This is a genomic window from Croceibacter atlanticus HTCC2559, assembly GCF_000196315.1.
In the GTDB taxonomy this organism is placed as follows: Bacteria; Bacteroidota; Bacteroidia; order Flavobacteriales; family Flavobacteriaceae; genus Croceibacter; species Croceibacter atlanticus.
This window is the reverse complement of sequence record NC_014230.1, coordinates 2,132,501-2,190,171: the sequence shown is the minus strand read 5'-3', so window position 1 is coordinate 2,190,171 and position 57,671 is coordinate 2,132,501. Positions and strand designations below refer to the sequence as shown.

General features: G+C 33.0%; 48 protein-coding genes and 1 tRNA gene (2 of these 49 running past the window's edge). 28 read left to right on the top strand and 21 right to left on the bottom strand.

The genetic code is table 11. The annotated features are described in order from the left end of the window. Positions 1-679, bottom strand: the 5' portion of a protein-coding gene (locus tag CA2559_RS09920; protein ID WP_013187746.1) for a GlmU family protein. The gene continues 494 nt to the left of window position 1, outside the view; only the first 679 of its 1,173 coding nucleotides appear in the window; its start codon is at positions 677-679; its stop codon lies off the left edge, out of view. Between the two features lie 18 nt (positions 680-697). Beyond that, a complete protein-coding gene (locus CA2559_RS09915; RefSeq protein ID WP_013187745.1) occupies positions 698-3,019 on the bottom strand; it encodes an ATP-dependent helicase in 2,322 nt (773 codons plus the stop codon). 160 nt (positions 3,020-3,179) lie between these two features. On the opposite strand from CA2559_RS09915, the gene CA2559_RS09910 reads away from it, so the two are divergent. Both CA2559_RS09910 and CA2559_RS09905 read left to right on the top strand, forming a co-directional pair. Continuing rightward, a complete protein-coding gene (locus CA2559_RS09910) occupies positions 3,180-4,796 on the top strand; it encodes an FMN-binding glutamate synthase family protein (protein ID WP_013187744.1) in 1,617 nt (538 codons plus the stop codon). A gap of 10 nt (positions 4,797-4,806) precedes the next feature. Further along, positions 4,807-5,328, top strand: coding sequence for a DUF7935 family protein (locus tag CA2559_RS09905; RefSeq protein ID WP_013187743.1), 522 nt, complete (start codon positions 4,807-4,809; stop codon positions 5,326-5,328). Here CA2559_RS09905 and CA2559_RS09900 read toward each other — a convergent pair. The 4 genes from CA2559_RS09900 to rpsF form a co-directional block, all read right to left on the bottom strand. Further along, the gene (locus tag CA2559_RS09900; protein ID WP_013187742.1) at positions 5,325-5,801 is read right to left on the bottom strand and encodes a DUF6495 family protein; all 477 of its coding nucleotides are present in this window, start codon (positions 5,799-5,801) and stop codon (positions 5,325-5,327) included. The two genes, CA2559_RS09905 and CA2559_RS09900, sit on opposite strands and share 4 nt — an antisense overlap. A gap of 93 nt (positions 5,802-5,894) precedes the next feature. Then, a complete protein-coding gene (rplI, locus tag CA2559_RS09895; protein ID WP_013187741.1) occupies positions 5,895-6,344 on the bottom strand; it encodes a 50S ribosomal protein L9 in 450 nt (149 codons plus the stop codon). 11 nt (positions 6,345-6,355) lie between these two features. Then, the gene (gene rpsR, locus CA2559_RS09890) at positions 6,356-6,658 is read right to left on the bottom strand and encodes a 30S ribosomal protein S18 (protein WP_013187740.1); all 303 of its coding nucleotides are present in this window, start codon (positions 6,656-6,658) and stop codon (positions 6,356-6,358) included. A gap of 3 nt (positions 6,659-6,661) precedes the next feature. Further along, complete coding sequence (rpsF, locus tag CA2559_RS09885; RefSeq protein WP_013187739.1) at positions 6,662-7,000, bottom strand: 30S ribosomal protein S6; 339 nt, start codon at positions 6,998-7,000, stop codon at positions 6,662-6,664. Between the two features lie 203 nt (positions 7,001-7,203). On the opposite strand from rpsF, the gene CA2559_RS09880 reads away from it, so the two are divergent. Next, entirely contained in the window at positions 7,204-7,911 is a 708-nt protein-coding gene (locus tag CA2559_RS09880; RefSeq protein WP_013187737.1) for a LytR/AlgR family response regulator transcription factor, read from the top strand. On the opposite strand, the gene priA is transcribed toward CA2559_RS09880, so the two are convergent. Both priA and CA2559_RS09870 read right to left on the bottom strand, forming a co-directional pair. Beyond that, the gene (gene priA, locus CA2559_RS09875; RefSeq protein WP_013187736.1) at positions 7,908-10,355 is read right to left on the bottom strand and encodes a replication restart helicase PriA; all 2,448 of its coding nucleotides are present in this window, start codon (positions 10,353-10,355) and stop codon (positions 7,908-7,910) included. The genes CA2559_RS09880 and priA overlap by 4 nt on opposite strands. 114 nt (positions 10,356-10,469) lie before the next feature. After that, positions 10,470-10,895, bottom strand: a complete 426-nt coding sequence (locus CA2559_RS09870; RefSeq protein WP_013187735.1) for a DUF2147 domain-containing protein — start codon at positions 10,893-10,895, stop codon at positions 10,470-10,472. 141 nt (positions 10,896-11,036) lie between these two features. Between CA2559_RS09870 and CA2559_RS09865 the strand changes: the two genes are divergently transcribed. The 8 genes from CA2559_RS09865 (at position 11,037) to CA2559_RS09820 (ending at position 22,139) form a co-directional block, all read left to right on the top strand. Next, a tRNA-Arg gene (locus CA2559_RS09865) sits at positions 11,037-11,110 on the top strand. 1,227 nt (positions 11,111-12,337) lie between these two features. After that, positions 12,338-13,846, top strand: coding sequence for a hypothetical protein (locus CA2559_RS09850; RefSeq protein ID WP_013187732.1), 1,509 nt, complete (start codon positions 12,338-12,340; stop codon positions 13,844-13,846). 213 nt (positions 13,847-14,059) lie between these two features. Continuing rightward, positions 14,060-14,872 (top strand): DUF6694 family lipoprotein, encoded by an 813-nt coding sequence (locus CA2559_RS09845; RefSeq protein ID WP_041240985.1) that lies wholly within the window; start codon positions 14,060-14,062, stop codon positions 14,870-14,872. 128 nt (positions 14,873-15,000) lie between these two features. Further along, the gene (locus CA2559_RS13600; RefSeq protein WP_013187730.1) at positions 15,001-16,050 is read left to right on the top strand and encodes a T9SS type A sorting domain-containing protein; all 1,050 of its coding nucleotides are present in this window, start codon (positions 15,001-15,003) and stop codon (positions 16,048-16,050) included. 248 nt (positions 16,051-16,298) lie between these two features. Beyond that, positions 16,299-17,750, top strand: coding sequence for a serine hydrolase domain-containing protein (locus CA2559_RS09835; protein WP_013187729.1), 1,452 nt, complete (start codon positions 16,299-16,301; stop codon positions 17,748-17,750). Positions 17,751-17,978: 228 nt separating this feature from the next. After that, entirely contained in the window at positions 17,979-19,754 is a 1,776-nt protein-coding gene (locus tag CA2559_RS09830) for a serine hydrolase (protein WP_013187728.1), read from the top strand. Between the two features lie 10 nt (positions 19,755-19,764). Then, positions 19,765-21,207: an amidohydrolase family protein gene (locus tag CA2559_RS09825; RefSeq protein WP_148232800.1), complete on the top strand. Its 1,443-nt coding sequence runs from the start codon at positions 19,765-19,767 to the stop codon at positions 21,205-21,207. After that, positions 21,204-22,139, top strand: coding sequence for an FAD-dependent oxidoreductase (locus CA2559_RS09820; RefSeq protein ID WP_013187726.1), 936 nt, complete (start codon positions 21,204-21,206; stop codon positions 22,137-22,139). The genes CA2559_RS09825 and CA2559_RS09820 overlap by 4 nt, the downstream gene beginning before the upstream one ends. Here CA2559_RS09820 and CA2559_RS09815 read toward each other — a convergent pair. Further along, positions 22,125-23,225, bottom strand: coding sequence for a chorismate-binding protein (locus tag CA2559_RS09815; protein ID WP_013187725.1), 1,101 nt, complete (start codon positions 23,223-23,225; stop codon positions 22,125-22,127). The two genes, CA2559_RS09820 and CA2559_RS09815, sit on opposite strands and share 15 nt — an antisense overlap. Next, positions 23,225-23,647, bottom strand: a complete 423-nt coding sequence (locus CA2559_RS09810; RefSeq protein ID WP_013187724.1) for a PaaI family thioesterase — start codon at positions 23,645-23,647, stop codon at positions 23,225-23,227. Before CA2559_RS09810 ends, CA2559_RS09815 begins: the two co-directional genes overlap by 1 nt. Positions 23,648-23,685: 38 nt before the next feature. On the opposite strand from CA2559_RS09810, the gene CA2559_RS09805 reads away from it, so the two are divergent. Continuing rightward, positions 23,686-24,351, top strand: a complete 666-nt coding sequence (locus CA2559_RS09805) for an alpha/beta hydrolase (protein WP_013187723.1) — start codon at positions 23,686-23,688, stop codon at positions 24,349-24,351. Positions 24,352-24,414: 63 nt separating this feature from the next. Here CA2559_RS09805 and lon read toward each other — a convergent pair whose 3' ends face one another. Then, a complete protein-coding gene (lon, locus tag CA2559_RS09800) occupies positions 24,415-26,865 on the bottom strand; it encodes an endopeptidase La (RefSeq protein ID WP_013187722.1) in 2,451 nt (816 codons plus the stop codon). Positions 26,866-27,236: 371 nt separating this feature from the next. Here lon and clpB point away from each other — a divergent pair, with 371 nt between their 5' ends. Next, positions 27,237-29,843: an ATP-dependent chaperone ClpB gene (clpB, locus tag CA2559_RS09795; RefSeq protein ID WP_041241185.1), complete on the top strand. Its 2,607-nt coding sequence runs from the start codon at positions 27,237-27,239 to the stop codon at positions 29,841-29,843. 70 nt (positions 29,844-29,913) lie between these two features. On the opposite strand, the gene CA2559_RS13975 is transcribed toward clpB, so the two are convergent. From CA2559_RS13975 to CA2559_RS09775, 5 genes are read right to left on the bottom strand one after another with little or no spacing between them, the layout of a single operon-like run. Further along, positions 29,914-30,036, bottom strand: coding sequence for a hypothetical protein (locus CA2559_RS13975; RefSeq protein ID WP_013187720.1), 123 nt, complete (start codon positions 30,034-30,036; stop codon positions 29,914-29,916). Positions 30,037-30,072: 36 nt separating this feature from the next. Continuing rightward, complete coding sequence (locus tag CA2559_RS09790) at positions 30,073-32,064, bottom strand: protein-disulfide reductase DsbD family protein (protein WP_013187719.1); 1,992 nt, start codon at positions 32,062-32,064, stop codon at positions 30,073-30,075. Further along, the gene (tilS, locus tag CA2559_RS09785; protein ID WP_013187718.1) at positions 32,052-33,362 is read right to left on the bottom strand and encodes a tRNA lysidine(34) synthetase TilS; all 1,311 of its coding nucleotides are present in this window, start codon (positions 33,360-33,362) and stop codon (positions 32,052-32,054) included. Before tilS ends, CA2559_RS09790 begins: the two co-directional genes overlap by 13 nt. 29 nt (positions 33,363-33,391) lie before the next feature. Next, positions 33,392-34,684 (bottom strand): anthranilate synthase component I family protein, encoded by a 1,293-nt coding sequence (locus CA2559_RS09780; RefSeq protein WP_013187717.1) that lies wholly within the window; start codon positions 34,682-34,684, stop codon positions 33,392-33,394. Positions 34,685-34,687: 3 nt separating this feature from the next. After that, entirely contained in the window at positions 34,688-35,230 is a 543-nt protein-coding gene (locus CA2559_RS09775) for an NADPH-dependent FMN reductase (protein ID WP_041241184.1), read from the bottom strand. A 190-nt stretch (positions 35,231-35,420) separates the two neighbouring features. On the opposite strand from CA2559_RS09775, the gene CA2559_RS09770 reads away from it, so the two are divergent. Together CA2559_RS09770 and CA2559_RS09765 are read left to right on the top strand one after the other, a co-directional pair. Next, complete coding sequence (locus tag CA2559_RS09770; RefSeq protein ID WP_013187715.1) at positions 35,421-36,812, top strand: hypothetical protein; 1,392 nt, start codon at positions 35,421-35,423, stop codon at positions 36,810-36,812. Positions 36,813-36,851: 39 nt separating this feature from the next. After that, positions 36,852-38,189: a DEAD/DEAH box helicase gene (locus CA2559_RS09765; RefSeq protein WP_013187714.1), complete on the top strand. Its 1,338-nt coding sequence runs from the start codon at positions 36,852-36,854 to the stop codon at positions 38,187-38,189. Between the two features lie 67 nt (positions 38,190-38,256). Here the strand turns inward: CA2559_RS09765 and ychF are convergent, their stop codons facing one another. After that, positions 38,257-39,351 carry a redox-regulated ATPase YchF gene (gene ychF / locus CA2559_RS09760; RefSeq protein WP_013187713.1) on the bottom strand — a complete coding sequence of 365 codons (1,095 nt, stop codon included), beginning with the start codon at positions 39,349-39,351 and terminating at the stop codon, positions 38,257-38,259. A 267-nt stretch (positions 39,352-39,618) separates the two neighbouring features. Between ychF and CA2559_RS09755 the strand changes: the two genes are divergently transcribed. The 5 genes from CA2559_RS09755 (at position 39,619) to CA2559_RS09735 (ending at position 43,911) form a co-directional block, all read left to right on the top strand. Continuing rightward, on the top strand, positions 39,619-40,137 hold the full coding sequence (locus CA2559_RS09755) for a hypothetical protein (protein WP_013187712.1): 519 nt from the start codon (positions 39,619-39,621) through the stop codon (positions 40,135-40,137). A gap of 113 nt (positions 40,138-40,250) precedes the next feature. Beyond that, positions 40,251-41,648: a class II fumarate hydratase gene (gene fumC, locus CA2559_RS09750; RefSeq protein ID WP_013187711.1), complete on the top strand. Its 1,398-nt coding sequence runs from the start codon at positions 40,251-40,253 to the stop codon at positions 41,646-41,648. Between the two features lie 271 nt (positions 41,649-41,919). Then, positions 41,920-42,612, top strand: coding sequence for a hypothetical protein (locus CA2559_RS09745; RefSeq protein ID WP_013187710.1), 693 nt, complete (start codon positions 41,920-41,922; stop codon positions 42,610-42,612). Position 42,613: 1 nt separating this feature from the next. Beyond that, positions 42,614-43,330 carry a DUF3307 domain-containing protein gene (locus tag CA2559_RS09740; RefSeq protein ID WP_013187709.1) on the top strand — a complete coding sequence of 239 codons (717 nt, stop codon included), beginning with the start codon at positions 42,614-42,616 and terminating at the stop codon, positions 43,328-43,330. 44 nt (positions 43,331-43,374) lie between these two features. Next, positions 43,375-43,911, top strand: a complete 537-nt coding sequence (locus tag CA2559_RS09735) for a hypothetical protein (RefSeq protein WP_013187708.1) — start codon at positions 43,375-43,377, stop codon at positions 43,909-43,911. Positions 43,912-44,095: 184 nt separating this feature from the next. Here the strand turns inward: CA2559_RS09735 and miaE are convergent, their stop codons facing one another. After that, complete coding sequence (miaE, locus tag CA2559_RS09730) at positions 44,096-44,677, bottom strand: tRNA-(ms[2]io[6]A)-hydroxylase (protein WP_013187707.1); 582 nt, start codon at positions 44,675-44,677, stop codon at positions 44,096-44,098. 123 nt (positions 44,678-44,800) lie between these two features. After that, positions 44,801-47,965: a cytochrome c biogenesis protein gene (ccsA, locus tag CA2559_RS09725; protein WP_013187706.1), complete on the bottom strand. Its 3,165-nt coding sequence runs from the start codon at positions 47,963-47,965 to the stop codon at positions 44,801-44,803. 155 nt (positions 47,966-48,120) lie between these two features. Here ccsA and CA2559_RS09720 point away from each other — a divergent pair, with 155 nt between their 5' ends. The 5 genes from CA2559_RS09720 to CA2559_RS09700 all read left to right on the top strand — a co-directional run bounded on the left by CA2559_RS09720 (position 48,121) and on the right by CA2559_RS09700 (position 52,424). Beyond that, positions 48,121-48,894, top strand: a complete 774-nt coding sequence (locus CA2559_RS09720; RefSeq protein ID WP_013187705.1) for a Rossmann-like and DUF2520 domain-containing protein — start codon at positions 48,121-48,123, stop codon at positions 48,892-48,894. Then, positions 48,878-49,393, top strand: a complete 516-nt coding sequence (locus CA2559_RS09715; protein ID WP_013187704.1) for a KdsC family phosphatase — start codon at positions 48,878-48,880, stop codon at positions 49,391-49,393. Before CA2559_RS09720 ends, CA2559_RS09715 begins: the two co-directional genes overlap by 17 nt. Before the next feature lie 38 nt (positions 49,394-49,431). Continuing rightward, on the top strand, positions 49,432-50,454 hold the full coding sequence (locus CA2559_RS09710; RefSeq protein ID WP_013187703.1) for an AAA family ATPase: 1,023 nt from the start codon (positions 49,432-49,434) through the stop codon (positions 50,452-50,454). Next, positions 50,455-51,786, top strand: a complete 1,332-nt coding sequence (locus CA2559_RS09705; protein ID WP_013187702.1) for a DUF58 domain-containing protein — start codon at positions 50,455-50,457, stop codon at positions 51,784-51,786. 182 nt (positions 51,787-51,968) lie between these two features. Continuing rightward, on the top strand, positions 51,969-52,424 hold the full coding sequence (locus tag CA2559_RS09700) for a DUF1801 domain-containing protein (RefSeq protein WP_013187701.1): 456 nt from the start codon (positions 51,969-51,971) through the stop codon (positions 52,422-52,424). 65 nt (positions 52,425-52,489) lie between these two features. Here CA2559_RS09700 and ribH read toward each other — a convergent pair whose 3' ends face one another. After that, positions 52,490-52,996: a 6,7-dimethyl-8-ribityllumazine synthase gene (gene ribH, locus CA2559_RS09695; RefSeq protein WP_013187700.1), complete on the bottom strand. Its 507-nt coding sequence runs from the start codon at positions 52,994-52,996 to the stop codon at positions 52,490-52,492. Between the two features lie 15 nt (positions 52,997-53,011). Next, entirely contained in the window at positions 53,012-53,785 is a 774-nt protein-coding gene (locus CA2559_RS09690; RefSeq protein WP_013187699.1) for a tetratricopeptide repeat protein, read from the bottom strand. Between the two features lie 145 nt (positions 53,786-53,930). Here CA2559_RS09690 and recF point away from each other — a divergent pair, with 145 nt between their 5' ends. The 3 genes in view from recF to CA2559_RS09675 are tightly spaced (at most 35 nt apart) and all read left to right on the top strand, a layout consistent with a single transcriptional unit that may run on beyond the window. Continuing rightward, positions 53,931-55,010: a DNA replication/repair protein RecF gene (gene recF, locus CA2559_RS09685; protein ID WP_013187698.1), complete on the top strand. Its 1,080-nt coding sequence runs from the start codon at positions 53,931-53,933 to the stop codon at positions 55,008-55,010. A gap of 35 nt (positions 55,011-55,045) precedes the next feature. Then, entirely contained in the window at positions 55,046-57,412 is a 2,367-nt protein-coding gene (locus CA2559_RS09680; RefSeq protein WP_041240984.1) for a TonB-dependent receptor, read from the top strand. Continuing rightward, positions 57,412-57,671, top strand: partial view of a DUF4249 domain-containing protein gene (locus CA2559_RS09675; RefSeq protein WP_013187696.1) — the 5' portion only. The gene runs 553 nt beyond the window's last position; the window shows 260 of its 813 coding nt (coding positions 1-260); it begins with the start codon at positions 57,412-57,414; its stop codon lies beyond the right edge, outside the window. The genes CA2559_RS09680 and CA2559_RS09675 overlap by 1 nt, the downstream gene beginning before the upstream one ends.

The window sequence follows — 57,671 nt, the reverse complement described above, 5'->3', positions numbered from 1 at the left end:
GTCCTACAGTTGTCGGTCCATATATTTTAGTACCAAGTTTAGTGCTTGCGTGTTCACATAATGCAAAAGGACCTCGTATAATTGAGCCTTCCATCACTTCTGCATCTTTACCTATATAAATAGGTCCGTTTTCAGCATTTAATGACACATTAAAAACTTTAGCACCTTCTTCAATAAATATATTGTTAGGGTTTACTGCAAATACAGAAGACGACAGTGGTTGAGAAGATCTGTCTTCTGTAATTAAGTTATAATCTTCTTTAATTGCATCACCATTTTTGGAGAATATATCCCAAGTGTGTTTAACGGTAATTGGTGCAGAATCTATTTCAATAGTTTGATAGTCTTCCAGGTCTTTTTCCTCATCCTCTAATGTATAGAAAGCAACAATCTCTGTATCATGAACAAGAGCTTGTCCTACTTTTAACTTTTTAATCTGCTCTACAAGATTAGGATTTGGTAAATAGGAAGCACTAATCATAATATTGTGTTCCATCTCTACCATAGGCCATTTTTTAGACAAATAATCTTCGGTAACTGTTGTAGTAGTAATGCCTAAATACTGTTCCCATTTTTCTCTAATAGTTAATATTCCTATACGTATTTCGGCAACTGGCCTTGTATATGTAAAAGGTAATAAACTATCTCTGTGAGCACCATCAAATAAAATATAATTCATGTTGAGTTGTATTAGTAGTTAGTCTAACATTTTAAGTTTTGCAAAACGTAACAACAGTTTTTTAAGACCGCCGTTTTCAAAATCTATTTCTGCTTTTTTATCTTGGCCAACGCCTTCAATTTTAATAACTTTTCCTTTACCAAAGCGCATATGCTCTACCATTTGTCCTTCAGATAAAGAAATTGGTGCCGCTTTTTGAACTTCTTTAGAAGCATCTGTAGGTCTTAACCTTCTAAGTTTTCTTAATTGCTCATCTGTAGGTTTGTGACTTGGTGGTGGCGTTCCCTTTTTAGGTTTTGTTTGTCTAAATTTACTCTTATCTACGTCTCCCCAAAGATCTGGGCTAACAAGTGGTTTATACTTATAATCGTCTTGAGGTATCATCCAGTCAATATACTGTTCATCTATTTCCTCAATAAATCTACTAGGTTCAGCATCTATTAACTTTCCCCAACGGTATCTACTTTGTGTGTAGGTTAAATAGGCTTGTTTTTCTGCTCTAGTGAGTGCTACATAAAATAAACGACGTTCTTCCTCAAGTTCAGACCTTGTATTCATACTCATAGCACTAGGAAATAAGTCTTCTTCCATACCAACTATGTATACATAAGGAAACTCTAATCCTTTGGCTAAGTGAATGGTCATAAGTGCAACACGATCATCATCTCCTACCTCTTTATCCATATCTGTAGCAAGTGCAATATCTTCTAAAAACTCGGCAAGACTTCCTGTTGCATCGGCTAGTTCTACTTGGCCTTCAACAAAATCTTTAATACCATTTAAGAGTTCTTCAACATTCTCAATACGTGCAACACCTTCTGGAGTGCCATCTTTTTTAAGATCCTGAATTAAACCTGTTTTTTTTGCAACAGCTTCTGCTACACTAAACGCATCGCTTTCTTTATTAAGAATTTGGAAATGGTGAATCATATTCACAAAATTCTTAAGCTTGTTTTTAGTTCCTGTATTTACGCCAATATCTACTTTGTCTATATTAGCCATAACCTCAAACATAGAGCGTTTGTAGTGGTTGGCAGCAATAGCAACTTTATCTATAGTAGTTTGTCCTATACCACGAGTTGGATAATTTATTACACGTTTTAAGGCTTCTTCATCATTAGGGTTTGCAATAAGACGTAAGTATGAAATTACATCTTTAATTTCCTTACGCTGGTAAAATGACAAACCACCGTAAATCCTATAAGGAATATCTTTTTTACGCAACGCATCTTCCATTGCTCTAGATTGCGCATTTGTACGGTAAAGAATTGCAAATTGACCATTTCTTAATTGGTGTTCCATTTTATTCTCAAAAATAGAACTTGCAACAAAACGGCCTTCTTCACCGTCATTTATAAGTCTATTTACACGAATTTTAGGACCTTCATCATTAGCAGTCCAAACAACTTTATCTAGTTTGGTTTTGTTTTTATCTATGATAGAATTTGCAGCGTTTACAATGTTCTTTGTTGATCTGTAATTTTGCTCTAGTCGGTACATTTCAACATTATCATAATCCCGTTGAAAGTTTAGAATGTTATTAATATTGGCACCTCTAAAGGCGTAAATACTTTGCGCATCATCTCCTACCACACAAATATTCTGAAATTTATCTGAAAGTGCTCTAACAATAAGATACTGAGAGTGGTTTGTATCCTGGTACTCATCTACCAATATATATTTAAAACGGTTTTGATATTTATTAAGCACTTCAGGAAACCTATTTAAAAGCTCATTGGTTCTTAATAACAAATCATCAAAATCCATAGCGCCTGCTTTAAAGCAACGCTCTACATACTCCTTGTATATATCGCCTAATCTTGGGCGTTTTGCCATCGCATCTGCTTCAATTAATTCTGGGTTTTGAAAATACGCCTTAACTGTAATTAAACTGTTTTTATAAGATGAAATGCGAGAGTAAACCTGTTTGTATTTATACACATCTTTATCAAGATGCATTTCTTTTATTATGGCACGAATAAGACTTTGAGAGTCTTGAGTGTCATAAATAGTGAAGTTAGAAGGATATCCTAACTTATCTGCTTCAAATCTTAAAATCTTTGCAAATATGGAGTGAAAGGTTCCCATCCATAAATTCTTAGCTTCACTGGCGCCAACAATTTCAGAAATACGTTTCTTCATTTCTTTTGCCGCTTTGTTAGTAAACGTAAGCGACAAAATATTAAATGGGTCTACCCCATTTTTCATTAAGTGTGCTATACGCATGGTAAGCACTCTTGTTTTACCAGATCCGGCACCTGCTATCACAATCATTGCACCGTCCTTTTGCAGTACTGGTGCACGTTGTGCGTCATTTAATCCTTTTAAATAATCTATCAAAATTCTTGCATTAATTCAACATGTGAAATTATAAAAAATGCGCCTGAAATGTTTCTCATAATGCTAATAGTTTTAAACAAGCTTGTAAGCGATGTTACTCTTAATTTTTTAAATATCTTAGCCTTTTAAGACCGTTATTTTCGATTGATATTTTAATTACATGGATGCATTTTTTCATTTCTTAGGCCTAATCCCTTGGTGGCTATACATTATAATAGTATTGGCCCTTATTGCAATAAGAGATATATTCTTCAATAAAAAACACATTATAACACATAACTTTCCGATAGTTGGTCATTTTAGATATGCATTAGAAAGTATTGGTCCAGAATTAAGACAATATATAGTTGCCAATAATAGAGAAGAGCTTCCTTTTAATAGAATTGAACGTGGATGGATATATGCTTCAGCTAAAAACGAAAATAATTATGAAGGCTTTGGAACAGATAGAGATATTTTTGAAAACAATTACATCTTTGTAAACAACGCCTTGCTTCCTTATAAAGTAACAGAAAATCACCCTAATTATAAAGACCCATACTTTTTGCCGTGTGCAAAAGTTATTGGAGCTTCTAAAAAAAGAGCGAGACCTTTTAGACCAAGTTCTGTCATAAATGTTTCTGCAATGAGTTTTGGTTCTCTTTCTGCACGTGCTATAGAGTCTATGAACAAAGGTTGTAATCTTGCTCATGCTTATCATAATACAGGTGAAGGTGGATTATCTCCTTATCACAAAACTGGTGCTGATGTTGTTTTTCATTTTGGTACAGGTTATTTTGGCGTAAGAGATGGAAAAGGTGGCTTTTCTATGGAAAAAATGATTGCGTTAGTAAAAGACAATCCGCAGATTAGAGCTATTGAGGTTAAGTTGTCTCAAGGTGCAAAACCCGGAAAAGGCGGAGTTTTACCTGCTGCAAAAATTACTGAGGAAATATCTGAAATACGACACGTACCTCTTGGAAAAGATGTGCTTTCACCACCAACGCATTCTGCTTTTGAAGGTGTTGAAGGTTTAATAAATTTTGTTGAAGATATTGCTACTGCTACAGGATTACCAGTAGGTATAAAAGCTGCTATAGGAAAATTAGACCAATGGAAAGAGTTAGCAACATTAATGAAAACAACCGGTAAAGGTCCAGATTTTATAACTGTTGATGGTGGCGAAGGTGGTACTGGTGCTGCTCCACCAAGTTTTGCAGATCACGTTGCCTTACCTTGGATGTTTGGGTTTTCCGAACTTTATAGAATATTTGATGAACAAGAACTTTGTGATCAAATTGTGTTTATAGGTAGTGGAAAATTAGGATTTCCTGCACAAGCTGCCAAAGCCTTTTCTTTAGGTGTAGATTGTATAAATGTTGCAAGAGAAGCTATGTTGGCAATTGGTTGCATACAGGCTAAAGCGTGTCATAATAACACATGTCCTACTGGTGTTGCTACACAAAACAAATGGTTACAACGTGGTATAAACATTGAAGATAAAGCGGTACGTACTAACTTTTACTTTAAAAACTTTAGAAAAGAGTTTTTAGAGATGACACATGCTTGTGGGTACGAACATCCTTGCCAATTAACTATGGATGATGTAGAAGTTAGCTTAGGAGATAAAAATCTTATACAGCCATTGGCAGCATCTTTTGGTTACCATAAAGTAAAAGTACCTTTTACCTCTATGAAGGATTTACAGGAATGTCCGCATCTTGGTGGTCATTATAAAACAAAGAAAGAAGCCAAGAATGTAAAAAAAGCAAAGCAAAAAGAAGAAGTTAGATATTAAACCCCAAATTATGAATACTGATAAAATTTTAGAGCTTATATTTTATACCGCGCCAGCAATAGTTGTAGGCTTGGTCGTATTTTATTTCTTGAAAACTTGGCAAGCAGAGCAAGATAAAAGACGCTATTTTGAGCTTCAGAAAGAAAACCAAAAAGAAGCCTTACCTCTTAGATTACAAGCTTATGAGCGTATGACGTTGTTTTTAGAACGTATCTCCTTAGGAAACCTATTATTACGAGTTAAACCTTATAATGACGAGGTAGATGCTTATGAAAACTTACTTATTAGTACTATAGAGCAAGAATTTGAGCATAATTTAGCACAACAAATATATTTAAGTGATAGAGCTTGGGGTGTTATTAGAGCATCAAAAAATGCTACAATGTCAATAATTAGGAAGACAGCAATGAACGAGTCTGTAACAAACTCTGATAAGCTGAGAGAAACAATACTCTCAGATTTAATTGATCGTCCTACACCTACAGATGCAGGACTAGCTCAATTAAAAGAAGATGTAAAAGCGTTTCTTTAGTCTAACGCTAATAATTCATTAAAGTAATTGTAAAGTTCCCCTTTAGTTATATTAGAGCCTTGTTGTATTAAGGCGAAAATATCTTTATTACGGTCTTCTTTAAGTACTTTATTAGATGTGTATATATCCACAGCATCTGTTTTCAAATTCTCTTGAAGCCATTGGTAGCCTTCTGGAGTTGTAATATCTATAACGTTATTATTAACTTTTACGCCAATAAGCGAAATTTGGACTTGGTCTATTTTAAACAGGAAGATTTGCTGTTTAGAATAGTGCTCTAAGTATTCTACTTTATTTAAAACACCTTCCCAAACCAGGTCGCTAAAAACATCTAGCTCTGCTTCTGCAACCTCTGGTTTATCTTTTTTTATGGTTTCCCATTCTTCTCCAGTTATAGATTGGGTTGCAAGAAAGTTTATAAACTCTTCATGCATTTCTTCAAATTGTTCTTTTGTAAGTCTTGAATATTTCATGATGTCTAATTATTCTAAGTCGTACTAATTTAATTAAAAAGGAAAAGCCTACTCAATAAAGAGCAGGCTTTTAAAATTGTAATCTAGATAAGACTAGTTTTCTCCTACAACGTCAAACGTTACAGTTTCAACTACTTCTCTATGAAAACGAACTGTCGCTTCATATTGTCCTAGTCTCTTAATGTTTCCACCAGCAATGCTAATGTACTTCTTGTCTATCTCGATACCTTCTTTTTCTAAACGCTCAGACAAATCTGCGTTAGAGATGCTTCCAAACATTTTGTCTGCTTCTCCAGCTTTTGCTGTCATTGTTAGATCTAAAGAATTTAATTTTTCAGCTAAAGACTTAGCAGCTTCAATAGCTTTACGTTCTTTATAGCTACGTTGCTTTAACGTTTCTTCTAAAGATTTAATGCTAGATGGTGTTGCTAATACTGCTTTACCTTGTGGGATTAAAAAGTTACGTCCGTAACCTGGCTTTACTTCTACCACATCGTCTGTGAATCCTAGATTCTCAACGTCTTGTTTTAAAATAAGTTGCATGTTATCGGGGTTTACTTGTTATATAAATCTGTTACGTATGGCATAAGTGCAATATGTCTTGCACGCTTTACAGCTTGCGCCACTTTACGCTGATACTTTAAAGATGTTCCTGTTAAACGACGTGGTAACAATTTACCTTGTTCGTTTACTAACATTCCTAAGAAATCTGGGTTTTTGTAATCAATATACTTAATTCCATTTTTCTTAAAACGACAGTACTTCTCTTTCTTAGAAGTCTCAATATTAAGCGGAGTTAGGTATCTAATCTCGCCGTCTTTCTTTCCTTTTGCTTGTTGCTCAATAGATGTTGCCATGGCTTATGCTTTTTCTTTGTTACGTTTAACTCTTGTTTTAGCCCACTCTACAGCATGTTTGTCTAACTTTACAGTAAGGAAACGCATAATACGCTCGTCACGTCTAAACAAAACCTCTAGTGGCTCAATGTGCTCTCCAGCTACTTGGTACTCAAACAAGTGATAAAAACCACTTTTCTTGTTTTGGATTGCGTAAGCTAATTTTTTTAGCCCCCAATCTTCTTTGTTAACCATCTTGGCATCTTTAGAAATAAGAAAATCTTCAAATTTCTTAACTGTCTCCTTTATCTGTTCATCAGATAAAACGGGATTCAAGATGAAAACAGTTTCATAATGATTCATACGATTGAATTATTTAAATTAAAATTGCGTGCAAAAATACGTATTAAATACATATTTACAACCATAAAAACAGGACTTTTTTTGGTCTTTTACAGCGATAAAATCAACATTACCAACGACCAAAGATTTAAATTACTTGCGGATTGTCTTAAAATGCGTTAATATTGTTTAGAAGTAACACTAACATCTCAATAAAATAAACTTTGGAAGACGTAAAATTAAAATGTGTAGTTGTAGATGATTCTGGCTTACAACGCCTATCTATGGTTAAACTTATTAAAGATCACCCTAACCTTCAATTAGTTGGAGAGTTTAGCAATGCCATAGAAACTAAAAATGGATTGTTAGATTTAGGTGTCGATTTATTATTCCTTGATGTTGAAATGCCAATTCTTTCTGGTTTTGATCTTTTAGATGACTTAAGAAACAAGCCTCTTATAATTTTTGTTACAGGAAAAACTCAATATGCACACAAGGCTTTTGATTATGAAGCTATAGATTATATTCATAAACCAGTCACAAGAGATCGTTTTAATAAAGCGGCTGCAAAAGCTATTGGTCTTTATAAATTACAAAATGACAAATCTTCTGTTGAAGATGACCGTTTTATCTTTGTAAAGAGCAACCTTAAGAAACGTAAAGTTATGTTGGGTAGCTTAAAATATATTGAAGCTCTTGGTGATTATGTGAAGTTTGTAACTAACACAGATTCTTTTGTGGTGTTAGCAACAATGAAGTCTTTTGAAAAGGAGCTTGAGGATGAAAACTTTCTTCGTATTCACAAATCCTATATTGTAAACTTAGATCGCATACAGCGCTACAACAGTCGTGAAGTGGAAATTGATGGTGAGAAAATTCCATTAAGCAGACACAAAAAAACGCTTTTAGCAGATGCGCTAAGCTCTAATTAATAAGGATCTACATTAATTACACAACGTACACCTCTATACTGCCCTATTGCTGTATAGCTTTTTAAAATCTTATCAATCACTTCTTTTGTTTTAGAAAGTGATTGTTGTTTCGGGATTTTTAAAATTACATTCTTGTAATATTCATTTCGTATTCTAGACACTGGTGGAAACTCTGGTCCCAATACATGTTCTTTAAATGTATTAGCCATAGATTTTGCAAACCATAACGAGGCTTCATTAACTTTATTAAAGTCTTTATTTCTAAACGTAAATCGAATTAAACGACATAACGGCGGATATTTATATTGGTGTCGCTCTTCTATTTGATCCTTATACATACCCACATAATCATTAGTGGAAACTTGCTGTAATATTTGATGAAAAGGATTATAAGTTTGTATAAGAACACGACCGCGCTTTTTTGTACGTCCTGCCCTACCGGCAACTTGTTGTAGCATTTGAAAACTACGCTCGTGTGCTCTAAAGTCTGGAAAATTTAACAAGCTATCTGCATTCATAACACCTACTAAGCCAACATTTCTAAAGTCTAATCCTTTGCTTAGCATCTGTGTCCCCACTAAAATATCTATCTCTTCATTTTCAAATGCTGTGATAATTTTTTCATAGCCATGTTTACCTCTAGTGGTATCTAGATCCATTCTGCCTATGTTGTGATCAGGATATAATGTCTTTAATTCTGTTTCTACCTGTTCTGTTCCTAAGCCTTTTGTTGTTAAGTCTGCACTTCCACATTTCATACATTCTAACTGCATGGCAATATGGTAGCCACAATAGTGACAACGCAGTTGGTTTTTATAGCTATGATATGTTAAACTTACATCACAATTAGGACACTGTGGAGATTCTCCACAAGTAAGGCATTCTAAATATGGTGAATAACCTCTTCTATTTTGAAACAAGATAACCTGTTCACCTTGTTTTAGTGTATTTAATATCTCTTCTGCCAAACGGTCTGAAAAATGACCGCTCATCTCCTTACGCTTATACTTCTCCTTAATATTAACTAACTCTATTTCTGGAGGCAGTACATCTCCAAAGCGTTTATTTAGGGAGACGAAACCATATTTTTGATGCTTAGCATTGTAATAACTTTCTATGCTTGGTGTTGCAGATCCTAATAATACTTTTGTTTTAAATAAATTAGCCAACACTACTGCAGCATCTCTCGCATTATACCTAGGCGCAGGATCGTATTGCTTAAATGTAGACTCGTGCTCTTCATCTACAATAATAAGTCCCAACTCCTGAAATGGTAAAAAGATGCTAGATCGTGCTCCAATTACAATTTTACCTTTAGTTTTATTCTTTACGTGATTATAAACCTCTACACGTTCATTTACTGAATATTTACTGTGATATATAAGCACTTCTTCTCCAAAATAAGACTGTAAACGTGTGATAAGCTGTGTGGTTAGAGCAATTTCTGGAACCAGGTAAAGTACTTGTTCTCCTTTGGCCAGTACATCTTTAATAAGGTTTATATAAATCTCTGTCTTTCCGCTTGAAGTAACGCCGTGTAAAAGGCAAACGCTATTAGTTTCAAAAGACTGCTGAATACTATTATATGCTTTTAATTGATGCGCATTAAATGTGATATCTTTTAAAGTTGATTCTCCTTCAAATTGTACTCTATCTTCCTGTATTTGATAACTTTCTAAAATACCTTTATCAACAAGCGATTTTATTACGCTAGACGAAGTATTACATAATTTAGCAAGGTCTGAAGCTTGTAATTTCTTTTCAGAAGCAGATGTTTCAAACAGTTTAAAAATCACTTCACGTTGTTTTGGTGCTCTTGATAGCTCATCTAACAGGTCATGCAGCTTGTCGTCTTGCTTATAAATTGCATTTAATCTTACATAGCTTACTACTTTAGGTTTGTACTGCTCATATATTTCTTGATTTATGATAACAGCTTGCTTATCTACCAACCTATTTAAAATTGGTAAGACACGCTGCTTATCTAAGATTTGCATAATTTCCTGAATGCGCAATAGTGATTGGTTTTGAAGCGCTTCAACAATTAAAAATTCATTATCATCTAACTCAGAGAAATCAATATTAGCGGCTTTATTTAGCTCGACAACAGTTTCGCTCTCTAACAAAAAGGCACTAGGTAAAGACGCTTTTAAAACTTCGCCTAAACTACACATATAGTAAGACGCCATCCACACCCAAAATTTAAGTTGTCTTGAAGTAACGGTTGGGTTAGAGTCTAAGATTTCTTCTATAGGTTTTGCTTCATACTTTATAGGTGGCGTGGTATGTTTTGCAAGTACAACACCTGTATACACCTTAGTTTTACCAAATGGCACAGCTACACGCATACCTTCTGCAATATTTGCAAACTCCTCTGTAGTTAGCGCATATGTAAAGGTGTTCTTTAACGGTAATGGTACAATGACATCTATAAAGTAGGCCATAAAAACTTAGATCTTAAACTTCAAAAATACATATTTATAAATGTTGTGCGGCTATAAACCAAAAAAGTCCTGAACGATTGCTCAGGACTTCTTACATTGCTATTAATTATGCGACTACTCTAGCCTTATCCATTCTTGCGTTCTGTATAAGAAAGCGACATAACCTCTTACTTTTAAACGATTAGGATTATCTTCTGTAAGCCAGATTTTAGATTTGTAAATTTTACCATTTTCAGGGTCTGTAATTGTACCGCCAGAATACTCATTACCATCTCTTTCAAGACCTTTTATAATATTCATTCCTAAAATCTTGATGTTTTTATCTTCACCTTCACATTCTGAGCATACTCTATCTCTGGCTTCGGGATTTAAAATTTTTATGATTTTACCATATACTTTACCATCTTTTTTAAAAATCTCTATGTGTGATTTTGCCTCACCAGTATTATCGTCTATAGTTTTCCAGATGCCAACAACATCTTGCGCATTAGAAAAGGTAAAACATAGCATTAATATAATGCTGCTTAGTATTAATTTCATATTAAATTTTTTGTTGAAGGTATTACAAATTATATACCGAAGCTATTCTATTTTAAGATTTGTAATATATTTATAAAAAATTTTCAAAAACAAGTTGCTTAAAAGTTAATGATTGTTATCTTTGCACCCGCTAATTGCTACGGGCTCGTAGCTCAGCTGGATAGAGCACCTCCCTTCTAAGGAGGCGGTCATAGGTTCGAATCCTATCGGGCTCACATCATATACCCCTAACTGCTTATTTATAAGCTATTAGGGGTTTTTTGTGTTTAAATAGTTTGGATTTGTAACGCACAAATTATTTAATATTTAATAAAATTTTTAAAGTGAAAGACAGCATTGTTAAAAACTAAACTATAAGTTACACTATTTTTATAAGTAGGTCTGCTTTAAACTTTTAATTTTATTAAGATAAATAAGCGCCATTAGTAATTCTGCATATAAAGACTATTAGTATAGCTAAGCGGAAGTTTATGGTGGATATAAACTAGTTGTAAAACATTTTGACCAAAAAATGAATATTAGAGTATTGAACGAAAATAAAGGCGTCAAAATTGCCAGTAATATTGCACTATTGATGTCATTACTAATTTTACTTTTCGACCATTTGAGATATTTACATACTGCGCTGAATTTGGATAATCCATTAATTTCAAAAGATTTGATTTTCTACGCAAACAAAAGTTATATACTTGGCGGAATATTTCTGATTTTAGGAATAATCGGACTAAGTATCTTCAGAATTTTAAAACTAAATCTGATTGGGTTAATATCTATAATACTATTTATAATCATCTATTTATTGACCACTAATGGGCTTTTTAATTAAAATATGTGTGTTTTATTGCTTGTGCAACTTGGCAATAATTGTACTGATAAAGACTGTAAATTGACAAACGGAAAGTATAAAGTAGTTTACGAAGAACAGTTTTCAAATTATCCAAAATTTGAGTTTGAAATTAATGGACAAAACTTAACAGAAATCAACTCTGAACGAAATCGGAATTATATCATCGAAAATCTTGGAGAAAATTCGTTCCGACTAAAATCGTTGGAAAAACTAACTGACCCTTTGAATGAATTTCAAAAGACATTAATGTCGCACGGAAAACCATATTATGAAATAACGGATTGTAAAAATGACACTATCGAATTTATAATGCGAGTAAATTTGCACGTGATTTCACATTCTGGAAAATTTGTAAGAATCGAATGAATAAGAAACGTTTTACAACAATGTATATAAAAAATAGCGCGAGCATTTGCTAACACAAAGGTTCGGGCACTTTTTCGAGGTCGCCAAATTTTTAAATTTGGCTTGTTTCGAGAAATAAAATTAACAAGAAAAATTTAAAAATTCGGCTCGAGGACAACCGAATGGATAGCGTGCAAATCAGCGCTACTTTTCATATACTCGACCGTTGGCAATAATTTTAAAAAAACAAATGAGAGATTGGATAAGGAAAGTTCTTGGAATTGATACAATAGATAAAATTATTAATGATAGTAATACTGCTACACAAACGAAGTTGGAGAATATATCTAAATTGTTAGAAACAAATTCTGAAACCAATTCAAAATTAGAAAATATTTCAAAACTTTTAGAAACAAATAATAAGGAAGTTTCAGAACCAATAATTGAACCTATATCAGATATTCAAATAAGTAACAAATCTGCTCTAATTGATTTTAAATTAGATAACAATTTTAAGCTTGACGAAAATTGGGCATTACTCAATTCGACAAATAAAACAGAGAATTTCTTTTCTCAAGCAAGTGGAGCTTCAGCAATAGCAGCAACCACAGCTTACTCAACAACCGGTTTATATACAGCGACAGCAAGTGCAAATAGTTTAATGACTTATGGAAACGGAACTTTAAGCTCAATAACTATGAATGGCTCAAAATTTGGTCAACACGCTGGTTTCGTTAGTGCCAATGCAGCAGTTTTTACACCACTTTTAGCATTTCAATTTGCATCAATGGTTACAGGGCAATATTATTTTAAAGGCTTAAGCAAACAACTAACTTCGATTCACGAAAGTATCAATAATTTAATCTCACTTCATCATAATGAGAGATTAGCAAAATTACGTTACATCAATTTTAAAATTTCCGAACTTAATAAAAGGTCATACTTTACTACTGAAGATTATATAACAATAGACAAATTAAAGTATGATTTGTCAACAATCCGTTTTGAATACTTATTGACTGCCGAACAAGAGATTAATAAATCACTTGATAAAGTTAAAGAAGTCGTCAAAGTAAAAACAATTGATATCATCAGTGAAGACACAAACGCTTTAGAGCGTATGAAAATTTCAGTAAAAGAGAAAACCACAAGATTATCATCAATAATTAGTGAGAAATTTAGTTCGTTATATCAAGATTCAGTTGTTGAAAAAGGTATTGGCTCGGTTCAAAAATTAACTGAAAACTCAAGTAAAAAAGCTACCAAATTAACGAATGAAATTATTGAAAGTAAATATTTCTTTTATTCAGATGTTTCTTTAAAGGCAGAGCATTTATATCAATTATCAAAATTACTTGAACTTAAAATGAACCTATCTGATAAAGAACCAGATTCAAATAGAATTGGTAAAATTAAGGAGTTGTACAGTTCCATTTCCACTTTTAATATGAATGATAGCGTTTTTGACGAAATTGAGGCTTTAAACGCACAATTAAAAAACAAACTTGTAACAGATATTGGAATTTTAAAAGATAACAGTATTTCAAATCGGAATAAAATTATTGCTACTGGTCAAAAGGTAAAAGACGAATTAGAAAAATCTGAGGATATGATTTCTCGCAAACATATTTTATTTAGAGATATTCAACAAATTAAAAGTGGATTTGAAAAACCAAATCAAATATTGATTGATAATAGAAACGGCAGAACGGAAGTTTATGCGAAAAAAACTATTGCTAACATTGTATATAAAAAATAGCGCGAGCATTTGCAAACACAAAGGTTCAGTCACTTTTTTGAGGTCGCTAAATTTTTAAATTTGGCTATTTGGGAAAAGAAAGATAAATAGAAAAATTTAAAAATTCGGCTCGAGTATAACCGAATGGATAGCGCCTTTTTTCAGCGCTACTTTTCATATACTCGACCGTTGTAGCATATTTAAGAAAAACCATAATCTATAAATTAAATAAATATGAAGAAAATTACTTTACTACCAATTTTATTATGCATACTAATCGTTTCCTGCCAAAAGACTATCGATGGTTCAAGCGAAGAATCAATGAAAAACTCAATTAAGGAGATTAATGAATCGCTGGAAGATGATAAAAAAGAAGATTTTCAAGAATCGATGCAATTATTGATGTTTAATGGACTTGAACTTTCTGACTTAATGGAAGATGGCGGAGCAGAAAAAACTGCGGAAGATTTTAAAACTAGAATTAACGGTATGACAGCAGATGATATTATTGAAGAAGGAGATAAGATTAAAAAGCAAATAGAACAAAAGAAAAAAGAGCAAGCTAAATCAGAAGTTTTAGAGCTTTATACCGCAAGAGAAAATGCAGAAAAGGATAGACAAATGTTATCTAAATTTGAAGTAGTACGTTCTCGATTTTATATGAGAAGTGAAGGAACATATTATGTAACTAAAAAGCCGATAATTGAATTGACCGTCAAAAACGGAACAAACCAAGCTATTTCAAGAGCATATTTTACTGGAACATTGGCAAGTCCTGAAAGAACTGTTCCTTGGATAAAAGATGATTTTAATTATGAAATTTCAGGTGGTTTAGAACCGGGCGAAGAAGTAACTTGGTATTTAGCACCAAATATGTTTAGTGATTGGGGAGAAGTTGATGCACCAAAAGATGCAATACTAACAGCAGAAGTAACGCAACTTGATGGCGCAAACGGAGAAGAATTATACTCAACAAATAACTTCGGAGAAACTGAACAAGAAAGGTTGGAAGAGTTACTTAAATCATACCCAGAGTTCGCGAAATAAACGTGCTACAACAACGTATAAAAACAATAGGGCAATTGTAGCATATCCGAATGGTTCGGGCGCAATTGCAAGGTCGCCAAATTTTTAAATTTGGCTTATTAATAAACAGTAAATAAAAATTAATATTTATGAAACAAATTTACATTTTAGCTTTAATTACATTTATCACCTGTGTTAAAATCTCAGCACAAACAACTGATGTTGTAACGGGATTAGATAATCCTAATTTTATAAAAGTTAAAAATAATGAACTTTATATATCCGAGTTTACAGGAAATAAAATTTCTAAGATAGATCTTAATGCAATTACGCCAACAACTACAGATGTTATAACAAATGTAATTGATCCATACGGCATACAATTTAATGGAAATGATTTATATATATCTGAATCTAATGAATTTAAAATTTCTACGATAGATATTAGTGAAACTTCACCAGCAGCAACCGATGTTGTAACTGATTTAAATTTACCAACGGGTATACTACTCAACGGCAGTGATTTATATATAGCGGAAACTGGAGAAGATAAAATTTCTAAGATAGACATTAATTCAGATAATCCAACAATTACAGATATTGTAACTGATTTAGATAATCCCATTGATATAGTATTTCATGAAAATAATCTATATATATCAGTACGTAATGAAAATAAAATTTCTAAAATTGACCTTAGTGCAACTACTTTAGTGGCAAATGACTACATAACTGGTATTAATACGCCAATGGGTTTAGTGGTTAATGGTTCTGATTTATATGTGTCTGAATATGAGTCAAATAAAATCTCTAAAATTGATCTTAATTCAGATAATCCAACAGCTACAGATGTAGTAACTGATTTAGAAGGTCCTATCGGTATTGCTATTTTTGGAACAGATTTGTATATTTCTGAAATCTTGGCAAATAAAATCTCAAAATTTAGTTTGAATACTTTATCTGTAGAAGAATTCTTATTAAAAAATACAGTTGAAGTTTATCCTAATCCTACATCAGATTATTTTCAAATTTCTGGATTAATTGATATCGAAAACTATTCAATATATAATAATTTAGGAGCTAAAATAAAAACTGGAAAAATCTCAAATCAAGAAAAAATTGATATTCAAAATCTTGCTAATGGGTTATATATGTTGAAGCTTGAAAATGGAAACAAAGTGAAAATTATTAAAAAATAAATAACGCTTACTAACAGGGTAAAACTCTATCCAACACAATTAAAAGCTCTAAGAATCCACCTATAAATTCTTAGAGTTTTTTTATGTAAATACTCAAAAATTTAATTATTTAAATTAAACAACATAAACTTACCTTTGATTATATAACAGTAAATTTTAAAACTAACCTTTTGATCACTCATTCAGCTTTAAGCTGCAACACTTCAACTTGAACTTACGTCTTTAGGAAAACTATTAACCAATTCATTATGAAGTTTCTATATCTCCTAATATTTGTTTGTCCTCTATTTCTTTCTTGTAAACATAAAACCGAAAATAAGTCTCAAGACCCAGAACCAACATATAATGACCTAGAAAGCGGCCTTTTGCCTGCTGTAATTGTTGGAGATTCTATTCTCCAAAACCATACTATTAGTGAAGCTATGGAAACGTATAATGTTCCTGGCGTGAGCTTAGCCTTGTTTAAAGATGGAGACATTGTATGGACTAGTCAATATGGTACTATAGCTAAAGACTCTGCACAGCCTATTACTAGTACAACTAAGTTTCAAGCAGCCTCAATTAGTAAGGCAATTACGGCTTTAGGCGTTTTAAAATTAGTAGAGACGTATAACTTAGATCTGGATACAGATATTAATACCTATTTAAAATCTTGGAAGGCTGAGAGTGAATTTACCGAATCTAAAAAAGTTACAATAAGACAACTTTTAAACCATACATCTGGCGCCACTGTGCAAGGTTTTCACGGTTATAGTAACGTTGGTATTACGCCAAGCTTGTTAGATATTGTAAACGGTAAAGGAAACTCTGCAAAAGTAGAAATTAGTACAGTTCCTGGAACGCAATTTAGTTATTCTGGTGGTGGTTATGCTATCTTGCAAATGCTGGTGCAAGATGTTACTGGTAATGATTTTGAATCCTATTTTCAAGAAGTTGTTTTTAGTCCACTTAAGATGACGCACAGTACGTTTAATCAATTTCCTAAAGACAATATCGCATTAGGTCATGATGATTCTGGTAAAATGCATCCTGAAGGGCATTTAATTTTTCCAGAACTCTCGGCAGCTGGATTGTGGACAACTCCAACCGATTTGGCTAAATTTAGTATTGCTATTGCAAACAGTTATAAAGGCAAACCTAATTCGTTTATTTCTCAAGATTTAGCAACGCAAATGTTAACGGTCACTAAAGTTTGGGGATTAGGTGTTGGCGTTCGTGGTGAAGGCGATACTGCATTCTTTTTTCACGCAGGCGGCAATCCAGGTTCTTATAAATCTATACTAATAAATCATTACAATAAAAATACGGGCATAGCAGTAATGACAAATGCTAAACAAGGAAACACTTTAAATGATGATATACTCCGATCGTTTTCAGCGTTGTTTGAAAACAGCGTTTTCGAGCCGACTTACATAACTCCATATGAACTTAGTGAAAAGGAGACAGATGCACTTGTAGGTAAGTATCAACTAGAAGAAGAGGATAACTATTTTCTAGATGTATACAGTACAGACTCAAACAGAATTGTCTTATATGATTTAAATGATGGTATGAAAGTTACTTTTGTACCAGTCTCAAAAACTGAATTTATAGATGTTGATAACGGCGGAAAATCTTCTTTTACTATAGATTCTATCACAAATAAAGTCGTTAAGATGAACTATGGTGAAGGATATGTCTTTAAAAAAGTAGATGAATAAAAATTCAAAAAGAATTTAAAATAAGTACTAGTTTACTTTTTGATTTTCTTCAATCTTAAGCTGAAGTCTTTCTTTCAAAAAAAGAATCCTTCTACCCTAACAATAATTACTTATCCTTTTAATCTTCATGAATTGAATTTTAATTTTTAGCTTTATAGATGGTTTGTTAATCAAGCAGCTATATTCTAAAGATTGAAATAGTTGTTTACTATTAATTATAGAAACAATATGAAATTTAAACTTTTACTACTTGCAATAGTTTTCGCCAATTCAATTTTTGCACAATCTAATCTAAATGAAAAACGATTAGATAAAACCTTAAAATCCTTACAGGTAGCTACGCAGACTGTTGGATTTTCTGTCGCAATAGTTCAAGGAGATAAGGTAATCTACGCAAAGGGATTTGGATATAAAGACCTTGAAAACAAACTAAAAGTAGATGAACATACGCTTTTTCCTATTGGCTCTACATCCAAAGCATTTACTACAGCATTATTAGGAATCATGGAAGATGAAAAGGATTTAAAGTTTACAGACAGTCCTAAAAAGTATCTCCCAGAATTAGAGTTTTACAATACAGATCTAAATAATAACATCACGATTAAAGATATGGTTAGCCATAGAACAGGCTTACCACGACACGATTTATCTTGGTATTTATTTCCTACAGAAAGTAAGGATAGTCTTTTAGCACGCGTAAAGCATCACAAACCTTTTACAGAGATAAGAACACAGTGGTATTACAACAACTTTATGTACCTAGCACAAGGTTTAATTACAGAAAAACTTACTGGTAAAAGCTGGGAAGACAACATACGCGAACGTTTTTTTAAGCCATTACAAATGCAAACGTCTAACTTAACTATTAAAGAATTAGAGGCGTCTGCAAATGTTTCAAAAGGATATGTTCTTGAAAAATTTTCAACATCTAAACTAACGCCTTATTACAACATTGCTGCAATTAGTCCAGCTGGCAGTATAAACAGTAGCGCTAGTGAAATGGCCAATTGGATTAAAATTTGGCTAAATGATGGTAAGTTTAACAATACACAGGTCTTACCAAAAAACTATGTAAAAAAAGCCATTAACCCTTTAATACTAGTAGGTAATGGCATTGTAGAAGATAAGTTCCCAGATCAACATTTAAACAGTTATGGCTACGCGTGGTTTGTCTCTTCTTACAAAGGCCATTATAGGTTAGAACATGGTGGTAATATAGACGGTTTTAGTGCTAATGTATCCTTCTTTCCTACAGATAATTTCGGTATTGTTGTACTTGCAAATCAAGATGGTTCTGCATTACCTACACTGGTTAGAAATGCCATTTCAGATGAATTACTAAACCTTGAAAAAACAGATTGGGTAACTTACTATAATGAGAAAATAAGTGACCTTAAAAAGCAGCAACAAGAAGAGTCTAATAAGAAAGAAGAGCAAGCTACTAATGTTTCAACGCCATCACATAGTATTGAAGCTTATACAGGTACGTATAACAATAAGGGTTATGGAACTATAACTGTTGAAGTTAAAAACGATTCCCTTTGGGCTAAATTTACTAGAGAAAAAGCCTATCTCAACCACACGCATTACGATATATTTAAGCCTCACTTAGTAAAAGGAAATACTATAAATATGGAAGATGATTTAGGGTTTAATTTCAATTTTAAAACAAATGACTTAGGAGATATCGACGGTGTTCATTTAAAGCTAGAGCCCACATTAGAGCCACTCTTTTTTAGTAGAAGCCCATCAGAAATCATAATTAAAGACGGTAAATTAAAAACATTTGTTGGGAGTTATATACTTTCAGGTTCAGAATTAAAAGTAACTTTAGAAGACGGAACCTTAAAACTCAATGTTCCTCAGCAACCCTTATATACGTTAACACCTGTGTCTCAAAACGAATTTATAATTAAAGGGTTATCTGGTTATAAAGCAGAGTTTAATGAAGACCGTCTAATACTACACCAACCAAATGGCACATTTACCGCAGTTAAAAAATAGTAGAGTGTTTATGAGATTCGTTTTTTATTCATTAGTCGTATTACTCGTTTTTTCTTGTAAGAAAGCTAAAGAGCCAAATACTATATATGATATTGTTATTGAAGGTGCTCGCGTTATAGATCCAGAAACACAAACAGATAGCGTCTTAAATGTTGCAATACAAAATGATAAGATAGCTATACTTACAACTGAAAGCTTAAAAGGTAAAAAGGTTATTGATGGTCGTGACAAAATCTTGTCGCCTGGCTTTATAGATTTACACGCACACGGTCAAACAAACCTCGAAAATGAATATCAAGTTTTTGATGGTGTTACCACAGCTTTAGAATTAGAAATTGGTATTGATACCTTAAAGCAATATTACCAAGCAAGAACCGGAAACGCATTGCTAAATTTTGGAGCTTCTGCTTGCCAATTGGCGTATAGAAATAAGGTTATCGTCAAAGATGATAGAGTTTACAACACTATTTATGAGGAGTTAAACGACTCCGCTGTTAATGTAGCACTTACCGAAGATAAGTTTTCAAGGTTAAGAGAAAAACTTAAAGATGCATTAAATTATGGTGCTATTGGTATTGGTGTTCCTGTTGGTTACTTGCCTAATGCATCAATAAAAGAGATTGAAGACGTCTATGCCTTTGCAGGTACGCATAATATTCCTGTTTTCTCACACATACGTGAAGGTGGCGCTATAGCGTTTCAACAAGCAATTAGCGATGCTATTTTAAACAAAACGCAACTACATCTCTGTCATTTACCAAGTATGGCTCGAAAGGATATCGCTTTCTGTTTAGATGCTGTTGAAAAAGCTCAAGCTCTTGGTTTTCCCATTTCAACAGAATTATATCCATACACTGCTGGAAATACTGAAATAGGATCCGCAATTTTTAATGAAGGTTGGCAAGAGCGATTAGGATGCACCTACCAAGACTTACAATGGGTTGAAACTGGCGAACGATTAACACCCGAAACATTTAAAACTTATAGAAAAAAAGGTGGATCTGTAATTGTACATATGATGAAAGAAAAATGGGTAGATAGTGCAATGGCTTCTAAAACAACAATGATTGCTAGTGATGGTGGCTCATATTCTCCATTAGGACATCCAAGATCTTCAGGAACATTCTGTAAAACAATACATACTTATGTAAAAGAAAAACAGCTTATCACAATTAATAATGCTATTGAAAAAATGACACTAATGCCGGCCAAGGTATTGGAAGGTATTGTTCCAGATATGAAATTAAGAGGCAGAACACAACCAGGAAGCTACGCAGACCTACTGCTTTTTAATTTAGATGATATTAAAGATAATGCCACATATACAAAAGGATTTCAGAAATCTTCTGGAATGGATTATGTGATTGTAAATGGTAAGATTCTTATTGAACATGGTGAGTTACAAGTTAATTTATTTCCTGGAAAAGCTATAAAAAGTCAACTCAACTTATGAAATCTGCAACAGTTATCGGAAGTGGTATTATTGGATTAACAACAGCTCTTAAATTACAAGAAGCTGGCTATGCGGTTACAATTGTTGCAAAGGAAATATTTTCTGATACCCTTTCGTCTAAAGTTGGTGCAATATGGTTTCCTTTTCAAATTGAACCATTACATAAAGCACACCAATGGGCAGCACTCTCCTATTCTGAATATGAAAAGGATCAAACTAATGATAACGGCGTGTCTTTTATACCATTTACAACAGTTTACAATACGCAATCTAATACCAATTGGATATCTGTATTGCCTAGCGGAAGTGTGAGAATTGCGAAAAGCGATGAGCTTTTAAATGAAATGACACAAGCTCATATTAGTACAGTACCATTAGTTGAACCATTACACTACTTACCTTACCTTTTTAACCGTTTTAAGTCGAATAACGGCACATTTATAAAACAACAGATTTATACGCTAGAAGAAGCTTCAAACTTAAATAATTTTGTTATTAACTGTAGTGGTTTAGGTGCAAGAGAGTTATGTAACGATAACGACCTTAAGCCAATGCGTGGACAAATATTAAGATGTGCTCCTATTAACTTACCATCTTATGCAGACTCGACCACTAAAGGTGCGTTAACCTATCTTATTAATAGAACTAATGATTGTATTATTGGTGGTACAGATTACGAAAACGATTGGAATCTAAAAGTAGACCCAACAGATACCGAACTAATTTTAAATAGATTTTCTAAATTTAACTCAACTAAAAATCAACCTGAGATCTTAGAGGAAGTTGTAGGTTTACGACCAAAAAGGCCATCTGTAAGGTTTGAGTTGGATAAAACTTACCAAAACATCTTCCACAATTACGGGCACGGTGGCGCAGGATTTACAGTTGCTTGGGGATGCGCTACTGAGCTTGTTAAATTACAATGCTCTTAGCATTGTCTCACTTTTTCGTACAGTTTCAATAAATTCTAATTCTGGATTGCTCTCTGCAGTAATTCCGCCACCAACATAAATTGTCACTGTATCATTTAACATTGAGAGGCATCTTAAATTCACAAAAAGTTTGGTAGATAATCGTTGCTTTCTATACGCTAAATTTTCTGTGTTATTCTTATTAATATCTCCGCTATTTATTTCTCCTAAAAATCCAGTGTAAAACGACCTATCGTAAGATTCCTTTTCAGTAATATAAGAATACGCTAAGTCTTTAGGATAACCACAAACTGCAGGTGTTGGATGTAAGCTGGACAATATTGCACTAAGCTTTGTATTAGGTTTTAAGAAGCCCTCTAAATTAGTTTTTAAATGTAAGATGTTACCAGCTTTTACTGTTTCTACTTCAGAAATGGATATTGATCTTGCATATGGTGAAAGCGCTTTCTTAATAGTAGTAGTTACTATTTCCTGTTCATCTATTTCCTTTGTTCCCCAATCTTCTAAGAGCTTATCATCAGTTTTAGTACCTGCTAAAGCAACTGTTTTAAAATGCTGTCCATTTAACTGGAAAAGGGTTTCTGGAGTAGCACCAAGCCACAAGCCTACTTTAGGGTGATACCAGATATATGTAAAAGCAGAAGGATATAACTGAAGTAATTCTTCAAATAACACTAAAGCAGACTTCTCAGTTGAGCACCTAATTGGTCTGGATAACACAACTTTACTTAAGTCTGTTTGTTTTATTGTTTCAACAGCCTCACTTACTAATTTTATATGTGCTCCTTTTGCTTTATTATCTTCTAATGTCCTAACATCAGACGCTTTGCTAAACGATTGTGAAAATGAAAATGGAGTTTCTAAAACCTCGCAGTGTTCAGTCTTAAATAAAATAGTGGTATCCTCAAGGTTAAAAGGTGCAAAGACAAAACCATCTTCAGAAAAATCTGCTGTTGGCAGTAATGTATCATTAAGCTGAAAGTAACTTTTTATTGTAGGACTATCTGGAAGATTAAAAAGTGTGAACGGCAATTTATTGTTCAGCTGCTTATTTGCTTTTTCTATGAGAGATTTAAACTGTGTCATTAATTTTTAGGCAGAGCTATTGTGGTAAGTTTAACTACTGATATTAAATTATCCTCAACATCTTTAATCTTGATATCCCAAAGCTGTGTTGTGCGCCCTTTATGAACTACTGTAGCGTAAGCAAAGACCTCACCTTCTCGAATACTCTTTACGTGGTTTGCCGAAATCTCGATACCTCTTATATAATACTTCTCTGCATCTAGAAATAACATACTTGCTGCACTACCAACACTCTCTGCCAAGGCCACCATTGCACCACCGTGAAGAACGCCATCTGGTTGATGAACCTTAGGAGTAACTGGCATTTTAGCTACCAATACATCATCTCCTACATCAATAAACTCAATGTCTAGAGTTTCCATCATAGTATTCTTGCAAATTTCTTTACATCTACTTAATACCTCTTCTTTAGAATATTTCATTTCGTTTGGTTTACTTTGTAAAGATACAATCTATAGCTATGAATTCTAAGGAAAAGCAAATCAAGTATGAGAGTAGCAACTCCTATTCTACCCTAAATAAACTAACAGAAGACACTAAACATATCTGGCTAGTTTTTCACGGTATGGGTTACTTAAGCAGATATTTTATAAGAGAGTTTGAAGAATTTGATGCTAAGGACCATTATTTTATAGCTCCACAAGCTCCAAGTAAATACTATCAAAGTAAAGATTTTAGAAGAGTTGGCGCTTCTTGGCTAACTAAAGAAAATACTGTAGTAGAAACTGAAAACGTGCTTACGTATGTTAATGCTATTTATAAAGCTGAAATAAAACCTATTTTAGAGAAACACAATCATGTAAAATTTCATGTGTTAGGGTTTTCTCAAGGCGTTTCCATAGCAAGTAGATTTGTAGCTAAATACAGCATATCATGTGATAATCTTGTTTTACATTCTGGAGGTATTCCAAAAGAATTAGAACCCTTAGACTTTAAAACATTTAAAGGCAAAGCTTGGCTTCTTTACGGTAACGAAGATGAATGGTTAACAGATGAAAAATTAGAATATGAAAAAGGAAGAGCTTTAATTCTATTTAGTGAAAGGCTTACAACCTTGGAGTTTCAAGGAGCACACAAGCTTAACACAGAAGCTTTAAACAAAATTATTTTTAATACAACAGCATAAAAAAAAGCCACATAATCTATGTAATAAGATAAAGTGGCTTTAATCAGTTTAAAATATTAAATGCTATAATTTCTTAGCATTTTTAACCTTTTGCTTAGTAAGAGCAACGTCTAATACTTGAGACATGTCTGTCACATAATGAAACGTCAATCCTTTTAAGTACTCTTCTTTTATTTCTTTTATATCTCTACGATTGTCTTCACATAAAACAATTTCCTTGATCCTTGCGCGTTTTGCAGCTAAGATCTTTTCTTTAATTCCGCCAACTGGCAATACTTTTCCTCTAAGAGTTATTTCACCAGTCATAGCCACGCTCTTTTTAACTTTGCGTTGCGTAAACAGAGAGACTAAAGACGTTAACATTGTTATACCAGCACTTGGGCCATCTTTAGGTGTTGCTCCTTCTGGCACGTGAATATGAACGTTATATTTTTCGAAAATAGTTGGTATAATGCCAAATTCTTCAGCGTGTGCTTTAATGTACTCCATAGCTATGGTTGCACTCTCTTTCATAACTTTACCAAGGTTACCAGTAATGTTTAAGTTACCTTTACCTTTAGAAAGTATAGACTCTATAAAGAGAATATCGCCACCTACTCTAGTCCACGCTAAACCTGTAACAACTCCTGCAACATCATTATTCTCATATTTATCACGCTCTAATTTAGGAGAACCTAAGACTTCAACTACATCATCATTTGTGATTTTTACACTATAGTCTTCTTCCATAGCGATATTCTTGGCAGCGTATCTTACCATTTTGGCAATTTGCTTTTCAAGACTTCTTACACCACTTTCGCGAGTATAACCTTCAACTATTTTTTCAAGTTGTGGCTTTGCTATCTTAAGGTGATCTTTGGTAAGACCGTGTTCTTCTAACTGCTTAGGTAATAAATGCTTTTTACCTATTTCAACCTTTTCTTCAATAGTATAACCCGTAACATTTATAATTTCCATACGGTCACGTAAAGCTGGTTGTATAGTATTTAAACTGTTACACGTTGCTATAAACATAACCTTAGAAAGGTCAAACCCCATTTCTAAGAAGTTGTCATGAAATTCATTATTTTGTTCTGGATCTAAAACCTCTAGCAACGCAGAAGAAGGATCGCCTTGGTTTCCTGTTCCTATTTTATCTATTTCATCTAAGACAAATACAGGGTTACTAGTTCCTGCCTTTTTAAGACTCTGTATAATCCTACCTGGCATTGCACCAATGTAGGTTTTTCTGTGGCCTCTTATTTCAGCTTCATCTCTTAAACCACCTAATGAAATTCTTACATATTCTCTTCCTAAAGCTTCGGCTACACTCTTTCCTAAAGATGTTTTACCAACGCCTGGAGGACCATATAAACATAAGATTGGCGATTTCATATCGTTACGCAGTTTTAAAACCGCTAGATATTCAATAATTCGTTTTTTAACATCTTCTAAACCGTAGTGATCACGGTCTAGAATTTTCATTGCACGCTTTAAGTCGAATTTGTCTTTGCTAAACTCATTCCAAGGTAAGTCCAAGAATAAATCTAAATAATTACGTTGTATAGAATACTCAGAAACCTGAGGATTCATACGTTGTAATTTAGAAATCTCTTTTTTAAAGTGTTTAGCTACATCTTCTCCCCAAGATTTTTTCTTGGCACGTTGTTTCATCTCCTCTACTTCATCCTCATGAGAAACGCCACCTAACTCTTCCTGAATAGTTTTCATTTGTTGGTGTAGGAAATACTCGCGCTGTTGTTGGCTCATATCACTCTGCACCTTACTCTGTATGTCATTTTTAAGCTCGAGCTTTTGCTGCTCAACGTTCATAAACTTCAATGTAGCTAAAGCACGCTCTTTTAAATCATTTGTAGCTAGCAATTTTTGCTTGTCTGCAACAGAAAGATTCATGTTAGACGACACAAAGTTTATTAAAAACGAAGGGCTTTCAATATTAGAAATAGCAAACGAAGCTTCACTAGGGATATTAGGACTTTGCTTTATAATCTTAAGTGCTAATTCTTTAATAGAATCTACAATAGCAGAAAACTCTTCATTTTCCTTTTCAGGTCTAGCTTCTGGAACTTCCTTAATAGTTGCTTGTAAATAAGGATCTTCAGTTATAACCTCATCTATCTCAAAACGCTTTTTACCTTGTATAATTACAGTAGTATTACCATCTGGCATTTTTAAAACCCTAAGGATTCTGGCAACTACACCAAGTGTATTTATGTCTTTTCCAGTTGGGTTCTCTACCTCTTCACTTTTTTGAGATACAACACCAACTACCTTGCTACCATTATTAGCATCTTGTATTAGCTTGATAGATTTATCGCGTCCTGCAGTAATAGGAATTACTACACCAGGAAATAACACCGTATTTCTAAGCGGTAAAATTGGTAAGGTCTCAGGTAATTTTTCTTTATTAATTTCTTCTTCATCTTCAGGCGTCATTAATGGAATTAACTCGGCATCTTGTTCTAAATCCTGCAATGACAAACTGTCAATATCTGTAAACTTTGTTCTGCTCATAGTATATGTTTCGCCATAATGTCACAAAATTGTGCACGTAGCGTTTAATTTTTGACTCATTAATTTGAAAAGTCATGCTTTTCAAGTAGTTATACTTAATAAGTCAATTGCTATGCCATTTGTAATTTTTCAAGCTTTCATCTCAGCAAACCATAATTTTATAAACAACAAAAGTTTTATTGGTTCTTACTTGAAATGAAATTGTATTACTGTGAATTGTTTTAGAAACCCTGATGCATTTTCATTAAATTTATGACCTATACTATTTTCAAATATGACATTTTGTCGTGTAAATATTGAATATTTATGCCATTTTAGCAGTGTATTTAAATGGTATACCAATTGCTTATCTAGCTATAAAACTTAAGAAGATGAATTTTAATAATTATACTATAAAATCACAGGAGGCCATACAGCAAGCGCAACAGCTTGCTCAGGAAATGGGCCATCAACAAATAGAAAATGAACACATTTTTAAAGCTATAGCTACTGTAGATGAAAATGTGACTCCATTTTTATTGAAAAAACTAAATATTAATGTACCACTATTCACTCAAATTTTAGATAAAGAAATCGAAAGTTTCCCTAAAGTAAGTGGTGGCGACATTATGTTATCTAGAGAAGCAGGAAAAGCTGTAAATGAAGCTTCTAGTATCGCAAAAAAAATGAATGATGAGTATGTTTCAATAGAACATCTCATATTAGCCATTTTTAAATCTAACAGTAAAATTGCACAAATATTAAAAGATCAAGGTACTACAGAAAAAGGATTAAAATTAGCTATTGAAGAATTGAGACAAGGCGACAGAGTAACTTCGCAAAGTGCAGAAGACACTTATAACTCTTTAAGCAAATATGCTATCAATCTTAATGAACGTGCAGAGACTGGAAAATTAGATCCGGTTATAGGACGCGATGAAGAGATTAGACGTGTGCTGCAAATACTTTCTAGAAGAACTAAAAACAATCCTATGTTGGTTGGTGAACCTGGTGTTGGTAAAACAGCTATTGCAGAAGGCTTAGCTCATAGGATTATTGCTGGTGATATTCCAGACAACCTTAAAGACAAACAAATTTTCTCTTTAGATATGGGCGCATTAATTGCAGGTGCCAAATTTAAAGGAGAATTTGAAGAACGCTTAAAGGCTGTTGTTAAAGAAGTAACCTCAAGTGACGGAAACATTGTTTTGTTTATAGATGAAATTCACACGCTAGTTGGTGCCGGTGGCGGCCAAGGCGCAATGGATGCGGCAAACATTTTAAAGCCAGCATTAGCAAGAGGAGAACTAAGAGCGATTGGTGCAACAACTTTAGACGAGTATCAAAAGTATTTTGAGAAAGACAAAGCTTTAGAACGTCGTTTTCAAAAGGTAATTGTAGATGAACCAGATACAGAAAGCGCAATTTCAATACTAAGAGGTATTAAGGAAAAGTACGAGACACACCATAAAGTAAGAATTATGGATGAAGCTATAATAGCTGCTGTGGAATTATCTGAACGCTACATTACTAGTAGATTCTTACCAGATAAAGCTATTGATTTAATGGATGAAGCTGCATCTAAACTAAGGATGGAGATTAACTCTAAACCTGAAGAGTTAGATGTTTTGGATCGTAAAGTTATGCAGCTGGAAATTGAGATTGAAGCTATTAAGCGTGAAAAAGATGAAGTTAAGTTAAAATCTTTACGATCAGATTTAGCAAACCTTAAGGAAGAACGTAATGAATTACATGCGCAGTGGAAAAATGAAAAGGATGTTGTAGACAATATACAACAGGCCAAACAAGATATTGAGCAGTTTAAGCTTGAAGCTGAACGCGCTGAGCGAGAAGGCGATTACGGTAAAGTTGCAGAGATACGTTATGGTAAAATTAAAGAAGCTCAAGAACGCTTAGAGAAACTTCAGCAAAACGTTGAAGCTCAAAAATCTGGAAAATCTCTCATACAAGAGGAAGTTACAAGCGAAGACATTGCAGAAGTTGTTGCTAAATGGACAGGTGTTCCGGTAACCAAAATGTTACAAAGTGACCGTGAAAAGCTGTTGCGTTTAGAAGATGAATTACACAAACGAGTAGTAGGACAACAAGAAGCTATAGTTGCTGTAAGCGACGCTGTAAGACGTAGCCGCGCAGGTTTACAAGACCAGAAAAAGCCAATAGGAAGTTTTTTATTCTTAGGTACCACTGGTGTTGGTAAAACTGAGCTTGCTAAAGCTCTAGCCGAATACCTTTTTGATGATGAAAGCGCGATGACACGTATAGATATGAGTGAGTACCAAGAACGTCACGCAGTAAGTAGACTTGTTGGTGCGCCTCCAGGATATGTGGGTTATGACGAAGGTGGACAGCTTACTGAAGCTGTTAGACGTAAGCCATACTCTGTTGTCCTGTTAGATGAAATTGAAAAAGCGCACCCAGATACTTTTAATATCTTATTACAGGTTTTAGATGAAGGTAGGCTTACAGATAATAAAGGTCGAATTGCAGACTTTAAAAACACCATTATCATTATGACAAGTAATATGGGAAGTGGTATTATTGAAGAGAAGTTTAATGCGGTTAAAGATATTCCTACTGCTATTGAAGCTGCAAGAACTGAAGTTTTAGGTTTACTTAAACAAACCGTAAGGCCAGAGTTTATTAACCGTATAGACGATATCGTAATGTTTACGCCTTTAAATCAGGATAACATTAAAGAGATTGTAAGCTTGCAGTTGCGACAGGTTACTAAAATGCTAGGTAAACAGAATATTACGCTAGATGCTACTGAAGAAGCAATAAGCCTGTTAGCAAAACAAGGATTTGATCCTCAATTTGGTGCAAGACCAGTTAAGCGTACAATTCAAAAAGAGGTGCTTAACGAGTTGTCTAAACAAATCTTATCTGGAAAGGTAACTACAGATAGTATTATTCTTATAGATGCGTTTGATGATGAACTTGTATTTAGAAACCAAAGTGATCTGGTTGAAGATCTATAAGATTGTATCAATTAAATTTAAAAAGCCTTTCAGAGAAATTCTGAAAGGCTTTTTTTATATCTAAGACCAATTACTTTTTCTTTTGCTCACGGTCTTTTTGTTCTTGCTTATCTTGATGATCTAAGTTCTTACGCTTTTCATCCATATCACGTTGTTTGTCGTGATCTTTATTAGGGTTCTTTTTATCAGTCATAAACACTTCTTTTTTTACTATTAAGGTTCAACTAAATTATTTAGAATTCTCATTAAAGGTTTTAAGTCCTTCTGCCAACCAAGCTTCAAATTCTGTCCCATTTGGTGTATATCCTACTGGTTTATTAAGTAAATTTAAATCACCATCTAACAACACATAGTAAGGTTGTGAGTTGTTTTTGAAGTTAAGTGTTTGAAAGGTAGCCCATTTATTTCCGATAGTTTTAATTGTCTTTAAGCTTCCATTTGGTTTAATGTATTTAAACTGCTCTGAAGCTTCCAATTCTTTATCATCATCAACATATAAGGAAATTAAGATATAATCATTTTTAATATGATCATATACTTGAGGAATACTCCAAACTTGCTCTTCCATCTTTCGACAGTTTACACAAGCCCAACCTGTAAAATCTAACAATATTGGTTTGTTAGTAATGCGTGCCTGAGCAAGGCCTTCTTCAAAATCTTTAAAAGCTTCTAAACCTAAAGGACCTTCTGTTTCTTTATTATAAATACTATAAAACAATGGTGGTGGAAAACCACTTAACAGTTTAAGATTAGCATATGCCGTATTGGTTAATCCAGGCAATAAGTACATTGCAAAAAGCAATGTTAATATTCCTAATCCTATTCTTGTTTTATGAGGCCTTTTCTTAGGACCATCGTGAGGAAAGCGAATAATACCAAATAAATACAATGCTAAACCAATAGCAACTATTATCCAGATTCCTATAAATATTTCTCGTTTTAAGATACCCCAATGTTGAACAAGATCTGCGTTAGACAAGAATTTAAATGCCAATGCCACCTCAATAAAACCTAGTACAACTTTTACGGTATTAAGCCATCCACCACTTTTTGGTAATGAGTTTAGCCAATTTGGGAATAATGCAAAAAGCGCAAACGGTAACGCTAAAGCTAAACCAAAGCCACCCATTCCAAATGTAAGTTGCATTGCTCCACCATCACTTGTTAAAGAACCGCCTAAGAGAGATCCTAATATTGGTCCTGTACAAGAAAACGATACTATAGCTAAGGTTAAGGCCATAAAGAAAATACCTATGATACCACCAACACTATTAGCCTTATCGTCCATTTTTGCACTCCAAGACTGCGGCAGTGTTAATTCAAAATAGCCAAAGAATGATAGTGCAAATACTATAAATATGATAAAGAATATAACGTTGAGCGTTACATTGGTTGAAATATTGTTGAGTATCTCTGGATCTAATGAATCTAATAAGTGAAATGGTATACTTAGCAATAAGTAGATGACAAAAATAAATAAGCCATAAAGTATTGCGTTAGTTAAACCTTGTTTTCTATTTTTTGCACCTTTTGTAAAGAATGATACGGTTAATGGTATCATTGGAAATACACAAGGTGTTAACAATGCTATTAAACCGCCTATAAAACCTAAAAAGAAAATGGTAAGGTTACTACTTTCTTCTGTGTCTTCTGCTTCATAGTTTTCAAATCCTTTTACATCTATATCTAATGCTTCAGACTTGGCGATATCTTCTGGAGAAACGTTGCCTATTGGTGTATTAGCTTTACTGCCATCTAAGGTTATAACAAAAGGCACAGATTGTGGCGCAAGGCAACGCTCGTCATCACAAACCATAAAAAACACCTCAGCCTCAACAGCAATAGGTGAGTTGATAAATTTAATATCTTGAGTAAATGTCACCTCATCTTCAAAATATTTAATATCCATTTCGAAGACTGGATCAAATAACTCTTTTCCTTCAGGTTCTTTAGTTGAATATAGAACTTCAAAGTTTCCGTCTGCGTTGGGAAAACTAAATTCAGTAGGGATTGGTCCGCCAGCTTCTACCTCGTTTTGTGAATACAAATGCCAGCCTTCATCTATGATAGCTTTTATACTTACCTCATAAATATCTCCTTTTTTAGAAATAGAGGTACTCCACTCTACAGGTTCAAAAATTTCTGTGTTTCCAAATTGTGCCTGAGTAGACACAGATACTAAGAAAAATAAAAATAGAAGGCCGTTCTTTAAAAATGCCATACAATTTGAGTTATTTGTTTTGTTAGTTTTGTTATTCTGAAGCGGTGATCTATACGGTGACCAATCACCCAAACAATACGATTGTTACTAGTTAATACGTAGGAATTTTCCTTTTGTGGCAAAGATAACTTTTCGTCTTTAAAGAAGTCGCTAAGCTTCTTTTTTCCTTTCATACCAAATGGCTGAAAATTATCTCCTGCTTGCCAACGTCTAATGGTTAACGGATATTGCAACGCATCTGCATCAACATAGGCAATATGTTTTTTAAGTTTAGCTAAGGCTTCAACCTTATTAAACTCTAAAGTACCTAAAGGAAATGACACCATTTTAGCTTCAGCTTCAACGGTAACAGTTTCTGAATGTAATGCTTCATTCACAGAAAGCAATAACGCATTTTGGTGTTTAATTAACCTATGTGTTTCAGAAAAGATTTGCTTGCCAGACTGTGCGTCTTTAAGTGCGTACACACTACTCCAATCTTTAAATTTAAATGCTTTTAAAAGTTGGTATAGAATTGCATCGTGGTTTTCAAAATCATTAAGCTTAGTCAAAGAAATAGAAAAACCTTTATCTGTATGTGTTACCAGAGTTTTAAATAACACATTGGTATAATCTTCTATCAGTTTTGAGGACTGCTGTAAATGATGTTGTGTGCGCTTAAAATTGTCTAGAAATACAGGGTTTAAATCTTCAAGTTTTGGAATTATATGATGTCTTATCGAGTTTCTCAAATATTTATCTGATGCATTGCTAGCATCTTCTCTCCAAATAATTTTTTCAGCTAAAGCATAGGTATGTATCTCTTCTCTTGAAAACGGTAATAAGGGTCTAATTATAGTGTTGTTAACCTTTGGTATTCCAGAAAGACCGTCTAAACCAGTACCTCTTGTAAGGTTGATAATAAATGTTTCTACATCATCATTTAAATGATGCGCTGTTAAAACATAATTATAATCAAATTCTTTAATTACTTCGTCAAACCATTGGTAACGTAGTTCTCTTGCAGCAATTTGAATGGATACCTTAATATCCGCAGCGTATGATTCTGTATTAAAATGCTCTACGTGACAAGTAATTTGCAATCTGTCTGCCTCTTCCTTAACCAATAGTGTATCTGCATCGCTTTCTTTGCCTCGCAAATTAAAATTACAGTGTGCGATAGCTATATTTAAACCTGAAGCTTTACAGAGATGTAATAACACCATACTATCTAAACCACCGCTTACAGCCAAAAGTAATTTATTGGAGTTAAGTTTGGGAAACGTAGTATTTATATGAGATTTAAAGGCTTGTAACACGTTTGAAAATTAAAGTGCAAAAATACAATTTATGCGTTGTTTAGTAAGGCTTCTCGCATAGCTTTTGCTTTTATAAGACATTCTTCATATTCTTTTTCTGGTATTGAGTTGGCAGTAATGGCACCACCAACAGAATAAGAAATGTAGGCTTTTTCTGCATTGTATAGTATACTTCTAATGACTACATTAAAATCAAAATCACCGTTAGGAGTTATGTAACCTATAGCACCACTGTATAAACCACGTTTAGCGTCTTCATATTCTTCAATAATTTTCATGGCACTTACCTTTGGTGCTCCTGTCATACTGCCCATAGGAAATGTACTTTGTAAAACATCAATTGGAGATAAACTGTCACTTACTTGAGATGTAACTGTAGAAATTAGTTGATGTACCTGCTCAAACGTATAAACTTTGCAAAGTTCTTGTACTGTCACAGATCCTTTACTTGCAGTTTTAGATAGATCATTTCTAACCAAATCTACAATCATAATATTTTCAGAACGCTCTTTGGGATCGTTTTCTAATGCTTTTTTTAGAGCATTATCCTTATTCTTATCCTTAGACCGTTTAGAAGTTCCTTTTATTGGCTGACTTACAACTGTAGTTTTTGATTTTTTTAAATATCGCTCTGGAGACGCACATAAGGCATAATTATTAAACAACTTTACAAAGCTTGCAAATGGCGGCTTTGAAATAACATTTAAACGTTTATAGGTTGCTAATGGTGTTATATGTCCAGACGTGTAAAACTCCTGGCAAAAATTAGCTTCATAAATATCTCCTCTATGAATATGCTCTAAAATGTTATTTAGCTTTTTAAAGTAATCATCTTTTGAGGTTCTTAATTTAATTTTTAATGTGTTAGATGATACTTCCTCAAATAGCTGAAGCGTATTAATAGTATTAAAATCTTCATCTATCTCATCATCTACCATTGCTAGATAGTGTGCTTCTAAAATATTATCCTTTAACAACCATAATTTTTTAGGTTGAAAAAAATAAAGATCTGGAAAATTTAAGCCATCAAAATTATTAGAGGTAAGAAGCTCTGTGTCATTTTTTAAGTCATAAGATAAATAGCCAAAGAGCCAATCTTTAGTAGTAGATTGATATGTCTTAAGGTCTTCGAAAGCATTTTGTGCATCTGTTTTTAATACCGTAAAACCATCTACAGCTAAAATAGCATCATATTCTGAGTATGCTTGAGTATGCAGATTAGAGTCTAACCAAACAACCTCATTAAACTCTTGAGACCATTGAAGAAGTTGTTGTTTAAAATGAGAAGTGTTCTTAAGAGTAAAGGTTTTATTTACACGCAAGGATCATAAATTAATGTGATGCTCAAAGGTACTCAACATATCATTAAGTCCCATCTCAAGGACATCATTTGTAATTTTATTTTCCTCAATTGAGAAGTTATCTTGAAAAGATGGGAAGCTAAAGCTCTCAACAATTTCTGCCCCAAACCTAGGAAGTACCAATTTGCAAAACTCCAAAGCAGACTTTGCTCCTCTTGCGCCTGGTGATGTACTCATTAATAATACCTTTTTACCTTCCAGAAAATTACGATCTAGTCTAGATAGCCAATCTAAATGATTTTTAAAAAAAGCAGATATACTTCCGTTATGCTCATTAACTGAAATAATAAGAGCATCATGATCTTTTATTATATTACGTAAAACTTGTAAATCTGCTGAGAAACTACGCTCATTCTCTAAGTCCAGACTATACATAGGTAATTCATAATCTAATAATGAGATAATTTTAACCTCGTGATCTATAATTTTATTAGCTACATAATTTACTAATATGGTATTAATAGAATGACGGCTATTTGAGCCTGCAAAGCAAAGAATCTTTTTCATTAGATAAAGAAATGGCATTTTTAATTGGTAAGCAAAATAAATTAAATATGAATTATGTAATAACATTAAACTAAATGAGCTATCTGAAAATCTTAATAAAATCTTAATTTTTAACACTATATTAACATCTTATTGGTATCTTTAAATCTTAATTAATCAACTTACTATCAACCAAATACCAAGTTGCTTTATGATTAAAAATTATATTTATATTGTTTTGTTATGCTTTATAGCAGACAATAGCTTTAGTCAAGTAGGAATTGGTAATATAAATCCTCAAAGTATATTAGATATTTCAGCATCTAGTACGGCTAACCCAACTGAAACAGATGGTTTACTAATACCGAGACTTGAGAAGTTTCCTGATGTAAATCCTGGTATTTCACAAGATGGTATGATCGTCTTTTTATCACAGACAGATGGTAATGATACTAAAGGTTTCTATTTTTGGGATAATGATATTCCAGACTGGATTCCTTTTGGTGGTGAGTGGTTAGATGGAGAGAATGCATTAGGGCAACAATTAATTTATGCTAAACAAGCAGATGCTAATGGTACTCGAATGGTGTTTACAGATGATGGTCGTATTGGAATAGGCACGGATACACCAGTTGAACGGTTTGAATTTAAAGGTCCTGGCGATAATGATTTTCAAATTACAAGTGCAAATACTAATCCGCCAAATTTAATATTTTATAATACTGGTGGTAGTTTAGATGCGCCAAATACCTTAGCTGCAAATGGTGAGATTGGTTCTGTAATCTTTAAAACTCACGATGGTGACCAAATTACAGAAGTAGGTGGTTTTAGACTGTATTTAGATGGTTCTGCATCAGACAATAGTACTCCTTCAAGATTTGTGGTTAATACAACACCTATTGGAAGCGTTTCTCAACAAGTAAGAATGTCTATTAGAGAAGATGGAGATTTAGGTCTCAACAAGTTAGAACCAGATGCTATTTTAGATGTTAACCCAGTAAATGCAAATACTCCAAAAGAAACAGATGGGATTCTTATACCTCGTTTAAATGCACTACCTAATACAAATCCTGGTGCTGCGCAGCATAGTATGCTCATTTATCTTACCCAAGAGGATAATAATTATAGTGAAGGTTTCCTGTATTGGGATAATAACGCCTCTTCATGGAAACAGTTGCTTACTGAGAATACTACACAAATAATGTTGAGAACGAATCCTACAACCATAGGTAATGTAAATACTGCATTTAATTTTAGTCAAGAATCTTTTAATAATATTACTGGTTCATCTTATAATACATCTAATAGAAGATTAACCTTACCACGAGGTGTATACGAAGTTGAATCTAATATTAGACCGAATAATCAAACATCTACTTTAAGTTATATAATGCGTTTAAACAACACTAATGAAGGCACTACTGCTGCATTAACGAGTCCAAACTCCAACACGTCTCAAGGTAGCATACCACAAATAGCTGTTTTTGAGATAACTGCTACAACTGGATATATAGATTTTATTGTTGTTGCAGACGGCAACAATAATTCAAACTTCAATAATTTTGGCGATTCAAGTTACCTAAAGATTAAAAAGATAAACTAATTGCTTTATAGTACCTTTGCACCGTAAAATTATATAACTGTGTCCACTACTTTTAAAGACTTAAACCTATCTCCTTCTTTACAGAAAGCTTTAGATGAATTAGGTATCGTACATCCTACTCCAATACAGGAAGAATCATTTCCTGTAATCATGTCTGGTAGAGATGTTGTTGGTATTGCCCAAACAGGAACTGGTAAAACCTATGCTTATGCATTACCTGTCCTAAGACTACTACCCTATTCTAGACAAGTAAATCCTAGAGCTTTAATAATTGTTCCTACGCGTGAACTTGTTGTACAAGTAGTTTCAGAAATTGAAAAACTTTGTACACTTAATGATATGCGTATTTTAGGTGTTTATGGTGGTACAAATATTAATACACAGAAAAAAGCTGTAGTTGAAGGGTGTGATGTTCTTGTAGCTACGCCAGGTAGATTGTATGACCTTGCTGTTAGCCACGTACTACAACTAAAAAACATACAGAAACTTGTGATTGATGAGGTTGATGTTATGTTAGACCTCGGATTTAGATTTCAGCTAGTTAACATTTTAGATATACTTCCTAAAAAGCATCAAAACATATTGTTTTCTGCTACTATGACAGATGAAGTCTCTTCTATGATTTCTGAATTCTTTAATAATCCTATAAAAATATCTGTTGCAAAAAGTGGAACACCATTAGTTAACATACAACAATATCGTTATAATGTTCCTAATTACTACACAAAGCAAAATCTAATTATTCATCTTTTAGAAGATGTTGAAACATACGAAAAGACATTAATATTTGTTCCTAATAAACGTATTGCAGACCGTTTATTTGCTGTTGTGGACAAGACATTCCCAGATCAAGCTAGTGTTATTCACTCTAATAAGACTCAAAATTATAGACTTAATAGTATTGAAGCTTTTGAAACAGGTGAACATCGTATCATGATTGCTACAGATGTTATGGCACGTGGTTTAGATATAGATGATATCTCTCACGTTATTAATATGGATACACCAAGCTATCCAGAAAATTATCTGCATAGGATAGGTCGTACTGGTAGAGCTGAGAAAAAAGGTACTGCATTAGTTCTTACTTCAGAAAGTGAGGTAGAATGGCTTAAAACCATAGAGGAACTTATGGAAACTAAGGTTGACACTATAGAGATGACTAATGATGTTGAAATTTCTAAAGAGCTTGCTCCAGAAGAACAACAAAAACCTGTAGAAATATATAATCCTCTAAAGAAGGAACCTTCAAAAGGTAAAGCATTTCACGAAAAAAAGGACAAAAACAGAAAGCGTAATGAAGGTGGTTCTTACAAACGTAAGATTGAGAAGAAATATAAAAAGCCAAAAACTCGAGGTCAAAAGAGAAAAGGTAAATAAATACTTAAAACAAAAATCCCCAAGCTATAAAACTTGGGGATTTTTTTATAATTAAAAGTCTTCAGATTTATACATTAAACAAGAAGTGCATGACATCACCATCTTGTACAATATAGTTTTTACCTTCTACACCTAATTTACCTGCTTCTTTTACTTTGGCTTCACTACCATAACTTACAAAGTCTTCATACTTTATAACTTCAGCTCTAATGAAACCTTTCTCAAAATCTGTATGTATAACACCTGCCGCTTGTGGTGCAGATGCTCCAACTTTAACTGTCCAAGCTCTTACCTCTTTTTTACCAGCAGTAAAATACGTTTGTTGATTTAAGAGCTTATATGCTGCACGAATTAATTTTGCAGAACCTGGCTCATCTAAACCTATATCTGCTAAAAACATTTCGCGTTCTTCAAAATCATCAAGCTCTGCTATATCTGCTTCAATACCTACGGCAAGAACTAACACTTCTGCATTTTCATCTTTAACCGCTTCTTTTACTTTGTCTACATAAGCATTTCCAGAGTTTGCTGAAGCCTCATCTACATTACAAACATACATTACTGGTTTGTCTGTAATAAACTGTAATGGCTTTACAAATTCCTCATAGTCCTCTTCAGAAAACTCTATAGCTCGAACAGAGATACCTTGCTCTAAATTAGATTTTATAGTATTTAAAATACTGTCTTCTTTTTGGGCTTCTTTATTACCTGTGCGTGCAGCTCTTTTAACTTTCTCAAGTTTCTTTTCTGCAGTTTCAAGATCTTTAAGCTGTAGCTCAATATCAATTGTTTCCTTATCTCTAATTGGGTCTACACTACCATCTACGTGTACAACGTTACCATCATCAAAACAACGCAACACATGCAAAATAGCATCTGTCTCACGTATATTACCTAAAAACTGGTTTCCTAAGCCTTCACCTTTACTAGCGCCTTTTACAAGACCAGCAATATCTACAATATCAACAGTTGCAGGCATTACACGCTCAGGATTAACTAACTCCTCAAGTTTTCTTAGTCTAGGATCTGGAACATTTACCACTCCAATATTTGGTTCTATGGTACAAAACGGGAAATTAGCACTTTGTGCTTTTGCATTAGACAAACAATTAAATAATGTCGATTTTCCTACGTTTGGTAATCCTACAATTCCGGCTTTCATATGGTAGTCATTAAATTTAGGGCGCAAAGATAAGGTATTACTCTAAATTTTAAAGCGTACATTTTTATTAGATAGTTAACTGCATAAACACCCAAGTTTCAATCTAAAATTACCTAATTATAATTTTTGCAACTTATTGAAGCTCTTTTATTTAACTCGTTATATTTATGTTTTTTGAATTAAAGATTAGTAAAAGATTAGCACTCCATTAATTAAAATTAACACGGTAGCTAGTTACATTTACTCTATAATTTAAAATTTCACAAGATGAAAAAGATCCTTTTACTTTTAGCGCTTGGTGCATTTGCAACAGGTATAGCGCAAGAGAACGAAAATAAAACAGAAGAAACTACAACAGTAAAAACTAAAGTTAAAACCTCTTCTGGAGAAGAAGTTAAGACTAAAAAAATGACCACTACTGCTAAGCAAAAAATTGCAGTTGCTGGTGATGGTACCAATCAACGTGCTGTTAAGTTACCAATGGATGTAGAAACGAACGCAGATTACTTTTATGATAGTAAGCCAATTCGTTTTGAAGAAGCTTCTGTAGGTTATGTAGTTTTTGAAATGAATGACGGAAAGAAAGTTAACATTGGTCGTATTTACCCAACAAAAATTGAAGGTACTTATAAATTAAAAATAGGTGATACAGTATCTTACGGTACTTTTGATGCTGACAATGCATTTCAGAAATCTGATGCCAATGCTATACAGCAAGCAAAAAGAAAATTAAAAATGGAAAAAGAAAAGCAAATGATGGATGATAGTAATGATGACAATAAGTAATCTCACTACCTCATAATACATTTAAGACTCCTATAATTTTTTAATTATGGGAGTTATTTTTTTTCAATAGCTTTTCAATCACAATACTTACATTTGCACAACAAATTTTTATTATGGCTTTTAGAATAGAAAAAGATACAATGGGTGAGGTTAAAGTGCCGGCAGACAAGCTTTGGGGCGCACAAACCGAACGTTCGAGAAATAATTTTAAAATAGGTAAACCAGCTTCTATGCCTTTAGAGGTAATTTATGGTTTTGCATACCTAAAAAAAGCTGCTGCTTATACCAATTGTGAGCTTGGCGTACTTCCTGTAGATAAAAGAGATCTTATTGCACAAGTGTGTGATGAGATTTTAGAAGGAAAGCACGACGACCAATTTCCATTAGTTATATGGCAAACTGGTAGTGGTACTCAAAGTAACATGAATGTTAATGAAGTTGTTGCAAACAGAGCACACCAATTAGCAGGTAAAACTATTGGTGAAGGTGAGAAAACACTTTTACCAAATGATGATGTAAATAAAAGTCAATCTTCAAACGATACCTTTCCAACAGGAATGCACATTGCTGCATATAAGAAGGTTGTAGAGGTTACTATTCCTGGTATAAAACAACTAAGAGATACGCTAAAACGTAAATCTGAAGAATTTAAGAATGTTGTAAAGATAGGCCGCACGCATTTTATGGATGCTACGCCTTTAACTTTAGGGCAAGAATTTGGAGGTTACGTTTCTCAATTAGATCACGGTCTTAAAGCGTTACACAATACACTTCCACATTTAGCTGAACTAGCTTTAGGAGGAACAGCTGTTGGTACAGGATTAAATACCCCAAAAGGTTACTCTACTCGCGTTGCAGAATATATAGCTTCTTTTACAAAACTTCCTTTTGTTTCTGCAGAGAATAAGTTTGAGGCACTTGCTGCTCACGATGCTTTAGTTGAAACTCACGGTGCATTAAAACAATTGGCCGTTTCTTTAAATAAAATAGGAAATGATATAAGAATGTTAGCTTCAGGACCACGTAGTGGTATTGGTGAGCTTAATATTCCTGCAAATGAGCCAGGTTCTTCAATCATGCCAGGAAAAGTAAATCCTACACAATGTGAAGCTTTAACTATGGTTTGTGCGCAAGTTATAGGTAATGATATGGCTATTGCTGTTGGTGGTATGCAAGGACAATTTGAACTTAACGTTTTTAAACCTGTAATGGCATCTAATTTATTAGAAAGTGCTCAATTACTAGGAGATGCATCTGTTTCTTTTGAAGAGCACTGTGCAAGCGGTATAGAGCCAAACCAAGCACGTATAGATGAATTACTTAAAAACTCATTAATGCTTGTTACAGCTTTAAATACTAAAATTGGTTATTATAAAGCTGCAGAAATAGCAAATACTGCTCATAAAAACGGAACAACCTTGAAGGAGGAAGCCGTTAATTTAGGATATGTAACCGCAGAAGAATTTGATGAATGGGTTAAGCCAGAAGATATGGTAAGCTCTAAAAAGTAGTTATTTCTTTTATAGAAAATACAGAACATTTAGATTCTCTTAAAAGCAATCTAACATCAAACGCCTCTTTATGAGGCGTTTGATGTTTATATAAATTTATTTTCTACATATTCCAAGTACTTTAACCTATATATCTAATACTAAAATGATTGAGATACTTATATACTATTTTTATTGGTTTTAAAACACTTAAATATGATTTATAGGCTTAAATACCAATAAATATATTTTATTGGTTTATGTACCGATATATTTAATATATTTGTAAGTGATGATAAAAACAATTGTAATTTCTGGAGATATTATATCCTCTACAAGTTTAACTGTAGATGATCGCAAGTTGTTAGAGCAGCAGCTTAAAACTCTTATTGATCAACTTGAAACTAAATATAAAACGTATTCAAGAATTATAAAAGGTGATTATTTAGAGTGTGTAGTGTCTAAACCACAAGATGCTTTAAAAGTAGCTTTACTTATTAAATGCTTTGTAAAAGCAATTTCTATTAGTAATGATGCAAGTTATAAAAACAACCATCGTATAAAGTTTTTTAAATCACACGGTATTCGTTTAGCCTTAGGTTATGGGGAATTAGAAAGATTTGACAAAACTGATGGTGTTATAGATGGTGATGCCATTTACCGTTCTGGTCGAATGATTAGTGAAAATTCAACACACGGTAAACAGAGAATTGTTATAAAGAATACGTTATTTTTTAGTAGTGATAATACAATTCTAAACGAGCAAATGGATGCTTTGCTTAGCCTATTAGATACAATTATAGGTAACGCTACAGCTAGACAATGTGAGGTTGTTTACCATAAAATATTAGGCTTATCTGAAGATGAAATCTCAACGCGCTTAGATATAGGGCAACCTACAGTAAATCAACACTCAACCAGTATAGGTTGGAATAGTATTGAAACCACCTTAAATTATTTTAGTACATTGTTCTCAAATTTATAGCATGGACATCAGCCTATTTTTAATCTTGCAATTAATAGCACACCTTCTTACAGACTTCGTATTTCAAAATAACAGACTTGCTACAGATAAAAACACAAAAGGATTTAAAAGCAGTTTTTTAATCTGGCACGGTTTAATCGCCATACTCCTATCTTGGTTGTTATCTTTTCAACTTAACTTTATAATAGGCGCCTTACTAATAGGAATTTCCCACTATATAATCGATGGTTGCAAACCTTTTCTAAATAACCATAAGAGTTTGGGCAGGTATGCATTTTATATAGATCAATTTCTACATATAATACTTTTTATTGCTGTCTCACTTACCTTCTTTACGCTAACAGACTTTAATCCCGTAATAAATGTGATAGCTGCAAAACAATATATAGTACTAACTGCAGGCTTTTTATTCATATTAAAACCAACAAATATCTTTATTAAGGAAATGCTTTCAACTTTTGAAATTGAAAGCACACCACAATCTCAAGAATTAGAAAAAGCAGGGCGTCTTATTGGAATCTTAGAACGTATTTTAGTGGTAATATTTGTCCTAATTGGGCAATTTGGAGCAATAGGGTTTCTTATCGCTGCAAAATCTATCTTACGTTACAAGGATACAGATTTACTAAAAACAGAATATGTGCTTATTGGCACTAAGCTTAGTTTTGGAATAGCAGTATTAGTAGGATTACTAATACAATTAATTCTTACATTATAAACTGAAAACTATTTGAATGTCAATACTTGATGTTGTGCAACATTATGAAAATAAGAAAAACAATTATATTTTTTTTAACAATTGTAACATTTAGTTGCCAAACGGAATTAGAAAAAAACAAACACGCATTTCAAAATACTCTTGGAGAAAATAAAATAAATGCGATTAATTCTTTGGTAACTGATTTTGAAAATAATCTGAAAAAGAATTATCCTAAACTATCTATTGATAAAGCGTACGAACAATATCTAACTGAAATAATATCTGACTCAACAACTGACTTTGAAAAGTTTAAATTTCAAACACCAAATACTAAATCTGAATTGACTAAAAGCGGATTATGGAATGAAATCTATTTGAAAGACAATAATAATGGATTATTGATAAATGTTACTGGTCAATATATGCGTGGACTGAATTACGTTGCGAAATCTGATAAGTTTGTTAAAAAATATTACGAAAAAAGACAAACTGCTGGAATGATGTCAAACGAACTCGTTGTTAACGGAATTTTGAATTCAAATCCTGATTTTAATAATTATTTTCATAAAAGGATTGTAGTTTTGGAGTTTACGTTCTGAAAAAAACGTTGCATAACACCGAATATAATTTATTGCTAGTTCTAGCCTACTTACGAAAATCCACGCGGATTTTCTATTCGGTTTTTATTTGCTAAATTTAGTGCTTAAACCACGCAACAAACCATATACAAACACGTTAGGAAGAATTATTAAAATGTAAGCAGAACTAAATCAGGAAAAAATACTAACCATGTATGGTTTCATTCTTCCCATAACTTTTAATTAGCTCACCTTCAAACTCTACAAGTTCTTTCCAACGCTTTTCAACATCTATACCTTCACCATATTGTCTTGCAAAGCCTAAGAAGGTTGTGTAGTGACCAGCTTCACTAATCATTAACTCTCTATAAAATTTAGATAATTCTTTATCCTTAATACGTTCAGAAAGTAGTTTAAAACGCTCGCAGCTTCTAGCTTCAATCATAGCAGAAAACAAAAGTCTATCTACCATTGCTTGTTGTCTGCTTCCACCCTTTTGAGTAAACTTAAAAAGTTGATTAACGTAATGGTCTTTACGTTCTCTACCTAAAGTATAACCACGTTCTTTTATGATATTATGCACCATCTCAAAGTGCTCTAATTCTTCTTGTGCCAGTTTTATAAGCTCTGTCACCAACTCTTCATGCTCACTGTTTAAAGTGATTATTGTAATTGCATTGGTAGCTGCCTTTTGTTCGCACCAAGCGTGGTCTGTAAGTATTTCTTCTAAATTACTTTCTACAATTGTTACCCAACGTGGGTCTGTTTCTAATTTAAGATGTAACATGTTGTTTTAGATATTTAGAATTTAATTTTAAGCAGAAAGTTAAATAAGATGTTTTATAAAATAACAATAGCTATTAAGCATCTATTTTCTGATGCCTAAACACTCTCCTATTTCTACTTTAAACTATTTATTATAATCTCCTTTATAATAGTGCTTTTTGTATTTCCAATAAGACAAAGCTCCTAAAATTACAACCACTGCAATTGAGTAGTAGATAAAATCTGGAGTTATTACTTTATCTCCACTTGCATAACTATGCAATCCAGAAAGGTAAAAGTTAACTCCAAAATACGTCATCATGATACTTGCAAACGCAACGATAGACATAAAGTTGAAAAACCAGCGACCTCTTAAACCAGGTACTAATCGCATATGTATCACAAATGCATATACCATAATACTAATTAGTGCCCAAGTTTCTTTAGGGTCCCAACCCCAATAACGTCCCCAACTTTCATTGGCCCATTGCCCACCTAAGAAATTACCTATGGTAAGCATTACTAAACCAACTGTAAGTGCCATCTCTGTAATAATGGTTATCTCACGTATGTTAAGTTTCATTTTAGCTTTATTATTCGAATTGGTAAAAATCATTAACAATAGTGAAACAACACCTAATATCATACCCAATGTAAATGGTCCATAACTACCAACAATTACAGCAACGTGAATCATTAACCAATAACTATCTAATACAGGTACAAGGTTAGCTATTGCAGGATCCATCCAATTCCAATGAGCAATCATTAATATCATTGAAGCTACAAATGCTGTAGACGCCAAAGTTAAATCACTTTTACGACCAAAAGCCAAGCCGAAGAACATAGTAGCCCAAGCCACATATATCATACTCTCATAAGCATCACTCCAAGGTGCGTGACCAGAAATATACCAACGTGCTATTAAGCCGGCAGTATGTATTATAAATAGTAGGATAATGGCAATTTTACCAATTAAAACCAAGCTTTTAATAAACTTGTTATTATAAAATATTTTAAGAATTACAAACAGTAGAGTTATTAGACCTGCAAGCATAAACATCCAAAATAAATTCCTGAAGACATCGTACTTATTATAAAGTATTTCTGTTTTAACCTTTTGGTCTGAAGGCATAATTTCTGCACCATGGTTACTTTGAAACTTTTTAATTGTTTCTAAGACCTCAGTTGCTTGAGCATAACCTTGTGTTTGTTTAGCTTGTCTTAATGTTGTTAAGTAAATTGGTAGTGCATTATAGGCAAATACCGAGTCTCGTCCCGTAAAGCTATGTTCCTTTAATTCTGGATAGCTTACCCATTTGTTGTTTTCTGCTCCAGGAACTGGAAATATTTTTAATAAATCTCCTTCTAAAGCACTGTAAAGCAAGTTTACCTTTTGATCTGTTTTTATAAAATCTTTTTGAAATGATGTAGGGTTTTGAGCTTGATAGGCATCTTCTAAATAAGGTGCCAGTCTATATGTTCCTGTAGCATCAAAGAATTTTGCTAATGGTAGTAGTTTAGCATCTTCATCTACACCTGTAATATGACGAATTGAATCGTTTTTACGTTCCACATGTATTAATGGAATATTATACCAAACTGTAGGGTTCTCTAACATACTTATAAGAACCTGATCACTAGTAAGACCATTGTACGAGTCTGCCTTACTTAACTTTCTTAAAAGCTCTGATGAATACGTGTTTGCTGGTTTCATACGACCGCCAGCATCTTGTATAATCATCTTACCAAACTCTTCTGCGTGTTCTTTGCTTACTGCATTAGCTACAATTAGAGAGTCTAATCGTTCTTGATCTATTTCTTGTACATCTTCGTGTACGTGATTAGGGTCACTATGGTCATGACCATCATCTGTAGTTTGTGCAAAGCCTAAAGCTGTACTTAGCACAAGTAAAATTGTTAACGCTTGTTTTTTAGCTTTTACTTTATCCAACATTTTCTTTAGTTGGCCAAAACGAGAACCTTTATCAAATAAAATTAGCATAAGTCCTAAGTATAATAAGAAGTACCCGATATACGTAATCCACGTACCCCAGAAATCGTGATTAACAGATAAGATTGTTCCTTTTTCATCGGCATCAAAAGAAGCTTGGAAGAAGCGATAGCCATCTTTATCTAATACGTGATTCATATAGATTTCATAAGGAACACTTTCACCATCGTCTACAATGTCTACCTTACTTTTAAAAGATTGGTAACTTGGTGTGGGATTGTTTTCTGTTCCTGGATATTTTTTAGCCTCAAAATCTTTTAGCATTAAAGCAAATGGAAGTTCATATTCCTTACTACCATAGCTTAGGTAAATATCATAGCCTCCAACTTCTAATTTCTTAGGGTCTGGCATACGTCCTTTACTCCCTAATAATTGAATATTCTTTGTGTCTCCATTAGCTTTTACCTCTAATGTTACAGCATCTGCCTGCCCTTTAGATTTTTGCTCAGTTTCAACAATGCCTTCTTCTCCTTTTACAACTGGATCTGGAAATACAAACTGCATACCAGCAACATTATAAAGCGAACGCAGGTTTAATTTCTGAACAGAATCTTTTAAAACTTCGCCTTTAAATTGATCTGCCATTCTCATAAAATCACCTTCAAAAGGTGTTTTTATAAGGTAATCACTACCATCTTCTGGTACTGTAATATTTATTGCGCCATCTGTTGGTTTGTTATAAGCAAAAAGAACATTATGAATACTTACAACTTCGCCTTCCTTAATAAAGTGATCGTGACGGTTACCGCCACCAGCTTCTACAATTTTTATGTAATTACTTCCATCTTCTGTTTCTCTAAAACCTTCTTCTGCACCATGAATGTAATTAACTACCTTAAAAGAAATAGGATCGCCCTTAAAATCTGTGTTTATTGTAATGTCATTATTTCCTTTAGGTGCTAGTAATAGCTCTTCACTTTTACGTCTTCGCAATGCTTCGCCATCTACCTCACCATCAATCATAAAAGTTAAAAAGGTTTTTTCAGACATAAATTTATTTGTGGCTTGTCCTTCTCTAATAGGCATAATACCTTCAAAACCTATATAACGTGTAATTCCTGCTCCAACTATAATAAGTACAAAAGACATATGTAATAATAGTGTAGACCACTTTTCTCTCTTGTGAAGGTTATATCTAAAAATGTTTCCGAAGAAATTTATGGCAAATAACACCATGATAACCTCAAACCAATGTGCATTATAAATGTATTGCCTTGCGGTCTCTGTACTGTAATAACTTTCAACAAAAGTACCTACACCCATTGCTACCGCAAAAACGATAAAAAGTAAGGCCATTAAACGTGTTGAAAAAAGGATGCTCAATAATTTATTTTGCATAGCGGAGAAGTTCTTTAAAATCCGTGCAAATTTAAGGCATTTCTGTCGTAATTTTAATAATATTGAAGTCTAATTAGATAGTCTTAACGTTTGCTGTACCAATACTTTTTATTTTGAAGAATTCTAAACTTTCTGTAGTTATCTTAGGTGCTGGTAATGTGGCATTTCATCTCTATAAAAGTTTGCGCTCTTTAGAGACTATAACATTGCAACAAATTTATAATAGGTCTAAAGATAACTTAGAGGTATTTAAATATGTTGAAACCACCACACTTATAGAAGACATTAAAGAAGCAGACTTATATATTATAGCTGTAAATGATGATGTTATAGGCAACGTAGCCCAAAAACTAAAGACCAAAAAAGGTATAGTTGTACATACTTCTGGTGCAAAACCATTAGTTGAAGTTGCTATGCACACTAATTATGGTGTGTTTTATCCTTTACAAAGTTTTTCCAAAGATTTAGAGCTTAATTTTCAAGAAGTTCCAGTTTGTATAGAGGCAAATTCAAAAAAAAGCTTAGAGCAATTAAACCTTTTGGCAAATGCGTTGTCTAAAAAAGTATATCATATAGACTCTAAACAACGTAAATCACTACATTTGAGTGCAGTATTTGTAAACAACTTTAGTAATTATATGTTTACAGTTGCTCAAGATTTGTGTGATACCAATAATGTTCCTTTTGAAATCCTGCACCCATTAATTACCGAAACTGCTCTAAAAGCAACATTGCAGTCTCCAAAAAATGTACAGACAGGACCTGCTAAACGTGGAGATAAAGAAACCATACAATCTCACCTAGAACAGCTAAAGGACACTAAGCATAAAGACGTATACAAACAATTAACTCTACATATACTAACCTACTATGGAAACAAGCTATAAAGAGCTTTTAAACAACATAACTACATTTATTTTTGATGTAGATGGTGTGCTCACAAAAAACTCACTACTCATTAGCTCTCAAGGAGAGTTACTAAGACAAGTTCATGCTAAAGACAGTTATGCCATTGAGCGTGCTATTGGTGAAGGTTATAAAGTTTGTTTTATGTCTCACGGTGATATTAGAGGGTTACGCATGCAACTTAAACTTATTAATGTTTCTGATGTGTTTTTAAAAGTTACCGATAAAGCCGAGCAATTAGATATTATCCTGGAAAAAGACAATATAAAGAGAGAACAGGTACTTTATATGGGAGACGATATACCAGACAGTTACCCAATGCATATGGTTGGGTTACCATGCTGCCCACAAGATGCTGTACCAGAAATTAAGGCCATTTCTAAATATGTATCTCATCAATATGGTGGAAAAGGATGTGTAAGAGATGTAATTGAACAGGTAATGAAGGTTCAAGGCAAATGGCTAAACAACTTTAGCTAAACTTTCTTAATTTAGGGCTCTGTAATTATAAACCATTTATGGAAGACCAAAACTTACCTACAGATTCTAAAGAACAAACAGCCCAAGATAACCTAGAGTTTAATTCAAGAATTCCTCTACAAGAACTTCAACAAGCAATTGAAGCTTTAAAAGCACAATTGTCTAAAGTTATTGTAGGTCAAGATGATTTTGTTGAATTACTTATTGTTGGATTACTATCTGACGGTCATGTGTTAATTGAAGGTGTACCTGGTATTGCTAAGACACTTACTGCAAAATTATTTGCTAAGACGTTAAAAACAGAGTTTAGCCGTATACAGTTTACACCAGATTTAATGCCTAGTGATGTTTTAGGAACCTCGGTTTTAAATATGAAAACTTCTGACTTTGAATTTAAACAAGGTCCTATATTTTCTAATATTGTACTAATAGATGAAATAAATAGAGCGCCTGCCAAAACTCAAGCTGCATTGTTCGAGGTTATGGAAGAACGCCAAATTACTATTGATGGCAATACCTATGAAATGAAACCACCATTTATGGTTTTAGCAACCCAAAACCCTATTGAACAAGAAGGTACATACGCATTGCCAGAAGCACAGTTAGATAGGTTTTTATTTAAAATTACAGTTGATTACCCTAACCTAGATGATGAAATTACCATCTTAAAGACTCACCACAACAGGAAAGCTGTACACGCAATTTCAGAAATAAATGCAGTTTTAAGTCCTGAGCAACTAATAACCTACAAAGACCACATTCAAAATATTATAATTGAGGAAAAGATATTTTCTTACATAGCAACTATAGTATCTAAAACAAGAAATCATCCTCATTTATACTTAGGCGCTTCACCAAGAGCCTCTTTAGCTATAATGACAGCTTCTAAAGCTTTTGCAGCAATACAAGGAAGGGATTTTGTAACACCAGATGATGTGAAAAAATCTTTATTTCCAGTCTTAAGACACCGTATTATACTTTCTCCAGAACGAGAGATGGAAGGTATGACAACAGAACAAGTTGTTACCATGATTTCACAATCTGTAGAAATTCCTCGATAAGTGATTCAATTTTTTAAATCCTTATACCTTCACCAGCGCGTATTTTATGTGTTGTTTTCCATATCAGCTATATTTTTAGTGTCGTTTTGGGTACCTCTACTCTATCCAATAGCCTGGTTAATTGTCTTAGCGTTATGTCTTGTTTTTTTATTAGATGTTGTTGCTTTATATAAGGGTTCTGGCATAATAGCAAATCGCCTTTTACCAGATAAATTTTCCAATAGTGATGAGAATCCAGTCTCAGTTACTCTAAAAAACAACTATAAATTTAAAATAGATGTTGCAGTAGTAGATGAGTTACCGATTCAGTTTCAAAAAAGAGATTTCAATAAAAATATTACTGTACAACCAAATTCAAATAAATCATTTGAATATTTGGTAAAGCCTGTAGATCGAGGTGAATATCATTTTGGACATTTAAACTGTTATGTTAGCACTAAGCTTAATCTTATAAAAAGACGGTTTACATTTAATAATGAACAGATGGTAAAAGTATATCCATCTTTCATACAAATGCGGCAATACGATTTTCTAGCCATAGATAATAGATTGGCTTTAACAGGACTTAAAAAAGTGAGGCGTATAGGTCACACAATGGAGTTTGAGCAAATTAAAGAATATGTTACTGGAGATGATGTAAGAACCATAAACTGGAAAGCTACAGCTAAACAAGCCCAATTAATGGTTAATCAATTTCAAGATGAAAAATCTCAACCTGTGTATTCTGTTATAGATACAAGTAGAGTAATGAAAATGCCTTTTGAAGGATTAAAATTATTAGACTACGCAATAAATAGCTCATTAGCGTTTAGTAATGTTGCTTTAAAGAAAAATGATAAAGTTGGTTTACTTACTTTCTCTAATGTTTTGAGTGATTTTGTTAAAGCTTTATCTAAAAAAACACACTTAAGTTTAGTATTAGAACGCTTATATAACGTAAATACAAAATTCTTAGATTCTGATTTTGGATTGCTTTACGCACATATAAAGCGAAAAATAACACAACGTAGCTTATTACTTCTTTATACAAATTTTGAGCATATCACTGCATTGCAAAGACAACTACCCTATTTAAAAGCCATTGCTAAACAACACGTACTAGTAGTCATCTTTTTTGAAAATACAGAATTAAAAGAATTGATTAATCAGGATGCTACTACAATTGGTGATGTTTATCACAAAACAATAGCGTCACAATTTGCATCAGATAAGGTTCTAATGCAAAAAGAGTTACAGAAACACGGTATACAATCTGTATTAACACCACCACAAGATCTTACTGTAAATACCATTAATAAATACTTAGAAATTAAAGCTAGAGGTATACTTTAAGAATAACCTACTTACTATTATAAGTTATACAACCTGCTATTTTAATTCATCTAAATTATTAAAATATAAATTTGATGAATGTTAGTTTTGAAAATATTCATAAATTGAATGAACGTAATTTCCTACAAATAGAATAGAGAAAATAAATAGTTAATAATAGAACTCCTTAAGTAATATTTAAAATGAAAATTGAAGCTAACTCTCCAGACGATTATATTTCTAAACTACCTGAAGATCGTCAAGCTGCTGTAAAAAAATTAAGAGATACTATAAAAGATAATTTACCAACTGGTTTTAAAGAAACACTAGGTTATGGTATGCTTGCATTTGTAGTACCATTATCAACTTACCCTGATGGTTATCATTGTGATCCTAAATTGGCCTTACCGTTTATTAATATAGCCTCTCAGAAAAACTTTGTTGCCTTATATCATTCTGGTATATATGCCGATAAAACGATACATAATTGGTTTGTGAATGAATATCCCAAGCATTCTAAATATAAGTTAGATATGGGTAAAAGCTGTATTCGTTTTAAACGAATGAATGATATCCCGTATGAACTTATTGCAGAACTTGCTCAAAAGTTTACGGTTTCACAATGGATAGAAACCTATGAAAAAGCTATAAAAAAGTAAATAAAAAAGTAAATAAAAAAGGCTAACAGTAACTGTTAGCCTTTTGCATATACTATTATAATATATTACTCTTTATAAAACTTTGCATCTTTACGCAGTTGCGCCATTTTAATGGCTGCGATTGCTGCTTCTGTACCTTTATTACCGTGAATACCACCACTACGAGCTATAGACTGCTCTTCGATATTATCTGTTAATACACAAAAAATAGTAGGTATATCACTCTCTATATTTAATTGTGCTATTCCGTTTGTTACTCCTTGGCAAACAAAGTCAAAATGCTTTGTCTCGCCTTGTATTACACTTCCTACAGCAATAATACAATCTAACATCTCAAAGCTTTGTTGTAGCTTTTTACAGCCATAAATAAGCTCAAAACTGCCAGGTACATTCCAACGTACAATGTTTTCCTTTAAAACACCATGCTCCATAAAAGCATCGAAAGCTCCTTGAAAGAGGTTATTTGTAATATGGTCGTTCCATTCTGAAACAACAATCCCAAACTTGAAGTCTTTCGCGTTTGGGATTGTCTCTTTATTATATTCTGATAGATTGTTTCCGGCTGTTGCCATAAATATCTTCTAGATTTAGTTTTGCATTGCTTTAGCTTGCCCTAAGTATACTGCTACTTGAGAAGCTTCAGTAGATGTTTCGTACTTATCTTTTAATTCAGTTAAATGTTTTACTGCTACATCTGCCTTACCTAACTCGATAGCTGTAATACCAGCTTTAAGTAAGAACTTAGGTGCTGTAAACTCATTTGCATTCATTTTAGCAGCACTTTCATAATAACCTAAAGCTTCTTCAGTTTGGTCTAATTGTAAAAATGCATCACCTATAGCTCCTTTAGCTAATGGTGCTAAAATTAAATCGTCACTAGAAAAATCTTCTAAGCTAGAAATAGCTTCTTTATATTTTCCTGTATTAAGGTATGCCATACCTGCATAGTAATTTGCAAGGTTACCTGCATCTGTACTACTATACTCGTCTGCAATGTCTAAGAAACCATACTTACCTTCACCACCATTAAGAGCTAAGTTAAATAAAGAATCTTTTGTAGTAGATGGTGCTATTAATGCATCATCAAAATAGCTTTGTGCTTGATACATTTCATTAGTAGCAGCTTCTTCATTAGGTGCTACCACAAAACGCTCATAGGCCAAATAACCTAGTACCACTACTGCAATAATACCTATTACAATTAAAATGATGTTTTGGTTTTTTGCAACAAACTCTTCGGTTTTATTTGCTCCTTCATCTAAAGAGTTAAAAACTTCTGCTGTTGTTGACTGATCTTCTACTTGTTCTTCGCGCTCTTCCTTGTTCTTAGGTTTGTATCCACGCTTCTTATATGTTGCCATAATTTACTTTATTGTGGCGCAAAAATAAACTTTTTATTGAGATTAAAAAGTGTAATTACATTCATTTTTTGGTACTTTGCACAAGTTGTCAACAGGATATGATAACCTCTTCATTAGCTAATTTACTATTGATCCTCATATTTTTATGCATTTAAAACAATTATCTCTTATAAACTATAAGAATTTTGAATCTGAAACTTTTGAATTTGATTCTAAGATTAATTGCTTGGTTGGCGCCAATGGTATTGGTAAAACCAATGTTTTAGACAGTATATATCATCTTTCTTTAGGTAAAAGTTACTTTAACCCAATAACGAGCCAAAACATTAAACATCATGAAGATTTCTTTGTTATAGATGGCGAGTTTGTTAAGCAAGACCGTACAGAAAAAATTGTTGTAAGTGCAAAACGTGGACAAAAAAAAGTAATTAAGAGAAACAGCAAAGCATATGAACGTTTTAGTGAACACGTAGGCTTATTACCTGTAGTTATTATATCTCCTGCAGATAGAGACCTTATTACTGAAGGTAGCGATACTAGACGTAAATTTATGGATGGTATAATTTCTCAGAACGATAAAACTTATTTGGATAACTTAATAAGCTATAATAAGGTACTTGCACAACGAAATGCTCTTTTAAAATATTTTGCTGCAAATAGAACTTTTGAAAGTTCAACACTCGAGGTATATAATGAACAGTTAAGTAACTATGCCTCAGAGATATTTGAGACTAGAACACTATTTTTAGAAAGTTTTATTCCGATATTTAAAGAACGCTACCAAACAATTAGCAATAACAAAGAACAAGTGACTATTTCTTATAAAAGTCAACTTAAAAAAGGAAACCTAGCTAGTTTATTTGAAGAGCGCTTACAGAAAGATTTACAACGCCAATATACAACGGTTGGTACTCACAAAGATGATTTAGATTTTGGAATTGAGAACCACCCGATTAAGAGGTTTGGAAGCCAAGGACAACAAAAATCATTTTTAATAGCTTTAAAATTAGCACAGTACGATTTCATTAAAGCAAAAAGTAAGGTGAATCCTATTTTACTTTTAGATGATGTTTTTGATAAATTAGATGAACAACGTGTTGAGCAAATAGTCTCTTTAGTCTCAACTGGAGAATTGGGACAACTATTTATAAGCGATACACATCCTGATCGTACTGAAGCTGTTGTAAAAAATACTGCTCAAGACTATAAAATGTTTAGACTATAAACTAAGTTGTTTAGTATCTTTGGTGAAAAAGAAATTTGCGCCATTTATTATCCTTATTATTGGTTTTAACCAACCTATCCCTATTTGGTCAAACAACCTTTACCTTAAATGGTACTATAAGAGATGCTGCTAGTAATGAAACTCTTAATGGTGTTAATGTAATTATTAATGAATTACAAACTGAAACCGTTACTAACACATATGGTTTTTATTCAATTTCTATCCCTGAAGGTAATTACACAATAACTTTAAGTTACCTAGGCTACAATACTATAAATAAATATATTAGCATTACAAATAAAACAACTTTAAATTTCAGCTTAACTGAATCATCTGAGACATTAGACACAGTTGTTATTAAAGAAGATGTAGAGCGTACAAATATTAGATCTCCTCAAATGAGTGTTAATTCTCTCTCAATAAAAACTATAAAGCAAATACCCGTAGTATTAGGTGAACCAGATATTATTAAATCGATTCTGCTTTTACCAGGTGTTACAAATGCAGGAGAAGGTGCTTCAGGATTTAATGTAAGAGGTGGCGCAGCAGATCAGAATTTAATATTATTAGATGAAGCTACAATTTATAATTCCTCACATTTATTCGGTTTATTTTCAATTTTTAATCCGGATGCAATAAAAGATATTAAATTATATAAAGGTGGAATACCTTCTAAATATGGAGGCAGAGTATCTTCTGTTTTAGATATTTATCAAAAAGATGGTAATAGTAAGAAGTTTTCTGCAGAAGGAGGTCTAGGAATTTTATCAAGCAGGCTATTAGTTGAGGGACCTATTCAAAAAGAAAAAAGCTCATTTTTACTCGCAGGAAGAAGTTCTTATGCGCATTTATTCTTAAAACTCACAGATAACGAAAACCTGGCTTATTTTTATGATTTAAATACCAAGCTAAGCTATAAACTAGACGATAAAAACACACTGTTACTTTCAGGATATTTTGGTAGAGATGTATTTAATCTTAACGACAGTTTTAAGAATGTTTATGGAAATAGCATTTTAAATCTTAGATGGAATCACGTATTTAGTGATAATGTGTTTACTAACCTATCTGTAATATACAGTGATTATTATTATGGGTTAGAATTAGATTTAGCAGAATTTAAATACAACAGCGGAATAAGAAATGGAAATATTAAATATGGATTTAACCACTATATTAATAATGACCTAAAATTAAATTACGGGATACAAAACACATTATACGAATTTAATCCAGGTAAAATTGAACCATCTACAACAGATTCTGGAATAAATGCATTTACGCTCACAAAAAAATATGCCCTAGAAAGCGGAATATACTTATCTGCAGAACACAATTTAACAGAGAAACTAACTGCCGAATATGGTTTAAGGTATAGTGCATTCTTTAGACTAGGCCAAGATCGGTTGTTTACATATGAGAATAATTTACCTGTAATATATAATCAAGAACAAGGTGTATATGAATCTGCAGACCCTGTAGGTGAAGAAAACTTTAACCGTGATGATATTATTAAATCTTTTGGGAATTTAGAGCCAAGAGTTTCACTATCGTACTTATTAAATGACCAAAGCTCTATAAAATTAAGTTACAATCGCATTGCACAATATATACATATACTTAGTAATACAAGCTCTCCTACTCCATTAGATGTATATACACCAAGTGGTAAATTTGTAAAACCCCAAATAGTAGATCAAGTTGCTGCTGGGTATTTTAAAAACTTTAATGAGAATGAGTACAGCTTAGAGTTTGAGGCTTTTTACAAATATATAAACAACAGAATTGATTATATAGACGGCACAGATCTTATTGCTAATGATGCTATAGAACAAGTAATTCTTAATGGTAAAGCAAGAGCATATGGCCTTGAAGTATTGTTTAGAAAAAATCTTGGTAAATTTCAAGGTTGGTTATCTTATACGCTTTCTAAAAGTGAACAAAAGACACCAGGAAGAAGTGAAATAGAGCCAGGTATTTCAAATGGAAATTGGTATTTAACCAATTATGATAAGACGCATGACATTTCTATAACAACGTCTTATAAATTAAATGATAAATGGACATTTAGTGGAAATTTTCTTTTACAAACAGGACAACCTACTACATTTCCTACGTCTCAATACCAATATGAAGGACAAACAATTCCAGTTTATGGTGAACGAAATACAGACAGATTACCTCTGTTTAATAGGTTAGACATTGCTGCAGAGTTTACTCCAAACCCTAATAGTGATAAACGCTGGCAGTCATATTGGTCATTTGGTATTTACAACCTTTATAATAGGAAAAATGCTGCAAGTATAAGTTTTAGAGAAAACAGAACTACCGGAGTTAATGAAGCCGTCAGGTTTTCAATATTTGGAATAGTGCCTTCTATAAGTTATAATTTTAAATTTTAATGAAACAAATAATATATATAATCTTAATTCTTAGTCTTTGCTCTTGTGAAGATGTCGTAGATATTTCATTAAATGAAAGCGAACCAAAATTAGTTATTGATGCATCTTTAAATTGGGTTAAGGGAACTAGTGGAAATCATCAGGAAATTTATTTAAGTTTAACTCGACCATTTTTTTCAGGTGAACCTGCTCCTGTCGATAATGCTTTAGTACAAATTAGTAATACAAATGGAACCGTTTTCGAATTTTCTCAAAATGA

What these genes read in the sequence shown, in the direction of transcription:
- CA2559_RS09910 (WP_013187744.1), top strand. Translation starts at nt 3,180, where the DNA reads ATGGATGCATTTTTTCATTTCTTAGGCCTAATCCCTTGGTGGCTATAC.
- CA2559_RS09905 (WP_013187743.1), top strand. Translation starts at nt 4,807, where the DNA reads ATGAATACTGATAAAATTTTAGAGCTTATATTTTATACCGCGCCAGCA.
- CA2559_RS09900 (WP_013187742.1), bottom strand. Translation starts at nt 5,801, where the DNA reads ATGAAATATTCAAGACTTACAAAAGAACAATTTGAAGAAATGCATGAA.
- rplI (WP_013187741.1), bottom strand. Translation starts at nt 6,344, where the DNA reads ATGCAACTTATTTTAAAACAAGACGTTGAGAATCTAGGATTCACAGAC.
- rpsR (WP_013187740.1), bottom strand. Translation starts at nt 6,658, where the DNA reads ATGGCAACATCTATTGAGCAACAAGCAAAAGGAAAGAAAGACGGCGAG.
- rpsF (WP_013187739.1), bottom strand. Translation starts at nt 7,000, where the DNA reads ATGAATCATTATGAAACTGTTTTCATCTTGAATCCCGTTTTATCTGAT.
- priA (WP_013187736.1), bottom strand. Translation starts at nt 10,355, where the DNA reads ATGGCCTACTTTATAGATGTCATTGTACCATTACCGTTAAAGAACACC.
- CA2559_RS09870 (WP_013187735.1), bottom strand. Translation starts at nt 10,895, where the DNA reads ATGAAATTAATACTAAGCAGCATTATATTAATGCTATGTTTTACCTTT.
- CA2559_RS09850 (WP_013187732.1), top strand. Translation starts at nt 12,338, where the DNA reads ATGAGAGATTGGATAAGGAAAGTTCTTGGAATTGATACAATAGATAAA.
- CA2559_RS09845 (WP_041240985.1), top strand. Translation starts at nt 14,060, where the DNA reads ATGAAGAAAATTACTTTACTACCAATTTTATTATGCATACTAATCGTT.
- CA2559_RS13600 (WP_013187730.1), top strand. Translation starts at nt 15,001, where the DNA reads ATGAAACAAATTTACATTTTAGCTTTAATTACATTTATCACCTGTGTT.
- CA2559_RS09835 (WP_013187729.1), top strand. Translation starts at nt 16,299, where the DNA reads ATGAAGTTTCTATATCTCCTAATATTTGTTTGTCCTCTATTTCTTTCT.
- CA2559_RS09830 (WP_013187728.1), top strand. Translation starts at nt 17,979, where the DNA reads ATGAAATTTAAACTTTTACTACTTGCAATAGTTTTCGCCAATTCAATT.
- CA2559_RS09825 (WP_148232800.1), top strand. Translation starts at nt 19,765, where the DNA reads ATGAGATTCGTTTTTTATTCATTAGTCGTATTACTCGTTTTTTCTTGT.
- CA2559_RS09820 (WP_013187726.1), top strand. Translation starts at nt 21,204, where the DNA reads ATGAAATCTGCAACAGTTATCGGAAGTGGTATTATTGGATTAACAACA.
- CA2559_RS09815 (WP_013187725.1), bottom strand. Translation starts at nt 23,225, where the DNA reads ATGACACAGTTTAAATCTCTCATAGAAAAAGCAAATAAGCAGCTGAAC.
- CA2559_RS09810 (WP_013187724.1), bottom strand. Translation starts at nt 23,647, where the DNA reads ATGAAATATTCTAAAGAAGAGGTATTAAGTAGATGTAAAGAAATTTGC.
- CA2559_RS09805 (WP_013187723.1), top strand. Translation starts at nt 23,686, where the DNA reads ATGAATTCTAAGGAAAAGCAAATCAAGTATGAGAGTAGCAACTCCTAT.
- lon (WP_013187722.1), bottom strand. Translation starts at nt 26,865, where the DNA reads ATGAGCAGAACAAAGTTTACAGATATTGACAGTTTGTCATTGCAGGAT.
- clpB (WP_041241185.1), top strand. Translation starts at nt 27,237, where the DNA reads ATGAATTTTAATAATTATACTATAAAATCACAGGAGGCCATACAGCAA.
- CA2559_RS13975 (WP_013187720.1), bottom strand. Translation starts at nt 30,036, where the DNA reads ATGACTGATAAAAAGAACCCTAATAAAGATCACGACAAACAACGTGAT.
- CA2559_RS09790 (WP_013187719.1), bottom strand. Translation starts at nt 32,064, where the DNA reads ATGGCATTTTTAAAGAACGGCCTTCTATTTTTATTTTTCTTAGTATCT.
- CA2559_RS09775 (WP_041241184.1), bottom strand. Translation starts at nt 35,230, where the DNA reads ATGAAAAAGATTCTTTGCTTTGCAGGCTCAAATAGCCGTCATTCTATT.
- CA2559_RS09770 (WP_013187715.1), top strand. Translation starts at nt 35,421, where the DNA reads ATGATTAAAAATTATATTTATATTGTTTTGTTATGCTTTATAGCAGAC.
- ychF (WP_013187713.1), bottom strand. Translation starts at nt 39,351, where the DNA reads ATGAAAGCCGGAATTGTAGGATTACCAAACGTAGGAAAATCGACATTA.
- CA2559_RS09755 (WP_013187712.1), top strand. Translation starts at nt 39,619, where the DNA reads ATGAAAAAGATCCTTTTACTTTTAGCGCTTGGTGCATTTGCAACAGGT.
- fumC (WP_013187711.1), top strand. Translation starts at nt 40,251, where the DNA reads ATGGCTTTTAGAATAGAAAAAGATACAATGGGTGAGGTTAAAGTGCCG.
- CA2559_RS09745 (WP_013187710.1), top strand. Translation starts at nt 41,920, where the DNA reads ATGATAAAAACAATTGTAATTTCTGGAGATATTATATCCTCTACAAGT.
- CA2559_RS09740 (WP_013187709.1), top strand. Translation starts at nt 42,614, where the DNA reads ATGGACATCAGCCTATTTTTAATCTTGCAATTAATAGCACACCTTCTT.
- CA2559_RS09735 (WP_013187708.1), top strand. Translation starts at nt 43,375, where the DNA reads ATGAAAATAAGAAAAACAATTATATTTTTTTTAACAATTGTAACATTT.
- miaE (WP_013187707.1), bottom strand. Translation starts at nt 44,677, where the DNA reads ATGTTACATCTTAAATTAGAAACAGACCCACGTTGGGTAACAATTGTA.
- ccsA (WP_013187706.1), bottom strand. Translation starts at nt 47,965, where the DNA reads ATGGCCTTACTTTTTATCGTTTTTGCGGTAGCAATGGGTGTAGGTACT.
- CA2559_RS09715 (WP_013187704.1), top strand. Translation starts at nt 48,878, where the DNA reads ATGGAAACAAGCTATAAAGAGCTTTTAAACAACATAACTACATTTATT.
- CA2559_RS09710 (WP_013187703.1), top strand. Translation starts at nt 49,432, where the DNA reads ATGGAAGACCAAAACTTACCTACAGATTCTAAAGAACAAACAGCCCAA.
- CA2559_RS09700 (WP_013187701.1), top strand. Translation starts at nt 51,969, where the DNA reads ATGAAAATTGAAGCTAACTCTCCAGACGATTATATTTCTAAACTACCT.
- ribH (WP_013187700.1), bottom strand. Translation starts at nt 52,996, where the DNA reads ATGGCAACAGCCGGAAACAATCTATCAGAATATAATAAAGAGACAATC.
- CA2559_RS09690 (WP_013187699.1), bottom strand. Translation starts at nt 53,785, where the DNA reads ATGGCAACATATAAGAAGCGTGGATACAAACCTAAGAACAAGGAAGAG.
- recF (WP_013187698.1), top strand. Translation starts at nt 53,931, where the DNA reads ATGCATTTAAAACAATTATCTCTTATAAACTATAAGAATTTTGAATCT.